This window comes from Glycomyces xiaoerkulensis (assembly GCF_002798405.1).
Lineage (GTDB): Bacteria > Actinomycetota > Actinomycetes > Mycobacteriales > Micromonosporaceae > Glycomyces > Glycomyces xiaoerkulensis.
The window spans coordinates 57672-114699 of the sequence record NZ_PGGV01000016.1 but is presented as its reverse complement, the minus strand read 5'-3'; the positions used below and the strand labels follow the sequence as shown (position 1 = coordinate 114699).

Genomic DNA, 57028 nt, shown 5'->3' with positions numbered 1-57028 from the left:
GGCGCTCGCCGGAGTCGAGCAGCTCCTTGACGTAGGACTCGGCCTCGCCGCGCTTTTCGACCTCTTCGATCATGTGCAGCACGCGCGAGGGGGCGCCGCCGTGGAGCGGGCCGGAGAGCGCCCCGATGCCCGAGGAGATCGCGGCGGCGGCGTCGGCGCCGGTGGAGGCGACGACCCGGGAGGTGAAGGTGGAGGCGTTCATGCCGTGCTCGGCCGCGGAGATGAGGTAGGTGTCGACGGCCTTGACGTGCGCGGGGTCGGGTTCGCCGCGCCAGCGGCGCATGAAGCGCTCGGTGATGGTCTCGGCCTTGTCGATTTCGGACTGGGGCACGGCCGGGCGGCCGGAGCCGCGGGCGGACTGCGCGATGAACGACAGGGTGGTGACCGAGACGCGCGCGAGGTCGTCGCGGGCGGTCGCCTCGTCGATGTCGAGCAGGGGCGCCAGTCCCCAGAACGGGGCGAGCATGGAGACCGCGGCCTGGGCGTCGACGCGGGTGTCGCCGGAGGACACGGGCACGGGAACCGGTTCGGCGGCGGGCAGTCCGTTGCCGAACCCGCCGTCGACCAGCAGGCCCCAGACGTCGCCGTACGAAGTCTGACCGACCAGGTCCTGGATGTCGACGCCGCGGTAGCGGAGCGCTCCGCCTTCCTTGTCGGGCTCGGCGATCTCGGTCTCGAAGGCGGTTACGCCTTCGAGACCGGGCTTGAACTCAGACATCGTTGTACTCCTGAGTGGTTGTCCCTGTTGCAGCCGACCGGGGGCTTCCGGGAGGCGACGGTTCGTAGTCAATGGGGAAATGGTGCCTCAAGCAGTTCGACTACGGAAGACCGCGCGCGGCGGGGGTGATCCCGATCCGGCACCCGAAGACGGCGCAAAATATGAGACGAGCATCGTGAGCTTGGGTTTTCATACCGTTTTGACCGATTCAGTGGGAGGTTTTCGATAACGACTGTTGTCGGTTCCAACGGTTCGCTGCGATCTCGCACACATCGATACGCGTGCCTCCGGCCGTCGGTCATGAGCTAACGTCAAAGCACGTCCCGCCCATCCCGAACGACACGGAGGTACCCGATGGCGCTGTCCGGCGAGCAATGGTCGATCGCCTACAACGACCACGAGGCGACCATCGTCGCCGTCGGCGGCGGCGTGCGCTCTTACACCTACCGCGGCCGCCAGATCGTCGCCGGATACGGCGACGACGAGCTCGCGCCCGGCTGGGCCGGCCACGTGCTCGCCCCCTGGCCGAACCGGGTCCGGGACGGCGAGTACACCTACGGCGGCGAGCGGTACCAGTTGCCGATCAACGAGATCGCCACCAACACCGCCCTGCACGGCTTCGTCGCCTGGATGGAGTGGAACGCCGTCGAGGTCACCGGCAGCTCGGTGACGCTCGAGTGCCGCCTCCCGGCGCGGATGGGCTACCCGTGGACGCTGCAGCTCCGCACCCGGTGGTCGGTCGGGCCCGGCGGGCTGCGGGCGGCGCACACCGTGTCCAACCCCGGCACCAGGACCGCGCCGTTCGGGTTCGGCACGCACTGCTACTTCACCGCCGGCGGCCTGGACCGCATCGACGAGGCGACCCTGCACGTACCGGCCAAGAAGAAGCTGAAGCTCGACAAGCAGCAGATCCCGACCGGCTCCGGACCGGCCGAACTCGGCGAGCCGACCTCGCTGGGCGGCCTGGTGCTCGACGACGCCTACGGGCAGCTCGAACGCGGCTCGGACGGGACGGCCGAGGTCAGGCTCGCCGACCCGGTGTCGGGGGCGGCGACGCTGGTGTGGATGGACGACTCGTTCGACTGGGTGCACATCTTCACCGCCGACGGGCTCGAGGGCGAACGGCGGCGCGGCTCGGTCGCGATCGAGCCGACCACGTGCCCGCCGAACGCCCTCGCCAGCGGCGAGGACCTGATCGAACTGTCCCCGAGCGAGGCGTGGTTCGGCGTCTGGGGCATCCGCCCCGAGTAGACCCGAGTGACCGTCACTTCTCGACGGTACCGCCGCCGGTTGTCCACAGGACACCTGCATCCTTTCTGAACTGCGAAAACATCCACTCCGGTCGAAGTTATCCACAGGCCGCGAACTTTTCCTTGCCGCCTCTTGTCGATTCGGTCATGGTTACTCCAGGTAGCAGATCAAACACCGATCGCAGGAGTAGCCATGGCCGCCACCACGCTCGACCGAACCGCAGCCGAACCGCGCAAACCCGGCCCCCGCCACGCCGCACCCCCCGCCGAAGCCCTGCTGGTCACCGGCGACGACCGCCTCGCCGAACAGATCGGACCGATCGCGGCGGCGGCCCGACTGCCGCTCCACCGGGCCGAAGACCCCGCCGCCGCCGAAACCCACTGGCAGCACGCACCCCTGGTGATCGTCGGCGCCGACACCGCCAGAGCCTGCATCGAGCGCGGACTGCCGCCCCGCCCCGGCCTGATCTTCTGCGCCACCGGATCCTGGCTCGAGGCCGAACCCGGCGACTCCTCGATGATCTGGCCCCTGGTCTTCGAACTCAAAGCCGAACACGTCATCTCCCTCCCCGAAGGCACCGAGTGGCTCCTCGACCGCCTCACCAGAGCCGGCCGCGACACCACCGAAGCCCCGATCGTGGCCGCCGTCGCCGGCCACGGCGGCGCCGGCTCCTCGACCCTCGCCCTGGCCACCGCCACCGCAGCGGCGCACCGAGGCGAACGCACCGTCCTGATCGACCTGGATCTCACCGGCGGCGGCATCGACACCGCCGCCGGACTCGCCGCCCAACCGGGCTGGCGCTGGCCCTCCCTCGCGACCGGCTCCGGGCCGCTCCAACCCGAACGCCTCCTCGCCGGACTGCCCCAACGGGGCAACCTCCACCTGGTCGGCCCCGACCCCCGCAACCCCGTCGTCGTGACCCCCGAAGCGCTCGACCGGATCCTGCACGCCGCAGAAGCCGCCGCCGACCTCGTCGTCGTCGACCTGCCGCGACACCGCACCGCCGCGTCCGCCCGAGCCGCCGCCGCGGCCCGCACGGTCGCGGTCACCCTCGGCCCCTCCCACCGCTCGCGTGAGGCCGCCCGCAGCGTCATCGCGGCCTACCGCGCCCACACCGCCCACCTCGGCACCGTCGACCGGGGCCGGACCCGCAGACGCGACCCCGACCCGGACGGCGGGATCGGCCTCCCGAAATGGGGCAGCCTCCCCACCGACGACCGGCTCCCCGAACGACTGCGCCAAGGCCGCCTGCCGAAAGCGGCCGCCCGCCGCCTGCACGCCCTCACCGCCGAACTCACCCGCCCCCGCACCCGCGGCGGCGACACCGCGCCCGCCGACCGCGACCCCGCCGGAGCCGCCCGATGAACCTCGACCTCATCAGCAAAGTCCGGCGCCAACTCGTCGCCCAGACCGGCCCCGGCCGCACCCGGCGGAACCGGCGCCGCCCCGCCAGAGCCGACATCGTCAACGCCCTGTGCGAGGCCGGAGCCGCGCCGCCCGACCAACCCGAACTGCTCCAACTCACCGAGCACGTGGCCGACAACCTCACCGGCGCGGGACCACTGCAACCGCTGCTGGACGACACGACCGTCACCGACGTCGTCGTCAACGGCACCGACGGGGTGTGGATCGACCGCGGCCACGGCCTCGAGACCACCACCACCAGCCTCGGCGACGACGACACCATCCGCTCCCTGGCCTGCCGCCTCGCGGCCGCGGCCGGCCGCCGCCTCGACGCCGGCAACCCCTACGCCGACGTGCGGCTCCCCGACGGAACCAGATTCCACGCCGTCCTGCCGCCGATCGCGGCCCGCGGACCGTACCTGTCGTTCCGCACCCACCGCGCGAAGGCCTTCACCCTCTCCCAACTGGTCGAGGTCGACACGCTCACCACCGACATGGCCGAACTCCTGCTCAGAGTCGTCACCGGCCGACTGCCGTTCCTCGTAACCGGCGGAACCGGAACCGGAAAGACTACCCTGCTGGCGAGCCTCCTTTCCGCGGCCGACCCAACGGAGCGGATCGTGATCGTCGAGGACGCCGCGGAACTGGCGGCCGACCACCCGCACACGCTCACCCTCGAAGCCCGACCGGCGAACATCGAAGGAGCCGGAGCGGTCGACCTGGCCGCACTCGTGCGCCAGGCCCTGCGAATGCGGCCCGACCGCATCGTGGTCGGCGAATGCCGCGGCGCCGAAGTCAGCGAACTGCTGGGCGCACTCAACACCGGCCACGAAGGCGGAGCCGGAACCCTCCACTGCAACGCCGCCGCCGACGTCCCGGCCCGCCTCGAAGCCCTCGCGCTCCCGCACGGCATGCCCAGAGCCGGACTGCACGCCCAGCTCGTCGCCGCGCTGCGAGTGATCGTCCACCTGCGGCGGAAAGGACCGCGGCGCCAGGTCGCCGAGATCGCCCTCATCGACTCCGGCCGTTCCCGCGGCACCCAGGACCTGGAGGTCGCCACCGCCTGGACCAGGCACGGACCGGGACCAGCGGCCGGCGTCCTCGAACGACTGCTCAGGGAGCGGAACACATGAGAACCACGCTGAGCGCCCTGCTCACCCACCGACCGCGAACCACCGTCGCCGCCATGGCCGCCACCGCCGGACTCGCCGCCGCGTGGACCGCCGAAAGCCTCGGCCCCCTCGCCATGATCACCGCCGCACTGACGGCGGCGACCTACACCGCCGCAGCCGCGACGGCCGCGCGCCTAACGCTGCAGCGCAGCCGCCTCCGCGAGGCACGACGCGCCGCCGCCGACACCGTCGCCTACCTCGCGGCCGACCTCGCCGCCGGCACCGACCCGAACCGCGCGGTCGCCGCCATCGAAGCCGACTGGCCCCACCGGGCCGAAACCACCACCAGGCGCCTGGCGGCGGCCTGGAAGGTCGCCGCCGAAATCGGCGCACCGGCGGCCGAACTGTGCCGCCGACTCGCCGAACAGCTCCGCGAGGACGAGCAGGCGGCCGCCCGGTCCCGCGCCCAGACCGCCTCGATCCGAGCCACGGCCGCCCTCCTGACCGCCCTCCCGGTAGGCGGCGTGGCACTCGGTCAGGCCCTCGGCGTCGACGCGGTCGCCTTCCTCCTGGCGACCGGGCCCGGCATCGCCTGCCTCGCGGCGGCCATCACCCTGCAGGCCGCGGGCCTCGCCTGGACCAGAGCGCTCATCGCATCGGTGGGAGTGGAGGCGGCATGAAGCACCGACGTTTCCTCGCACCGCTCATCGGAGCGGCCGCCGCGCTGGCGATCGGCGGCCCGACCGGAATCGCGGCCGGGCTCGGCGCCTGGTGGCTCGCCCGCCGGCTCCTCGACAGCGACCCCGACCGGGCCGAGAAGCGGACCGCCGAGCGCCTGGCGCCGCAATGGACCTGGACGCTCGACCTCCTGGCCGCCGCCCTGCGGGCCGGAGCCCCCTTCCCCCAAGCGGCGTACGCGGTCGCCGGCGCCCACGACGGCGAGCTCGGCGCGCGCCTGAGCCGCTTCGCACAGGCGGTGGACCTGGGCGCCACCGCCGCCGAAGCCGCCCCGGAACTGGGCGGGCTGCCGGGCGCCCAACGCCTGGCCCGACAGCTCGACCGCTCCTCCACCAGCGGAGCGGCGATCGCCGGAGGGCTCGAGCAGCTCGCGACCTCCCTGCGGACCGAGCGCCGGAACCGGACCGAGGAGCGCGCCGGGCGCGCGGCGGTGGCACTGATCGGGCCGCTGTGCCTGTGCTTCCTCCCGGCCTTCGTGACCGCGGGCATCGGCCCGGTGGTGTTCGGCATCGTCGCCGACACAGCCGCGGCCGGCCTTTGAACCACACCGACTCGACCACGACACCAGAGAAGAAAGGCGAGAACCATGACCACGACGACCAGTCCCGGACCGACGACCAGGACCCGACTCGGCATCCTGGCCACCGAAACGGACGAATGCGCCACGGCCTGCCCGCTCAAGAACCGGTGCGAACTCGCCGACGCGGACCGGTGTCCGAAGCGGCGCCGCCCGCCGCAGCCGGTCGCCCGCCGTCCGCGCCCCGAACCCCGCGAGGACGAGTGGAGCCGGGGGCGGATGAAGGGGGTGACGAAACCGAGCTGGGGAGGCAAGTTCGCCTCCAAGATGCGCGGCGAGAGCGGCATGTCGACCGCCGAGTACGCGGTAGGGACCCTGGCCGCGGTGGCCTTCGCGGGCGTGCTGCTGAAGGTGCTGACCTCCGGCACGGTCCAGAGCGCCCTGTCGAACCTCATCGAGCGCGCGCTGTCATGAGGTCCGTGCGTCCGCGGGATCGGGGCTTCGTCACCGCCGAGCTGGCGGCGGCGATGCCGGCGGTGGTCGCGGTCCTGGCGATGGCCGTGTGGGCGGTCGGCACCATGGGGCTGAAGGTGAGGTCGGTCGACGCGGCCAACAGCGCCGCGCTGGCGGCGGCCCGCGGCGAGGACGCGCGGGCGGTGGCGGCGGCCTACCTGCCGGACGGCGCCACGGTGAGCGTCTCGACCGAGGGCGACCTGGTGCGGGCAGAGGTCACGGTCGCGTCGAGGCCCCTGGGTCCGTTGGCGCCGCCGGTCACGGTCGAGTCCGATGCGACGGCCGCCGTGGAACCGGGGGTGCTCGAATGAACGCCCGCCCCGCCGGGAGGGAACGGGGATCGGCGACGGTCCTGGCGGTCGGCGCCATGGCGGCGACCGTGGTGCTGGCCGCGGGGTTCGTGGCCGTCGGTCAGGCCGGTGCGGCCCGTCACCGGGCGCAGGGGGCGGCCGACGCCGCCGCCCTGGCCGGCGCCGCGAAGGTGCTCATCGGTGAGGAGGCGGCCTGCGGCGCGGCGGCGCGGCTGGTGTCCGGGAACGGCGCCGAACTGCAAAGCTGCGAAGTGAACGACCTGGAGGTGACGGTCAGGGTGACGGCCGACGCGAACGGCGTCCCGGCGGTCTTCGGCCCGGCACAGGCGGTCTCGAGAGCGGGACCGGTCATGGGCCTTTGAGATCGGACCGGACGACCCGCAACCGGGCCGCGGCGGGACCGGCCGAACCGCCGCGGCCCCGCATACCGGCAGAACATGTCGACTCCGCGGGACAGGGCCGTTTCGGTCACATCCCGGGGTTTCGGCGGGGTCGGCGGCGGCGGGCGGGAGCCCGGCCTGTCTAGACTCTCCGCCATGGAGGAACACAATTCTTCGCCTGACCCGGCGCCCGCGACCCGGGAGCCCGGTCGCCGCACCTACCTCATGTGCCGCCCCGCCTACTACGCCGTCGAGTACGCCATCAACCCGTGGATGGACACCACGGCCCCCGTCGACACCGCGCGCGCCTGCGCCCAGTGGGAGACCCTCACCGCCGTCTACACCGAGCTCGGCCACGACGTCGAGTACATCGAGCCCGAACCCGGGCTGCCCGACATGGTGTACGCCGCCAACGGCGCCTTCGTCGTCGACGGCGTAGCCTACGGCGCCCGGTTCCGCCACCCGGAGCGCCGTCCCGAGGCCGACGCCCACGAGAAGTGGCACCGCGCGGTCGGCCGCCGCTACGTCAGGCCCGAGTACACCAACGAAGGCGAAGGCGACTTCACCTACCTGCCCGGTCGCGAGCTGATCCTCGCCGGCTGGGGCTTCCGGACCGACGCCCGCGCCCACGCCGAGGCCGCCGAGGTGTTCGGCCGGCAGGTCGTCTCGCTGCGCCTGGTCGACCCCCGCTACTACCATCTCGACACCGCGCTCGCCCCGCTCGACGGCGAGCGCATCGCCTACTATCCGGAGGCCTTCGCCCCGGGCGGTCGCCGCCTGCTCGAACGCCTCTTCCCCGACGCGGTCACCGCCGATGCCGAGGACGCGGCCGCGTTCGGACTCAACTTCGTCTCCGACGGCACCCGCGTGGTGCTCAACGCCGAGGCCGCCGGCATGGCACGCAAACTCCGCGACGCCGGCTACGAACCGGTCCCGGTCGACTTGTCGGAACTGAAGAAGGGCGGCGGATCGGTCAAGTGCTGCACCGCCGAACTGCGCCCGTGAACGCATGAACCCCGCCGCGGACGGTGCGGGGACGAGCCGGGCCGCGAGGGCCCGGCTCCCGTAAGTCCCCGGGAGTTAACAGCGCCGCCGCGAACGCCGGGTCGAAATCCATCGGCTGCATCGGCCGGGCCTCGGCCACCGCGCCCGGGCGGCGGAACTCGCGAGCGAGGACCGCGTCGATCCGCCACACCCGCTTGGCGTGTTCGGCCGGCAGCCAGAAGTGCCACCGGCCCGGCCCGGCCGCGCCGGCGCCCTCCGGCACGGTGAACCCGAGGTCCACGCCCGGGCCCTTCGGGTCGGCCGACCACCGGAAGTGCTCGACGCCCCGGATCGGCGCGTCCAGGCACGGCCGCACCCGGCCGAGCATGCGCGACTGCCGAGTCACGACCAGCCGCTCCGAGGTGAGCATCAGGATGCAGTCGCCGCCGGCCAGGCCGTCCGAGCCGACGCAGCCGGTCAGCAGCGACACCCGCTCCCCGGGCCGGACATTGCGGCACAGGAGTGGAACGTGCCGACTGAGGGCGGTCTGGGTCAATCCGGCCTCGGCCGACGAGGCGAGCATGGTGCGGGAGAAACGGTTCATTTGCTTGTACCCCACAGATATTCGTTGCGTTCGTCACTCTGCGACGCGCTCTGTATCTGTAACGGATATCCGCACATGCAAGTTACGGCTGCGAGAAAAGGAAATCCCCCGCTCACTCCAAGGGGCTAACCGGCCCCACGGTCATGTGCTCGAGGATCAGCTTCGGATCCGAATCCTTGTTCGAGCCGTCGGTGGGCTCGGCGGGCGCGCTCGGGAGCGGCTGCCCGGTCGGCTCGCACTTCCCGTGCTCCGGCGGCACCGGGTGCGGCTCCTCTTCCACCGGGCCATCGGCCGGCGAGCTGCTCGACGCCTCCTCCGTGGGGGCCGTCGGTGCCGCGGGCTCTTCGGACGGTCCGTGCCCCGTCGCGGGGTCGGATTCGGGCGGCTCCCCGGTCCGCTCGCCGCCGAGCGGTTCGACCCGCGGTTCGCCGGCTCCTCCGCCCGGGGCCCGTCCCGTGGGTGAGTCCGGTGTCGGACTCGGAGCCGATTCGGCATCGATCACCATCGGATCCTCGACCGCCCACCCCGGCGGCCCGGCCGCCTCCGAGCCCTCGTACAGCCCTGTCGCGTCAGTGAACGCCCACGCCACCGCCGCGAACATCGCGACCGTTCCGGCGCTCACCCCCACCAGGGCGAACCAGGCCCCCAGCGGCCAGCCTCCGGTCCGGTTGCCGCCTATGCGCCCCACCGTTCTCCTTTCCCGCTACCCCCGTGCGACGAAACGCCCGTTCAGGGCCGATGATGTCGTTGGCCCGACCGGGCGGCTACCCAGGGTCGAATGCCAGCCTACGAATGGTAATCGGACCTCAGCTGCGGAAGCGCGCGCGCCACGGCTTTGGCATGCTTGGAGATACCGGAATATCAATAAGGAGGCAACTATGGGCACAGTTGACCGACCGCGCCCCGCCAAGAAGACGGCCAAGAACCGTCGGAAATCCGCCTCGAGCACGAACGACCCAGAGTTCGTCCAACTGCTGACGCCCGAAGGGCGTCGCGTCGACCACCCCGATTACCACCTGTCGCTCACCGACGACGAATACCGCGGCCTCTACCGCGACCTCGTCATCAGCCGCGAGCTCGACGCCCAGGGCACCGCCCTCCAGCGCCAAGGCCAGCTCGGCCTGTGGCCGAGCATGCTGGGGCAGGAGGCCGCCCAGATCGGGTCCGGCCGGGCCCTCAAGCCGAAGGACACCGTATTCCCCGCCTACCGGGAGCTCGGGGTCCAGTGGGTGCGCGGCGTCGACATCATCTCGCCGTTCGCGCTGTTCCGCGGCGTCGATCTCGGCGGCCGGGACGTGGAGGCCGACCGCTTCCAGATCTATTCGATCGTCATCGCCTCCCAGACCCTCCACGCCGCCGGCTACGCCATGGGCGTGGCCAAGGACGGCGCTGTCGGCGACGACGGCGAGGCCGTCATCGTCTACCACGGCGACGGCGCCACCAGCGAAGGCGACTTCAACGAGGCCCTCATCTGGGCCGGTGTCTTCAACTCCCCGCTGGTGTTCTTCTGCCAGAACAACCAGTACGCCATCTCCGAGACCAACGCCCGCCAGTTCCGCGTCCCCCCGTACAAGCGCGCCGAGGGCTTCGGTCTCCCGGGCGTCCGGGTCGACGGCAACGACGTCCTGGCCTGCTACGCGGTCTCCGACTCTCTGCTGCAGCGGGCCCGATCGGGCGAGGGGCCGAGCCTGATCGAGGCCTACACCTACCGCATGCAGCCGCACACCACCTCCGACGACGCCACGCGCTACCGCGACGAGGCCGAGCTGGACTACTGGCGCGGCAAGGACCCGATCGCCCGCTACCGCACCTGGTTGGAGGCCGAGAGCCTGGCCGACGACGACTACTTCGCCTCGGTCGACTCCGAGGCCTCCGAGCACGTCCTGGAACTGCGCGAGCGGGTGATGAACCTGTCCGATCCGGACGTGACCGAGATGTTCGATTCCGTGTACGCGGATGTGCCGCCGAGCCTGGAGGCCGAGCGCGCCGAGGCGGTCGCCTTCAGGGCGTCGCTCGACGAGGGGAGTGAGTCCTGATGGCGACCATGACGATGGTCAAGGGCCTCAACGAGGGCCTGCGGCAGGTCCTGGAGCAGGACGAGAAGGCCCTCATCATGGGGGAGGACGTCGGCCTCCTGGGCGGCGTGTTCCGCGTGACCGACGGCCTCCAGAAGGACTTCGGGTCCGAGCGCGTGGTCGACACCCCGCTGTCCGAGTCGGGCATCATCGGCACCGCGATCGGTCTCGCCCTGCGCGGCTACCGGCCGATCTGCGAGATCCAGTTCGACGGCTTCGTCTATCCGGGTTTCGACCAGTTGGTCTCGCAGTTGGCGAAGCTCCGCAACCGGTCCGGCGGGCGCATCAAGATGCCCGTGGTCGTCCGCATCCCCTGCGGCGGCGGCATCGGAGCGATCGAGCACCACTCCGAATCGCCCGAGAGCTACTTCGTGCACACCGCCGGCCTCAAGGTCGTCACCTGCGCGAGCCCCGAGGACGCCTACTGGATGATCCAGCAGGCCGCCGCCTCCGACGACCCGGTGGTCTTCTTCGAGCCGAAGCGGCGCTATCACGCCAAGGCCGAGGTCGACACCACGGCCGCGCCGCTGGGACTGCACCGGTCCCGAGTGGTCCGGTCCGGATCCACCGCCACGCTGATCGCCTACGGCCCGACCGTGGACGTGGCGCTCAACGCGGCCGGGGCCGCCGCCGAGGAGGGCCTCGACCTCGAGGTGATCGACCTGCGGTCGCTCTCGCCGATCGACTGGGAGCCGCTGCGGACCTCGCTGCGCAAGACCGGCCGGGCCGTGGTCGTCCACGAGGCGCCGCAGACGCTCGGCATGGGGTCCGAGGTCGCCGCCCGGCTCTCCGAGGAGTGCTTCTATTCCCTGGAGGCCCCGGTGATGCGGGTGACCGGCTATGACGTGCCTTATCCGGCGAGCCGCCTCGAAGACGACTATCTTCCGAACCTGGACCGGGTGCTCGACGCCGTCGACCGGTCCCTCGAGTACTGAGGAGGCCGGACCATGGGACAGAAGATCACCTTCAATCTGCCCGACCTGGGCGAGGGACTCACCGAAGGCGAGGTCGCCGCGTGGCTGGTCGAGCCCGGCGGCGAGGTCAAGCTCAACCAGCCGTTCGTGGAGGTCGAGACCGCCAAGGCCGTGGTCGAGGTGCCGAGCCCCTACACCGGCACGCTCAGCGACCGGCACGCCTCGCCGGGCGACACGGTCGACGTGGGCTCGCCGCTGGCGACCTTCGAGGTCGAAGGCGTCGAGGAGAGGGCCGAAGCGACCACGAAAGCCTCCTCCGAGGGCAAGCGCACCCCCAACCTGGTCGGCTACGGCGCCAAGGAGGACGCGCCGAAGCGCCGCAAGCGCCGGCGCGAGGCGGCCACCCCGCCGCCGCCCGCACCGGAGCCGCCGGTCGCCGAGCCGGTGACGCCGCCGGTGATGACGCCCCCCGAACCCGAGCCGGAGCCGGCCCCGTCCGGGCCCGCCCTGGCCAAGCCGCCGGTGCGCAAGCTCGCCAAGGACCTCGGTATCGACTTGCGTACGGTCGCACCGACCGGTCCTCACGGCACGGTCACCCGCTCCGACGTCGAGGCCGCGGCCCGGGCGCCCGCGGCCGCGCCCGGTGCCGGCGGCGAGGAGCGCATCCCGATCAAGGGTGTCCGCAAGGCCACCGCTCAGAACATGGTCGCCTCGGCCTTCACCGCCCCGCATGCCACGGTGTTCCTCACCTGCGACGTGACCGGCATGATGGATGCGATCGAGGAGCTCAAGGGCCGCAAGGAGTTCACCGACGTCAAGGTGACGCCGATGCTGCTGGTGGCCAAGGCCGTGCTCATGGCCTGCCGCCGCCACCCGATGATCAACGCCCACTGGGACGAGTCGGCCGGTGAGATCGTGGTCAAGCACGATGTCAACCTCGGCATCGCCGCGGCCACTCCGCGGGGCCTGGTGGTGCCGAACATCAAGGCCGCTCAGCATCTGAGCCTGGTCGACCTGGCCGGGTCGATCGGCTCGCTGGTCCGCACCGCCCGGGACGGCAAGACCCAGCCGGGCGACATGTCCGGCGGCACGATCTCCATCACCAACGTCGGCGTCTTCGGTGTCGACACCGGCACCCCGATCCTGCCGCCCGGCGAGTCGGCGATCCTCGTGTTCGGCGCCGTGCGGCCCCAGCCGTGGGTCCACGAAGGTGAGATCGCGGTCCGGCAGATCACCACCCTGGGACTGGCGTTCGACCACCGGCTCATCGACGGCGAACTCGGAGCGAAGTTCCTGGCCGATGTCGGTGACTTCCTTGCGGACCCAGGGGAAACGCTCCTGGCCTGGACGTGACCAAACCCACCTGGGAATCGTTGGCGATTCCGGGCCTCGAGTGCTGTAATTGTTGCAAGGAAACTGCGAAGTAACATTACTTCGAAGTTTCGTTACGTCGCCGGGCGATGACTGGGAGTCGAGCATCGGCCGCGACGACCGCCTCGATCCGAGGCCCGGAACCTATCTCCTCCCAATGGTGCGGGCGACAGCGCCGAGTCCCCGCACCGCCGAGACCCTCTCCAGGGGGTTCTCACACCGGCCGGGCGCCGCGTAGCCATGAGGGGTGGGCTACGACCGGCGCCCGGCCTTTAACATCGCCTCCGCCGGTTCATCGCCGTTCGAACGTTCTGCCCGCTACCACGGCTTCACCCTGTCGAGTGAGAGCGTGTCCTGCTGCTGTACCGTGTGCTTCGTCCGGCGTTCCCTGGACCCCGGACCGAAAGCACCGATGAGGAGCAACCGTGACCTCCGAGCAAGGCAACGCATCAGAGCAGGGCGAGACCCCGGAAGACGGGGCCCCCGAGAAAAGCGCCTCCCCCGAGGAAGGCGCGACCCAGGCCAGCGCTCCTGAGCCTGCGTCCGCCGAGTCCGAGGCCGCGCCCCAGCCCGAGGCGGCGAGTGCGCCCGAACCGCGGGACGATGCGCCGGAGTCCGCCGAGGCGCCCGCTTCCGAGGCGCCGGCCGAGCCGGAGCCTCCCGCCGCGCCGGAACCGGTCGATGAGGGGGCGACTCAGGCCATGCCCGCTCCGGAGCAGGCCGATGTCCCGCCTCCTCCGGCCGCCGACGAAGCTCCCGCGCAGACGCCGCCCGCGCCCGCTGAGGCCGAGGCGTCGGCCGAGCCTCCCGCTCCGGCGGAGTCCCCGGCCGCTCCGGCCGAACCACCCGCCGCGCCGTCCCCGCCGGCCGAGTCGGGCGGCATGACCCCGTCCGACGCCGACGACGAGGGCACCACCGTGCTGCGGCCGGCCGGTTCCTCGCAGTCCGAGTCGCCGGAGCCGAGCGTCGAAGAGGAGCGCACCGAGGTCCTCCCGCCCCAGGGCGTCGGGTTCAATCCGCCTGCACCGTTCGGCGAGGAGGGCCAGCAGCAGGCTCCCGGCCCGCAGCAACAGCAGCAGCCGCAGCAGCCCTCCGAGTCGACGTGGCCGTCGCCGCCGCCGAACCCGCTCGGCGGCGTGATGCCGCCGGCCGACGCCGGACTGCCGCCGTCGAATCAGCCGCCGCCGCAGCCGCAGCAACCACAGCAGCCGCAGTCGATGTACCAGGCCGGGCCGCCCCAGCCGCAGCAGCAGCCCCCGCAGGGCCCGCCTGCTTCGGAGGACACGCAGCGGCTCATCATCGGCGCGCAGTCGCCGCAGAGCGAGCCGCCGCAACCGGCCCAGCCCGGCTACGACCCGAACCAGCAGCAGATGCAGCCGGGTCAGATGCCGCCCGGCAGCGTCCCGCCCGGTTCCCAGCCGGGGCAGATGCCCCCCGGTTCGGTGCCGCCGGGGCAGATGCCGCCGCCCGGGATGCCCGGCGGCCAGTACCCGCCGCAGCAGCCGCCGCCCAAGAAGAGCCGCAAGTGGCTGGTCCCGCTGATCGTTGTCGTCGCCGTGGTCGTGATCGGCGGCGCGGCCGGAGCCGCCTACTTCCTGCTGCAACCGCCGTCGTTCGAGACCGGCGGCTGCGTGCGCCACACCGGCGACGACACCGCCGAGGCGATCGAGTGCGAAGAGGCGGTCGAGGGCGAGGACTACAAGATCAGCTCCGAGGTCGACGACGGCCAGGAGTGCGCCGACGCTGGCCGGGAGACCCTCACCGTGGGCGACATGTCCGACCCCGAGGCGATCTACTGCCTGACGCTGCTCGGCGAGGAAGAGGAATCGGGCGGCGACGATGAAGGCGCCGAAGGCGAAGGCGAGGACGGTCCGACCGAGGACGAGGGCACCGAGGACGAGGACTAGCTTCGGCGGTGCGCGCTAGGCTCGTCGGGTGAATCAGTCCCGTGTTCGTGCGGCCGAACTCGTCGGCCGCGGTTGGCTCAACACCGGCGGTCGTCGGCTCGACCTCGAGCGCCTCCGGGGGAAGGTCGCGGTCCTCGACTTCTGGACGTTCTGCTGTGTCAACTGCCTGCACGTCCTCGACGAGCTGCGGCCGCTGGAGGAGAAGTACGGTGACGCGCTGGTCGTCGTCGGCGTCCACTCCCCGAAGTTCGACCACGAGCGCGACCCCGACGCCCTGGCCGCGGCCGTGGAGCGCTACGGCGTCGCCCACCCCGTCCTCGACGACCCAGAGCTGACCACATGGGACGCCTACGCCGCGCGCGCCTGGCCGACACTGGTGGTGATCGATCCCGCCGGCTATGTCGTGTCCACGATGGCCGGCGAGGGTCATTTCGAGGCCCTGGACGCGATCATCGGCGACCTCGTCGCCGAGCACACGGCCGCCGGGACGCTCGACCCGGTCGGCTCGCCGTACGTGGCCCCGCCGCCGGCGGAGACCACCCTGCGCTTCCCGGGCAAGGCCGTCGAGCTGCCGGGCGGCGACCTGCTGGCGTCCGACTCGGCGCACCACCGCCTGGTCCGGCTCGCGCCCGACCTGGAGACGGTCCGGGCCGTCATCGGCACCGGTGCGCGCGGCCGGGCCGACGGCCCCGAGCCCGAGTTCAACGAGCCGCAAGGGCTGGCGCTACTGCCCGGCCCGGTCGCCGAGCGGGTCGGCTACGACCTGGTCGTAGCCGACACCGTGAACCATCTGCTGCGCGGGGTCCGACTAGCCGACGGCTCCGTCGCCACCGTCGCCGGGACCGGCGACCAGTGGCGCATGGACGGCCGGTCCGGCGCCGCGCTCGAGGTCGACCTGTCCTCGCCCTGGGACGTCGCCTGGTTCGACGGCAAGGTGATCGTGGCGATGGCCGGCATCCACCAGTTGTGGTACTTCGACCCGGTCGCCCGCACCGCGGGCGTATGGGCCGGCACCACCGTCGAGAGCCTCCGGGACGGGCCGCCGGCCGAGGCGTGGATGGCCCAGCCGTCCGGGCTCGCCGCCGACGGCGACCGGCTCTGGCTGGTCGACGCCGAGACCTCGGCGCTGCGCTACGTCGAGAACGGCCACATGCACACCGCCGTCGGCCGGGGCCTGTTCGACTTCGGGCACGTCGACGGCCTACCCGACCGCGCGCTCATGCAGCACCCGCTCGGACTCGGCGTCCTGCCCGACGGGCGCATCGCCGTGGCCGACACCTACAACGGCGCGCTGCGCCGGTTCGACCCGGACACCGGAGAACTCGCCACGCTCGCGACCGGCCTGGCCGAACCCAGCGACGCGATCGTCGCGGGCGGACGCACGGTGGTCGTCGAATCGGCCGCGCACCGCCTGACCGTCCCCGAGATCGCCGAGGCCGCCGTCGAAGGCCGCCGCCACCGCGTGACCCGCAAGCGCACCGCCGTCGCCCCCGGCCCGCTGCGCTTGGAGGTCCTGTTCGAGCCGGCCACCGGGCAGAAGCTCGACTACTCCTTCGGTTCACCTCTGTCACTGAAAGTCTCGGCGGACCCGCCGCAACTGCTCGAGACCGGTTCCGGCTCGAGCGGGGAGTTCACCCGGGAGCTCGCCCTCGCCTCCGGCGTCGACCACGGGGTGCTCCAAGTGGTCGCACAGGCGGCCACCTGCGACGCCGAAGCCGAACACCCGGCCTGCCACCTGACCCGCCAGGACTGGGGTGTGCCGATCGAGATCGCCGAGGACGGCACGGACACGCTGCGCCTGGCACTGCGAACCTGAACGACCTGCCGCGGCCGGTTCCGCGTGCTTTCCAGTACATTTCACCGTCGAACGGCGTGTCGGCCGGCCGCACCGGGTCCGGTCCCGATTAGCTTGGGCCAGACCCACGCCGCACACGCCGAGCGCATCGACGGCGCCGCGAGCGGCGCCGAGACGAGGAGGAACATTGACCGCCGAAGCGCAGGTCGCCGAACGATACGCCGAATACGAGCACTGGCTCGTCCTCAATCCCGCCGACCAGATCGTGGAGGTGGGCCAGCTACTCGCCCAGAAGGTCAGGACCCTCGAATACCTGACCGCCGAATCCGCCGCGGGCGACCTCGCCGCCTTCGAACCGGACCTTTCCGGTATTCATCCGAAAGGCTAGTCAACAGTAACCTTTCGTACGATATTCGGTGGTACCGATCGGAGTAACGTCGGCAACGACGCGAGAGGTGCGTCACCCGGCGAACGGGGTCCGGCCCCGCCGGTCGGGGGCACCGCACGCGCCGCGGGCCGCCTCGGCGTAAAAGGGCACTCAACGGGCACTGAGCAACACCGACAACAATTCGCCGAGACGGCCCGCCCCGCCCCGGTTCCGCTCAGGGCGTAACCGACGCCGACAGCCGCGACCTGGGGTCGTCCGCCCCCGCTGCTACCGTCGACGAGTGGAAGCTTTCGAACGGCCCTTCGGCGGAGAAGAGACCGGCCCTGTCCAAGCACCGATGCATCCGGCCTGGATCAGGATCATGCCCTGCAGCATCGAGCTCTTCCGGACCGTCCCGTCCCTCAGTCCCTTCCCGGCGACCTGGTGGTCCGACGCCTTCCCCGACGAAGACATCTGGAACGAGCCCGTCTGGTGCGACCCCGGCGACGTCGACGACTGGATAGCCGAGGCCCGCGAGCACAACTACGGCGCCTCTCCCGAAGTGGTCGAGAAGGAGGCCCGCGAAGAGTACGACCGCGCCACAGGCGAACGCAGCGACCGCATCGCCACCTTCACCGCCCACTGCGAGCGCAGCGGCCTGCCCGTCCCGCACACCGTCCGCGACCTGCTGGAATTCCTGCTGGCCCTCGGTCTGTACCGCAGCGAGCAGCGCCACGGGAAGCTGTACGTGGCGCCGCAGCTCTACACCAACCCGTTCGACGTGCTCGCATTCGGCAAGCTCGAAGCCATCGAGGAGGCCGCCGACCAGCGCGGCGACCTCGAAGAACTCACCGCGATCGCCATCCGCCGCGTCGGCGGCGTCGAATACGAATTCGACGAGGAGGGCCGCTTCTCGCTGCCCGGCGGCGCCGAATCGGTCACGGTGTCGGTCAGCCTGGAAGCCCTGGCCGACCACGCGGACCTGCCGCCGCAGGTCGTCCGCGGCATGCTGATGGAACTGGCCGAGGACGGGGACGTGGCCGCCGAGGTCGACATCGCGACCGTGCCCATCGGCGAGGTGTTCGCGCTCACCGCCTCCGACGATCTGCTCGGCGGCTACCCCAACGACGAGCTGCTGCCGCCCGAGCACGCCTGACCGGGGGCGTCACCGGACGCCTCCTATACCTCGTTGCCGCACAGGATCGCGCTGGTGCGGCCCTCGACGTCGGTGACCTGCCAGTAGAGATCGCCGCCGCAGGTGGCCTCCTCGGCGGCCTCGTCGTCGGACAGCTCCCGCGGTTCGTCGTACTCGACGGTGCCGACCACCTCGTACAGCGCCAGATCCGAGTCGCACGGCACGGACCACCACTCGTTCGAGTCGTCGAAGCAGTCGCCCTCGTCGGGCACCACCGGGATGCGGCCGTCCTCGTCGGCCGTTTCGAGCGCCTCGATGCAGTACAGGTAGTCGATCCCGCCGGTCGCGGAATCGTAGACGTAGTACCAGTCCTGCCACGGCTCTCCGAGTTCGAAGACTCCCGAGCTCTCCCCGCACAGGTCGTAGGCCGGCTGGTTGTCGGCCAGGCCGCCCTCGTCGTCGACGCTGGTGTCGACGTCCTCGGACCAGTCGGTGATCTCCCAGAACGCCTCGTCGTCCTCACAGGAGGCCAGGACCTCGACCTGCCGGTCGTCCACCTGCGGCTCGTACGGCAGGCACCGGCCGGCGAACCGGTCGTCCGCTTCGGTGGTGGGCTCTTCGGTCGGCGTCTCGGTTTCCTCGGCGGGCGACTCGGTGTCCGTGGTCGGATCGGCGATCGGATCTTCCTCGTCCTCGCCCGTCAGCAGTGTGACCAGGAGGACCGCGCCGAACGCCAGCAGCGCGAGGCCGAGGACGATGGCGCCGATGAGCCGGCCCCGGCGCGGCGGGTCCTCCGGTGGTTGCGCCGGTCCGCCCGACTCGGCGGATCCCTGGCCGCCACCGGTCGAGCCGCCGTGGTTCGGAGGATAGGTCATTTCCATACCATATGAGCCGAACGCGGCGGCTACGGCGATCCGGCGATATCGGTGGGCGAAGTCCTGCGACCTCCACCGGGGGATGCGGCGGCGCAGGCATCATAGGGTGTCCGGCAGGATCAGCACCCGCTCGGTCGTGTAGTCCTCCATTGCGGACCTGACGCCCTCCCTGCCGACGCCCGAGGCCTTGACGCCGCCGTAGGGCATCTGGTCGGCACGGAACGAGGGCACGTCCCCGATGACCACGCCGCCGACCTCGAGCTCGCGGTGCGCCCGCATCGCCCGCGGCAGGTCCCGGGTGAACACCCCGGCCTGGAGCCCGTACTTCGAATCGTTGATCGCCGCCAGGCCGGCTTCGAAGCTTTCGACGCGCTGCAGCACCAGTACCGGCCCGAAGACCTCTTCGCGCAGGACTTTCGCGTCCGGCCGTACCTCGGTGAGCACCGTCGGCTCGAGGGTCGCGCCCGTTCGCGGCGAGCCGCCGCCGAGCACCTTCGCGCCCTCGGCGACCGCCTCACCGATCCAGGCCTCGACGCGGTCGGCGGCCTCGGCGCTGATCATCGGACCCACCTTGCACTTCGGGTCGTTCGGGTCGCCGGTGGGCAGGCTCGCCGCCTGGGCGGCGATGCGCTGGGCCATGTCGTCGAAGGCCGGGCCTTCGATGAAGACGCGCTGGACGGCGATGCACGACTGCCCCGCCTGGTAGTTGCCGAACGTGGCGATCCGCTCGGCGGCCCAGTCCCGCTGGGGGTAATCGGCGGTCACGAGTACGGCGCCGTTGCCGCCGAGCTCGAGCGTCACGTGCTTGTCGGGCACGCTCCGCAGGATCTGTGCGCCGACCGGCGCCGAACCGGTGAACGACACCACCGGCAGACGCGGGTCGTCGACCAACTGCCCGGCGCGGTCGTTCGGCACCGGTACGACCGACAGCATCGCGGGCGGCAGGTCGGTCTCGGAGAACAGCGCGCCCAGCATCAGCGACGACAGGGGGGTGGCCGGGGCGGGCTTGACCACGACCGGGCAGCCGGCCGCGATCGCCGGTGCGACCTTGTGCGCGACCAGGTTCAGCGGGAAATTGAACGGGGTGATGCCCAGGACCGGGCCGCGCGGGAACCGGCGGACCAGCGCCATGCGGCCCTCGGCGGACGGGTCGGTGTCGAGACGCTGCACCGCGCCGGCGAATCGGCGGGCCTCCTCGGCGGCCCAGCGGAAGGTCGAGACCGCGCGCTCCACCTCGACGCGCGACCACGCGATCGGTTTGCCGGATTCGGCGGTGATGAGTTCGGCGGTCGTCTCGGACTCCTCGTCGATGCGGCGCCGGACGTGGTCGAGCGCTCCGGCGCGGACGTGCGCCGGCAGGGCCGCGCACTCGGCGGCCGCCGAGTGCGCGGCCGCCACCGCGGCTTCGAGCTGACCGTTCGTGGCCCAGGAGGTGGCACCGACGGGCGCGTCGTCGTAGGGGTGGGTGACGAAGAATTCCTCCTCGCCGTGCTGGGGACGGCCGGCCACCCAGATCGGCGAAACGGGACGAAGACGTTGCGACATGACCCCAGCCTACGGGGTGTGTTGAGCCGCTCGCCGGAATCCGCGTGCGCTTCGCACCCACTTGCCGCCCTTATTGCGATCGCAGTGCATGATAGGGCCATGAGTGAACAGCAATCAGGTGCGGGATATCCGCAGCAGCCGACCTCCGGCCAACCGCAGCAACCGGGGTACCCGCCCCAGTACGCCTCCCCGCAGGCGCAGTACCAGGCCCAGCAGCAGTATGCGGCCTACGCCCCGCAGGGCCCCTCGCTGTTCGAGAAGCTCGGCGTGCCGTCGATGCCGGCCATCCTCGGGCTCTCCGGTCTCGGCGCGCTCATCCTCGCCGGCCTCATCGCCGGCACCAGCGACGGCACCGCCCTCGGCGACACCGTGGGCCGGGAGTTCGGCGGGATCCAGTCGACGCTGACGGCCACGATCGTGCTGTTCGGGCTCGCTTTGTTCGCCGGGGAGCGACTGCGGCCACTGTGGAAGGCGCTGACGCTCGCGGTCGTCGCGCTCTGGGTGGCCCGCACCCTGTTCGTGGTGCTCGACCTGCCCGACGGCTCCAGCGGTTCGGACGCCTCGGCATGGATCGGGCTGCTGCTCCTGGTGGCGGCCTACGGACTGTTCGTGACCGGCGCGATTCTGGTCCCCACCAGCGCCGAGGCCGCCGAGGCCAAGGCCGCGGCCAAGCAGCAGCAGGCGCAGGCGCAGGCCGCCCAGCAGCAGCAACAGCAGCCGCCGACCGGCTACCAGCAGCAGCCGGGCCAGCAGAACCAGTGGCCCCAGGCGCCGCAGCAGTAGATTCCCGAAGACAGCGAAGGGGCGGTCTCGATGACCGCCCCTTCCGCGCTTGCTGTTCGGGGAGAACTCCGCCGGCCCGCGCCCGACTCCAGCGGCGGATCGACACCCCGCTCTTCACCGCGCTCGGCGGCCCCACGCCGAACCGAGGGCGACGCGGGATGCGGGATCGCGAGAGCCGTGCCGTCGAACCTACCCGGGCCCGCCTGCGACGGGCCTGGCGAGCGGGTCTAACTGCTTGTTCGGCGGGAGCCAGTCGTCTTCGCTGAGCTCGTCCTCGTCCGTGTTGTACCGTTCGGCGTAAGCGGCGTACTGGTCTTCTTCGGATCGCTCATCGTCCGTGCTGTCACGCCCGCCGGTCAGCTCGCGCTCCAGCGCTCGCAGGTCGGTGTTCGGAGCATGGTACTTGAGCTTCCGGGCCACTTTGGTCTGCTTCGCCTTGGCTCGGCCGCGCCCCATATGGCTCGACCCCCTCGCACAGAAATCATCGGGGCAGCCGATACGGCGCCCCGGCATGCTTGCAATCTCTTCGTGGCTCCTACGGTACAACCTTGCGGCGCTCGGTTGCATCCCGGCCCATGAGTTGGATGCCACAGATTGGCGCTGATTCCGCCCTTCCGGACGCGGAATCCGATGCGCACGCCGTCCCGAACCCGGGCCGGGGCCGCCGCGCGTCCCGGCCGGATCGCGGGACGCGGGCGTCCACTCTATGGGAAAGTGTGATCAGCGGAACAACCGCAGCCGCTGCAGCCGGCCGACGGCGGTCATGCGCTCCTCGGCGATGGATTCGGCGGCGGCCTCCGGGGTCACCCCCTCGCTCTTGGACCGGTCGAGGATCTGCGCGGTGGTCTCGAAGATCCGCGCGGTGCGGCGCTTGGCCCGCTCGAAGTCGAACCCGCCGCCGTACTCGTCGGCGACCTGGACGACACCGCCGGAGTTGACCACGTAGTCGGGGCAGTACAGGATCCCGGCCCGCTCGAGTTCGGTGGCGATCGAGGCGTCGGAGAGCTGGTTGTTGGCGGCGCCGCAGACGATCTCGGCGTCCATGACCTTGATGGAGCGCTCATTGAGGACGCCCCCGAGCGCGCACGGGGCGTACACGTGGAGCCCCGAGGCGATGAGTTCGTCGGCGTCCGAGACCAGCCGCACGCCCGGGTAGTGCTCGGTGGCCCAGTCGCGGGCGGCGGCGCTGACGTCGGTGGCGACCACGTCGGCCCCGGCCTCGGTCAGATGGGGGATGAGGTGGCGGCCGACCTTGCCGATCCCGGCCACGCCGACGGTCCTGCCGGCGAGGTCGTCGGTGCCCCAGCGGTGGCGGGCGGCGGCCCGCATGGCCTGGAAGACGCCGAACGCGGTGAGGATCGAGGAGTCCCCGGCGCCGCCGGCCTCGGGGGACCGGCCGGTGACGTGGACCGACTCGCGGGCGACCACGTCCATGTCCTCCACATAGGTGCCGACGTCGCAGGCGGTGACGTAGCGGCCGCCCAGGGAATCGACGAACCGGCCGTAGGCCCGCAGGAGGGCCTCGGTCTTGTCGGTGGCCGGGTCGCCCCAGATGACGGCCTTGCCGCCTCCGTGGTCGAGTCCGGCTATCGCGTTCTTGTAGGCCATGCCTTCCGCCAGGTGCAGGACGTCGGTGACGGCCTCGTCCTCGCCGGCGTAGGGGCGGAAGCGGGTGCCTCCGAGGGCCGGGCCGAGCGCGGTCGAGTAGATCGCGATGACGGCTCTCAGCCCGGAGTCGGGATCGTGGCAGAACACCACTTGTTCGTGGCCGGATGCGTCGAAGATGCTCATGGCTTGCTCTCCAGTTCAGTGAACGGTACGCTGCGCCGTTCGTGGCTCGGCCGGGTCGCGACCGGGGCGATTCCGATGTAGCGCGGGTATGCCTACGCCATAAGCATAAGTCTTCGCCTCCCCGGTTCCATGGAGGCGATTGCCGGTGGGGTCGGGGCCCCTTCCCGCGCCGGGAGCCGTCCGGTGCGCGGAGCCGCGCCGACTACCTGCTCACCGCCTTGCCGAAGGCCATCGAATCGTCTGGTCCCGACTGTGGAAGTATCTGGCTCGTGTACGCACCGAACGCTTCGTATCTGCGCGTCTATGAGCCGGCAGGGGTCTTCGCCGATGCCGACTACTGGCGCGCCTACGCGGCTTCGGGGCGCGCGGTCGATCCGCGCGAGGGGCCGAAGCTGCGTAGGGAGGCGCTCTACGAGCGCATCGGCTGGCCGTGGCGGATCGTGCCCTCCTTTCCCCGCGAGGCGTACGTCATCGACGCCGAGGAGGAGGGGGGCGATCCCCTCATCTGCCCGTGGAACCTCCGCTATCGGATCGCCCAGTCGGCGATGGAACTGCGCCGCCTGACCCCCGAGCCGGTGGCCGAGGCGCTCGTCCCGGCCGACTTCCTGGCCTCGGCGGCCGAGATCGTCGCCCACGACGAGGGCCGGGACCGGCACGAGGCGCCGGCCGACACGCACGAGCAGGTCGCCTCCTGGTCGGTGCCGCTGCGCTGGTTCGCCTGCGTCAGGCCGGAGGACCGCGAGCTCGTCGCCGAGGACGGCCGGCGGCTTCGCTACCTGACTCCGATAACCGGGGCCCGCACCCGGTTGACGGTCGCGCGCAACCGGATCCGTGCCGAGTTCGGCGACGAGGCCGACCTCGCCGCGGCGCTGACGGAGACCCTGGAGTGGCTCGAGGGATTCGACGACGGCGCCCTCGTGGAGCTCGACTACGGCGGCCTGGTCTCCCGGATGGGCGACCGGGAGCTGAGCGAGGAGGACTCGGTCGACCTCACCTGGGAGGCGATCGACCATCTCGGCGACGGCGAACCCGATGCGGCACAAGACTGCTACGCCCGGCTCGTCGAACGGTGGCGCGACCGCCGTCTCGCCGAGCGTCTGAACTGAGCCGCATTCTCGTTGGGGCGCGGGCCGAGGGACTTTCAATTCCCTTGTGGAGTGATCGCTCGGATGAGCCCCCGGCGATTAAGGTCTACGGAAAATCGGCCGTTCGGCCTATGTCGGACATCTACGACAGCACGGACGATTGGAGAAGGAACGAATCGAGGCTGCGGCAGCCGGTGATTCACATGCCCGTCTGTGGAGGAGACTGAACGATGACGACAGACTTGAACCTTCCGGTTGAATCAGAGGCCCTGCTCACCCCCTCAGAGGTCGCCGCGATGTTCCGCGTGGACCCCAAGACCGTGACCCGCTGGGCCAAGGCCGGGAAGATCTCGGCGATCCGCACGCTCGGCGGGCACCGCCGCTACCGCGAGTCCGAGATCCGCGCCCTCATCAACGGCGAAATCCCCGCCCAGCGCGAGGCCGGCGAGTAGACGCGACACCCCGGGCCGGCCGGACCGCCCAGCCGGCCGCCCTTGGGCCGCGAAGACCGAAGACCGCCGACACGGCACCCGTGTCCGGCGGCTTCGTCGCGTTCGGGGTCCGGACGTGACGAAGCCGCCGAGGTCAGAGCGCGCGGTACCCCGGCGGCATCGTCGTCCGCTCGGCCGCCGCGCCGGTATCGGCGGCGCGGCAACCGCCCCGACCGAATTCATGCGGCCGGTCCGCGGTCGACGCGACGTTGTGATGGCGCGAGCCGCGTCGTCGTGTTCCTGGCCGACCGCGCGGGGACGGTCGTGGCAGCGGGTGATCCGGCTCCGGCACCGGCGGTGAGCACGGGCCCAGTGGCCCGTCCGGTGCCCCGCTTGTATGAGAAGCGGAGTTCGACCCGGAGCCGCCGATCGTGGCGATCGGCACCCGGCCGAGCATCATGAAGTTCTTTCAATTACGAATTTAGCAGGGCAAACGCCGCTTGTCATCAACTCGGGAATTTGAATCGCCCGGCTTCGTCGGTCTCGATCAGCCCGTCGCCGATCAACTGCCCGAGCGCCTCCTCGCGCATGGCCGCCTCGGGCCAGACCGCGTCCATCCGCTCCCTGCCGACCGGCCCGTCGGCCTCCCGGAGCGCCTTCATGATCTCGCCGCGAACATGCCGGTTGGTGCCCCGGTACCGCTGGCGCTTCCGGCTGGGACCGGCCGGGACCTCCCGGCCCGAGAACCCGCAGACGTCCTCCACCGGGCAGGCACCGCACTCCGGACGGCGGGCGTCGCACACCAGCGCCCCGAGCTCCATCAGGGCCAGCGACACCCGCGCGGCGGTCGGGGCGTCCCGCGGCAGCAGCGCCTCGGCGGCGGCGATGTCGGCCTTGGAGGTGGCCGTGCCCGCGTCGGCCTCGCCGCCGAGCCGCGCCACCACCCGCCGCACGTTCGTGTCGACCACCGGGTGGCGCCGGCCGTAGTGGAAGACCGCCACCGCGGCGGCCGTGTAGACGCCGATGCCCGGCAGCCGCTCGAGCTCGGCCGGGTCGGCCGGGACCTCGCCGCCGTGCTCCTCGGCGACGATCCGGGCGCACTCCTGGAGCCGCAGCGCGCGCCTCGGGTAGCCCATCCGGCCCCAGGCGCGCAGCACCTCCGCGGTCGGCGCCCCGGCCAGGTCGGCCGGGTCCGGCCACCGCTCCATCCACGCCTCCCACACCGGGGCGACGCGCGCCACCTGCGTCTGCTGGCTCATCACTTCGGATACCAGCACCCCCCAGGCGGTGGTGCCGGGCCGACGCCACGGCAGGTCGGTGCGATTGTGGGAGTCGAACCAGGGCAGGAGCCGCTCTGCGAGCCGTTCGGGTGCGAGCATGGCGCCGATTATCGCGTGTAGTTCCGACGAAAGGCGCCGCGGGTGGGTTAGCGTCCCGGCGTGCAGCGTTTCCAGGACAAGTGGGTGAAGGGCGCCGAGCCGAGCGCGGTGTACTGGCGGCGCCGCGCGATCGTGGCCGGGGCCGTGGTCGTCCTCATCCTGCTCATCGTCGTGGCCGTCAAGGCCCTCGGCGCGGGCGGTGAGGCCGGCGCCGAGGGCGGGCCCGGGGCCGCGGAGGACTGGGTCACCCCTTCGATCTCGTCCACGCTCAAGCGCCCGTACGTGTCGGGCTCGCCGAGCGACGAGCCGAGTCCGGAACCGGCCGAGTCGTCGGCCGAGCCGGTGGCCGAGTGCGAACCGTCCGACCTGATGCTCCAGGTCGTGGCCGGGTTCGAGGAGGTCCGATCCGGCTCGGAGGTCCCGGTGAGCGTGCTGGTCGCCAGCGGCGCCGACGCGGTCTGCACCGTCGGACTCGAATCGGTCGAGGTCGAGCTGGCCGCAGGCAGCGACGTGGTCTACTCGACCGCGCACTGCGACCCGCCAGAGGCCGAGACCGTGGAGCTGGACGAGGGTTCGGGACGGACCGTGGAGTTCCGCTTCGAGGCTCTGGCCTCCGAGCCCGGCTGCGAGGGGGACCGGCGGCGGCTCCCGGCGGGCGACTACGAACTGCGGGCCCGTCTGGGAGAGGCGGAGTCGCAACCGGCGTCGCTGCGACTGAACTAGATGTAGCGGTCGAGTATGGAGACTTCGGCCAGTCGGGTGAGGTTCTCGCGGATGCTCTGGGCCCGGCCGGGACCGATCCCGTCGACGTCCCGCAGGTCCTCGACCGAGACGCCGAGCAGTTCTGGCAGGGTGCCGAAGTGGCTGACGACCCGCTCGACCACGGCCTCCGGCAGGCGGGGCACCTTGGCGAGCATGCGGTAGCCGCGCGGGCTCACCCTCCGGTCGAGGACGTCGGGCGCGTTCGGGAAGCAGACCGCGCGGGCCACGGCGGTGAGGTCGAGCAGCTCGGTCGAGGTCATCTCGTCGACGGTGCGCAGGGCCTTGGGGAAGTCGCCGCCTTCGGGCAGGTAGTCGCGGACGATCAGTTCGCGATCGATGTCGACCCCGGCCATGAGCTCGTCGAGCTGGAGGGCCAGGAGCCGGCCGTCGGTGCCGAGCTCGATGACGTGGCCCTCGACCTCGTCGGCGATGTGGCGGGCCATCTCGAGCCGCTGGAGGACCGTCACCGCGTCGCGCACGGTCACCAGGTCCTCGATCTCGAGACTGGAGAGGTTCGCGGCGACCTCGTCGAGGCGCTGCTTGTACCGTTCCAGCGTCGCCAGGGCCTGGTTGGCGCGGGAAAGGATCTTGGTCGACGGCTCGAGCAGGTGGTGGACCGCGCCCATATACAGCCCGATGGTGTGCATCGACTGGCTGACCGAGATGACCGGGAGACCGGTCTGCTTGGCGACGCGCTCGGCGGTGCGGTGGCGGGTGCCCGATTCGGCCGAGAAGATCGACGAGTCGGGCATGAGGTGGACGCCGGCGCGCACGATGCGGGAGCCGTCGGTGGTGAGCACCACCGCGCCGTCCATCTTGCACAGCTCGCGGAGGCGGGTGGCGGAGAACTCGACGTCGAGCTCGAACCCGCCGGTGCACATCGATTCCACGACCTCGTCGCGGCCCACGACGATGAGCGCGCCGGTGCGGCCGCGCAGGATCCGCTCCAGGCCGTCGCGCAGCGCGGTTCCCGGAGCCATCGTGGCCAAGGTCGCGCGTAGGCCTTCATCCGGGATCGCCGGCACGAGCACCCCCAAAGTCTGGTTCTGCCGGCCGGGGAGCGGCCGGTCGGACATTGCGGTCCGATGCCCGGAGCCGGAGCGGCTCCCGAACTTCGCCGTGGAGGGGGCGGACGAGGCGGGCATCGGGTTGCTCCCAGTGTACGGACGGGGTGGCGGGGTCCGGGAACCGCGTTGCGGCGAGGAGTCTGAAATGTCCGTCCCCTTGCGCCGGTTCAGCCGCACCACCTGCGGATCGAGCACTGCAAACACTGCACCGGGCGCCGCGGGCGGCGGGGCGTTCCGGCAACCGCTTCCGGCCGTGCGCCGGCGGCGGGTTCCCACTCGTTACCCTTGCGGTCGGGGAGGTGACCTGGTGCGAAGAAGCTCGGAGTGGACCGTGGTCGAACGCAGTTCCCCCGCTCGTCGGATCTCCTCGCTGGTCCTGTACGCCGTCGTGTGCGCCACGGCCGTCGGCGCTCTGGTGTGGCTGGTGCACACCGAGCCCGGCACGCTCGATTCGGGAGAGTCGAACCCGGTGGTGGTGCTGCCGGGCTTCTTCACCGTCATGGCGCTGCTGGGCGTGCTCTTCTTCCTGGTGCCGCTGCTGCGCCCGCCGAAGCTGTCGGTCAACCACTTCGGGCTGCGGGTGCGGCCCAGCTTCGGGAAGGTGCTGCTGATCCCCTGGAGCAACGTCGAGGAGCTGGCGGCGATCACGGTCGGCTCCAGGCGCAGGGGCCATTCGTACCTGCTGCTGGCGACCGACGTGTACCTGGGTCGGGGCGGGTCGGACCGGCCCGGCTTCATCGATCGCTCGGTGCTGCGCGAGGCCAATCGCGCCACCGAGGGCCTGGTGGCCGGTTTCGACCTGGCGATCAGGTGCAACGACTTCGACCTCAAGGCGCAGCAGCTCCTGGCCCGCCTGGCGTCGTTCGCCCCCGGACACGTCCAAGTGGTCGACCGGCTCTGAGATTCTCATCGATCGCCGTAGACCGCGGCGGTCCCCAGTCGGCTCGTGCCGCGGGCGTCAGTCCGCGGGAGGAGACAAGACCTCGTCGGCGCTGTTCGCAGTGGCCGCGCGTTTCCCCGCGAAGTTCGCCGCGTCCTTCGAGCTCACGGCGGAGTTCGGAGGCGAATGGGTAGGTCACGGTCATACCCTGCCCTGGGGCGACGGATCGGGGGAGCGGACCCGAGCGGACTCAGATCAGGCTGTGGCGGATGATGTTCTCGTCGCGGCCCGGGCCGACGCCCATGACGCTGACGCGCGCCCCGCACAGCTCTTCCAGGCGCTCGATGTAGGCCTGCGCGTTGGCCGGGAGCTCCTCGAACTTGCGGCAGCCCGAGAGGTCCTCGAACCAGCCGTCGAGGTACTCGTAGACCGGCTTGGCGTGGTGGACGTCGGTCTGGGTCATCGGCATGTCCTCGACGACCTCGCCTTCGACCTCGTAGCCGACGCAGATCGGTACCCGCTCCAGCTCGGAGAGCACGTCCAGCTTCGTCACGAACAGGTCGGTGATCCCGTTGACGCGCACCGCGTAGCGGCCCAGCACCGCGTCGAACCAGCCGCAGCGGCGGCGGCGCCCGGTGGTGACCCCGTATTCGCCGCCGCGCTTGAGCAGGAACTCGCCGGACTCGTCGTGCAGTTCGGTGGGGAACGGGCCCGAGCCGACGCGGGTGGTGTAGGCCTTGATGATCCCGATCGCGGTGCCGATCTTGTTCGGGGCGATGCCGGTGCCGACGGAGGCGCCGCCGGTGGTCGGGTTCGACGAGGTCACGAACGGGTAGGTCCCGTGGTCGACGTCGAGCATGGTCGCCTGGGCGCCTTCGAGGAGCACGTTCTTGCCGTCCTCGACGGCCCGGTTGAGCAGCAGGCGGGTATCGGCGATGTAGGGCTTGAGCCGCTCGGCGTAGCCGAGGTACTCCTCGGCCACCGCCTCGGGGTCGATGGCCTTGCGGTTGTAGACCTTGACCAGGATCTGGTTCTTCTCGCGGAGGATCGCCTCGAGCTTGGCGCTGAGGATGCCCGGGTCGAGCAGGTCCTGCACCCGGATGCCCATGCGCGCGACCTTGTCGGCGTAGGTGGGGCCGATGCCGCGGCCGGTGGTGCCGATCCGGGAGTTGCCCAGGTAGCGCTCGACGACGCGGTCGAGCGCCCGGTGGTGCGGCATGATCAGGTGCGCGTCGGCCGAGAGCTTGAGGTTCGAGACGTCGACGCCCCCGGCGGTGAGCTCGTCGAGCTCGGAGATGAGGAACTTGGGGTCGACCACGACTCCGCCGGCGATCACCGGGACCACTCCCGGGGTGAGGATGCCGACCGGGACCAGGTGGATGGCGTACTTCGTGCCGTCCGGGGTCACCACGGTGTGCCCTGCGTTGTTGCCGCCCTGGTAGCGGACGACGTAGTCCATGTCGGCGCCGAGCAGGTCCGTGACCTTGCCTTTGCCCTCGTCGCCCCACTGCGTTCCGACGACCGCGATAGCTGGCATGCTGCCCATCCTCCCGGGAACTTGATCACCCGATTACCGTGTAAGCGTACTGGCACCCGCTGCTGTCGCGTCTCACCAGCCCTGAGTCCTATGGGCCCGGCCTCCGTCGCGTCGTATGGTTGTTCGCTGTGGAAGTTGTCGTGTTGACGCCGGTGGAGTCGGGCTGCTCGAACACCGGCCCCCGGACACAGGCGCTGCACCTGGTCGACGAGCTGCGACGGCTCGGTGCCGAGGTGCGGACGGTGGAGGCCGCCTCCCCGCGCGAGATCGATCCGGTGGTCGAGCAGACCGGGGCGAGGATCGTGCTGGCGGCCGACAACGACGAGCAGATCAACGCGGTCGTGGCGCGCATGGTGCGGCGCCTGGCCCCGGCCCCGAGCGAGCGGCCCGACGACCTGCCGGTCGGCCGCACCGTCCCGGACCTGCCGCCCCTGGCGGTGCTGCCGCTCGGGAGCGTGCCGGGGATCGTCGAGCGGCTGGGACTGCCGCAGCGGCCCGCCGAAGTGGCCGAGGCGGCCGTGAACGGCACGGTGCTGCGTACGGACATGATGCGGCACGACGGCGGCGGCGTGTGCGTCGACGGCGTCCGGATCGGCGGCGGCGACCGCCCGTGGCGCGGGGTGGTCAACCTCGACGACGCGGTCCTGGCCGACGGCACCGAGCGGATCCTCGCCTGCGCGGTCGCCAACGCCGACGGCTACGCGGCCGCCGACGACCTGGTCCTGGCCGAGCCCGATCCGGCCGACGGCCGCATCGACGTGGCCGTGGCCGTCCCGGTCGTGACCGGGAGGTTCCGCCGGAAGGTGCGGATCGAGGTCCGCCGCGCCCGCGGCCGGGCCGTGGCCGTCCACCCGGAGGACTCCGCCACCTTCATCTCCGACGGGCTGGTCGACGAGCTCAAGCGCAAGCGCACCTGGTGGGTCGAGCCGGGCGCGGCCGGCTGGCGCCGCTGAGGCGATTTCTTTCTGGAATGGTTCGAAAAAGCAGGTCACAGGGGTGGATGTAGGAAACCGTTTGCCGTAGTCTAGGGGGCGCACCGACCCTCTCTCAGCAAAGGAGACCCCGATGGCCATCGTCTACGGCGGCGACTACAACCCCGAGCAGTGGCCCCGCGAGACCTGGGCCGAGGACGTGCGCCTCATGCGTGAAGCGGGTGTCAACCGGGTCAGCGTCGGCATCTTCTCCTGGGCCAAACTCGAGCCCGAAGAGGGCCGCTTCGACTTCGGATGGTTCGACGAGGTCCTCGACATGCTGCACGAGGGCGGGATCGGCGTCTGCCTGGCCACTCCCACCGCCTCCCCGCCGCCGTGGTTCGCCGCCACCTATCCCGAGGCGCTTCCGGTCGACGAGTCCGGCCGCCGGCTCACCCACGGCTCCCGGCAGGGCTTCGACCCCTCCAGCGACGTCTACCTCGCCAAGGCCCTGGCCATAACGGAACGGGTCGCGCGGCGCTACCACGACCACCCCGCGGTGCGTCTCTGGCACGTCCACAACGAGTACGGCTGCCACAACGCCCGCTCCTACAGCGCCGCCGCCACCGCCAAGTTCCGCCTCTGGCTGCGCGAGCGCTACGGCGACCTCGAGAGCCTCAACGAGGCCTGGGGGACCGCGTTCTGGTCGCAGGCCTACTCCTCCTGGGACCAGATCCACGTTCCGCTGCCCACGCCCTCCATCCCCAACCCCGCCCACGTGCTCGACTTCAAGCGCTTCTCGTCCCGGCGGCTCCTCGAGCTCTACCGGGCCGAGGTCGCTCTGCTGCGCTCGATCGATCCCTCCAAGCCCATGACCACCAACGTCATGACCGGCTCGCACCCCGACATCGACCTGTGGGAGTTCGCCGAGGAGGTCGACGTCGTCTCCGCCGACCACTACCTGGAGCGCCCGTTCGAGCACGTCAACCTCGGCTTCGCGGCCGACTTCGCCCGCTCGCTCGGCGGCGGGAAGCCGTGGATCCTCATGGAGCACTCCACCTCCGCGGTCAACTGGCAGGGCCGCAACCGCGCCAAAGCCCCCCGCGAACTGCTGCGCAACTCCCTGTCGCACTTCGCGCGCGGTGCCGACGCGATCATGTTCTTCCAGTGGCGCGCCTCCCGCCGGGGCGCCGAGAAGTGGCACTCCGGCATGGTCCCGCACGTCGGCACCGACTCCAAGATCTGGCGCGAGGTCTGCGAACTCGGAGCGCGGCTCGGCGAGCTCGAGGAACTCGAGGGCTCCACCGTCACCGCGGACGCCGCGATCCTGTGGGACTACCAGAACCTGTGGGCCCAGGAGCACGAGGCCAAGCCCACCGACGACCTGAACGTCCAGCAGGTCCTCAACACCTGCTACTCGGCGCTGTGGCGGGCGGGCGTCACCACCGACGTCGCCCACTCCGAGGGCGACCTCTCCGGCTACCGGCTCGTGGTCGTGCCCGCCCTCTACCTCACCTCGAACCGGGCCGCCGAGAACCTCAAGGACTTCGTCCGCGGCGGCGGCACGGTCCTGGTGACCCCGTACTCGGGGATCGCCGACGAGAACGACGCGGTCTACCTCGGCGGTTACCCCGGCGCCTTCCGCGACATGGTCGGCGTCCGCACCGAGGAGTTCTACCCGCTCATCGACCGCACCATCGAACTCACCTCCGGCGGCACCGGGTCGATCTGGAGCGAGGCCGCCGAGGCCCGGGGCGCCGAGGTCCGAGACACCTATCTCGACGGCACGCCCGCCTGGACGGTCAACCGCTACGGCGAGGGCACCGCCCACTACCTCACCACATTCGTCGACGGGGACACGCTCGACCGCGTGGTCGCCGCCGCGCTTTCGGACGCGCAGGTCGAACCGGTCGCCGACGCCCCCGCCGGCGTCGAGGTCGTCCGCCGCTCCCACGACGACGGCCGCTCCTGGCTGTTCTGCATCAACCACCTCGACCGGGACGCCCAGGTGAAGACCGCCACCGCCGCGATCGAGGTTCCCGCCGGTGAGGTCGTCGTCCACGCCGAATCCGAAAACTGATCACGAAACCGCCGGTGCCCGAACGGAACCGCCCCGTCCGGGCGCCGGCGTCGCGGACCGGCGCGAGAGTCCTCGCCACCCGATTGAAACCCAATCGTTATATCGGTGAGGCATGCTGGTCAGCACCCGGAAGGGGCCAGACCAGAAGTTCGATGCGAATGTGAAGGTGGGGAGTGGGCGTGCCCGCGGCGTTCTCGAGTTTCGTGGCGATCGGCGACAGTTTCTCCGAAGGCGTCGGAGACCCGTACCCCGAAGGCGGCGCGTTCTGCGGATGGGCGGACCGCTTCGCCCACCGCGCCGCCGAATCCTGGCCCGACTTCGCCTACGCGAACCTGGCCGTCCGCGGCCGCCTGTTCGACCGCATCGTCGACGAGCAGGTCGTCCCGGCCATCAAGCAGAACCCCGACCTGGTCTCCTTCGCCGCCGGCGGCAATGACGCGCTCCGGCCCGGCTTCAACGCCACCCAGCTTTCCACCCGGGCCCACGAGGTCGTGCGCCTCCTCAAGGCCTCCGGCGCGGAGGTAATGCTCTTCACCTGCGCCGACATGTCCCATCACATTCCCGGCATGAAGTTCCTGCGCAATCGCTTCATCGCCACCAACGACGCCTACCGGCGGGTGGCCAAGCGCCACAACGCGATCCTCATCGACCTGTGGGAGGACCGGTGCTTCGCCGATCCTCGCATGTGGTCCGAAGACCGACTCCACCTCAACACCTTCGGCCACCGGCGCGTCGCCACCACCGTGTGCGAGGCGCTCGGCATCGAACCCGACGAGGAGTGGCTCGAACCGCTCCCGGTCGACCGGGGAGCCCGCCGTGAACTCGGCGGCGCCGCCTGGGTCGGCAAGCACCTCGCCCCCTGGGTCAAGCGCCGCCTCACCGGCAAGTCGAGCGGTGACAGCGTCGAACCCAAACGCCCCAACCTCACGCAGGTGAAGTAATGCTCCTGTTCAAACTGGTCGCAGTCCTGGTCCTCATCCTTTTCGCCGCCTTCTGGTTCGGCATGCTCTTCAAGAAGGGCCGCAAGGACTGACGCGCCGCGCCGAGGTGCGCGGAGGGTCCGGCGGCGGCAAACGCTACAGTGCTACCGCGGGGTGCGTTTGGACTTCGTCACCCGGACAGGGCATCATATATCGGGTGGGACTCCTCCAGCGACTGTTGGGGCGCCGGGACACGCCTGACTCAGTGCCCGATCCGGCCGCCCGACAACAGGAACCGACAGCCAAGCCCGAGCCCGAGACTACGCCCGAAGCACCCTCCTCCGTCTCTTCGGGCGCCTTGGACGATGCCGCCCCCGAGACACTCCGCCGGGAATCTCACCAGGAGGACGACATCGCGCCAGAACCGCCCGAGCACGCGAGCGGCCGCCCGCTGCTCACGGCCGTGCCCGAACCCGAGCCGGAGCGAGAATCCGACGCCGAGTCGCGGTCCTCGTCCGCTTCCGAACCCGAACCGAAGCCCTTGCCCGACGACATCTTCGTACCCGAACGGCCCAAGCGAGAGCTGCTCACCCTGGACAAGCCCGAGCCTCCGGCCCGCCCGGCCACCACCGGACGCGACGAGATGATGCCGCGCGAGGAGGACACCCTCGACATCGCCGGCTCGCCGCGCTCGTCCCTCCGCGACGCGGGGCTCGACGTGCCCAAGATGCACCAGTTGGTGCGCCGCGGCGAGGACGCCGTCTGGACCTTCGGCGTGCGAGCCTCCTCGGCGCTCACCTGGTGGCTGGAGATCCGGCAGGTCGCCGAGGCCACCGGCTGGATGCCGGTCCTGCTGGGCCCGCCCGAGGACTGGCGCGACGGCGGTGAGGCGATCGTCCACGAAGGCGACGACGAACTGGCCCGCTCCGCCGGCATCGACGCGGCGGAACTGCTGCACGACAAGGCCGCCGAGGCCGGCGAACCGGCCCGCGGGGTCCCGATCCTGCCGCGCCGCGGCGACTCGGACTTCGCCACCCCGCAGCGCGACGTCCTCCTCGGCCTGATCGAGACCGACGCCGGTTGGAAGATCCCGGCCAGGTTCCCGTGGGCCGGGTCGACCAACTGGGAGCTCTACGGCGCCGAGCACGCCGCGATCCTGCGGCGCTGGCACCGGCTCTACGAGGTCGAGCTGGTGGCGATGACCTACGACGTGCTGGAACTGTACGTCCCGCATCCGCCCGACGCCGAGGCGGCGCTGGGCGTGGCCCACGAGGCCTACGCCTACTGCCCCGACCTCCTCGACTCCGGCGTGCCGACCCTCGAAGACCTGGCCGAGCACATGATCAGGTCGAAAGCGTGGTACTTCCGATGGACGTAGTCCTGAGGAAGCGTCGGATCAGGGACCGGACCCGGTTCCTCGGCCGGTCCTGCGGGTGGCTTCCATCCGGGGGGCCAGACCGTCGAGCATCGACTCGAGGCCCTTTCGCATCACGTCGTACCCCTTGATGTTCCAGGCGTCCTCGTCGGTCTGCTCGAGTCTGGGGTACCGCCCCGATTCGACCGCCTTCAACAGGTAGGGCTCCTGGGCCTCCCACCACTCCTGCTCGGTGGTCACCGGCCCCTGGTCGTCGGAATCGCGGAGCATGTAGCTCATCGCCACGCCGGTGACCAGGCTCATCACCGCGGTGATGACGAGATTGGCCTCGAGGTCGGGCATGTCGTGGTCCTCGAAGGCCGCCAGGATGAAGTCGTATCCGGTCAGCGAGCGGGGCCCGAGCACCGGCCGCTTCTGGTTGATCTCCAGCACCCACGGGTGCTCCTCGTACACCTTCCAGGTGCTCTCGGCCAGTTCCTCCAGCAGGCTCCGCCAGCCCATGCCGGTGGGGTCCGGGTAGTCCTCGGGCGATCCGTTGAGGTGGTCGATCATCAGGTCGATGAGCTCGCGCTTGCCGGGCACGTAGCGGTAGATCGTCATGGTGCCCACGCGCAGCTCGGCGGCGACCTCCCGCATGCCGAAGCAACTGCCGTCGCGGTCGGCCACGCGTATGGCCGCTTCCACGATCCGCTCCACGGTCAGCCTGGGCTTGGGCCCCGGTTTGCTCGGCTGCGTCTCGAAGTCGCGCCAGAGCAGTTCGAGGCTTCGCTTGGGGTCGCCCGCCCCCGTCTGTGCTGTCGCCATAGGGGCCTCATGATATCCGCTTGCGAATCGGGTACGACGTACTCTATTATTGAGTACATCGTACCCGATTTAGGGAGACCAGAGAATGCCGACCACCACCGTCGAGGCCCGCAACCTCGGCAAACGATACAAAGACACCTCCGCCCTCGAGAACTTCGACCTCTCGGCCGAGGCCGGCACGGTCCTCGGGCTGCTGGGCCCCAACGGCGCCGGAAAGACCACGACCGTCCGCATCCTCACCACCCTGCTGAGCCTCGACACCGGCAGCGCCTCGGTCGCCGGCTTCGACGTCGCCCGCGACGCCCGCCAGGTCCGGCGCCGCATCGGTCTGACCGGGCAGAATCCGGCCGTCGACGACCTGCTCAGCGCCCGCCAGAACCTGGTGCTCTTCGGCAGGCTCTTCCGGCTCACCAAGGCCCGAGCCCGCGAGCGCGCCGCCCGGCTGCTGGAGCAGTTCGGACTCGCCGAAACCGCCGATCGCCAGGTCAAGAAGTTCTCCGGCGGCATGAAGCGCCGCCTCGATCTGGCCGCCGGCATGATCCTGGCCCCGCAGGTGCTGTTCCTGGACGAGCCCACCACCGGGCTCGACCCGGCCGGGCGGCGCGAGGTCTGGGACGCCGTCTCGGGCCTCGCCGCCGACGGCACCACCGTCGTCCTCACCACGCACTACCTCGACGAGGCCGACCGGCTCTGCGACCGCATCGCCGTCATCGACCACGGCCGCAACGTCGTCGAGGACACTCCCGCCGGGCTCAAGCGCCGCATGGGCCACGACCGGCTCGAACTGGTGGTGGCCGATCACGCCGAGCTGGCCGCCGCCCGGGGGCTGATCGAGGCGGTCGCCTCCGGCGAGCCGGCGGTCGACGAGGCCGCCGGCTCGGTCTCGGCCCCGGTGGCCGAGCCGGTCGACGCGCTCACCGCGACCGCGACCGCGGCCCGGGAGAAGCGGCTCGAGGTGGCCGACATCGGCCTCCGCCGCCCCACGCTCGATGAGGCGTTCCTCGAACTGATCGGCCAGGAGGACCGGAAATGACCACGACCAACCCCACCATGACGCGTGAGACCCTCGGATCGCGACTGAAATGGACCATCCACGATTATCGCGCCATCGTCGGCCAGGAGTTCGCCCACATCTTCCGCCAGCCGGCCAACTTCGCCTGGCAGCTCGGCTTCCCGATCGTCATGGTGCTGCTGTTCGTCTACGTATTCGGCTCGGCCATGGACGTCACCGGCGCCGGCGCCGGGGTCGACTACGTCTCCTTCGCCATGCCCGGCATGTTCGCCATGACCATGGCATTCGGGTTCACCAACACCGCCTGGGCCGTCGCCGAGATGAAGGAGAAGGGCTTCATCGACCGGGTCCGGTCCATGCCGATGGCCTCCTCGGCGGTCGTGGTCGGCCGCAACATCGCCGACACCATCCACGCCGCGGTCGACCTGTCCATCCTGGCGCTCATCGCCTTGGTGATCGGCTGGCGGTCCGACGGGAGCCTCCTGGAGACCCTGGCGGCCTTCGGCCTGCTGCTGTGGCTGCGGTTCGCCCTCATCTGGGTCGGCGTCTGGCTGGGTCTGCTGGTCAAGAACGTCGAGCAGGCCGGCAACCTGTTCGCCGTCGCCTTCCCGTTCGCGATGGTCTCGTCGGTGTTCACCCCGCCGGATCTGATGCCGAACTGGCTCGGGACCATCGCGGTCTGGAACCCGGTCTCGGCCACCGCGACCGCCATCCGGGACCTCTACGGCAACCCGCTGCCGGTCGGCGACGCCTGGCCCGAGACGCACGCGATCGCCGCGGCCCTGATCGGCCCGATCGTCATCACCGTGATCTTCCTGCCGCTGGCCGTCCGCCGCTTCCGCGGCCTCGGCCGATGAGGAAACCGGGATAGCCCGATTCGCCGGGAACGGGTCCGCGCCGCCACCCGAATCGCGGCGTGGACCCGGCCCCGGCCGGTCACCACTCGATCCACTCGGCGGTCTCGTAGCCGTCGATCTCGGAGGCCTTCAGGCCGGTCCGCGAGAGCGTCCACAGCCGGTCGCCGATGACCAGGCTCCGGGTGATCTCCGAGTGGCCGTAGTACGAGTCCTCCTCTTCGTCGGCGGGCGGCTCGTGCTCGATCCAGGCCTCCCGGGCGAGCGAGTCGTCCCCGATCCGGAGGACCACGGCTCCGGCCTCGCCGCCCTCGTGGCCGTCCGTCCAGTCCCACACCGGCAGCACCGCGATGCCCTCGGGCTCCCAGTACAGGAAGCCGTGCGGGTCCCACTCGGCGGCCGAATGCGCGCCTCCGCGCTCGTACTGGTCCAGCACCTCCGCCTCGTCGCCGGCGACGTCGAACAGGCTGACCTGGAGGCCGGTCGTCACGCCCTCGCCGGTGGCCTCCTGGCCGACCCCCAGCAGCCTGCCCTCGGCCACCGGGTGCAGGTAGGCGGAGTAGCCGGTGATCTTCAGTTCCCCGGTCACCGTCGGGTCGGCCGGATCCGACAGGTCCACGGTGTACAGCGGATCGGTCTGGCGGAAGGTCACCACGTAGCCGGTCTCGCGGATGAACCGGACCGCGTAGATCCGCTCGGTCACGCCCAGGTCGGTGACCGACCCGACCTCGGTCAGCGCGTCCTCGCCGATCTCGAGGACGGTCACGGTCGACTTCGACGGATCCCCTTCGGCGTCCTCCTCGGTCCGGCCCCACCACCAGGAATCGGAGTCCTCGGTGGTCGCCACCCGCAGGTGCCCGTCGTACTCGCTCATCGAGTACTGGTTCAGCAGCGTTCCCGGCACGGCCGCCTCGCCGGCCAGGCGCTGCCCCGATCCGCCGAACTCGAACCGGTAGATCTCGGTCTCGGCCTCGGGCACCTCGGCGTCCCAGCGCCGGTCGCTGTGGGCCAGGTAGAGGCTGTCGGCGGTGCCGTGGACGACGCCGCCGTCGGCCAGCAGGGCCGTCGGCTCGGCGCCGGACCAGGCGCCGTCGACCGGCAGCGACACCACCGAGACGGTCGAGGCGCCCTCGAACCGGTCGGGGTGGGCGATGTCGTCGCAGCCGACCGCGACCTCCTCGCCGTTCACGCTGAAGGTCGGCATCCAGTCGTCGATGTCGGTCTCCCGCACCGCCTCGCGCAGGTCCGAGGTGGTTCCCTCGTAGAGCTCGTTCCACAGCGGCTGCACGTGCGGTGAGGAGGACAGCGCCAGGCGGACCTCGCCGTCGACCATCCGGCCGTCGAGCATGGACCCCTCGCCGGCGAACTCGTCCCGCACCTCCAGCGTCAGCGGGTCGACCCGTTCGACGACGAACTCGCTGAAGTACTCCCCGTCCCGCTCGCCGTCCCGGGTGTACATCACCAGCAGCTCGTCGTCGCCGAGGAACAGCCGGTGCTCCCAGGTCTCCCAGCCGTAGTCGCGCTCGGCGACGATCCGAGCGGACCGGGCGTCCACGACGTACAGCACGGCGTCGGCCACCGCCCAGATGTGCTCGCCGTCGGTCTTGACCACGTCGGGCTCGTCGACCCCGGCGACGGCGTTGTTGGTCTCCGAATGCTCCTGCCCGGAGGCCCGCTCGCCGCCGCCGGCGTCGGCGGCGCCGTCCTCGGCCTCCGCCGCGTTCGGCGCGAGGGCCTCGTCCTCCTGGGCGAATTCCGCGCCGCCGTCCGCGGGCATGGTGCGGCGCATCTGCGTCATGGTGCTCAGCACCGAGCGCTGGATGCCCTCCAGGGCGTCCTCGCAGGAGTCGTAGGAGGCCAACTGCGCCGAGGCCGGGACCCACTCGGCCGGAGGGGGAGGATCGATATCGGTGCCGGTCCCGGAGGTGCATGCGCCGGCGACGAAAACGGCCGCGGCGCCGAGAGGTACGAGTCTGCGTCTCATGTACCTTCCGACGCCGCGGCGCTCGGTTCGGTTCCTTCGGTCAGGTCATCCCTTGGTGCTTCCCGAGGTCAGACCGCTGATGAGGTGCCTTTCGGCGAAGGCGTAGAACACCAGGGCCGGGAGCATCGCCAGCATCACGAACGCCAGCACCTTGGCGGTGTCGGACGCGTACTGGCCCGAGAACTGCGTGACGGCGATCGGCAGTGTCCACCACGAGGAGTCGTGCAGCACCACCAGCGGCAGCAGGAAGTTGTTCCAACTGTTCACCAGCGCCAGCACCGAGACGGTGGCGAGCACCGGACGGGACATCGGCAGCAGCACCTTGGTGAAGAACGTCCACGGGCTCGCGCCGTCGACGGTGGCGGCCTCCTCCACTTCGCCCGGAATCTGCCGGAAGAAACTTCGGAGGATGATGATGGTCAGCGGCAGGCCGAACGCCACCTGGGGCAGGATCACCCCGAGCGGATTGTTCAGCATCCCCAGGGCACGCAGGATGATGAACAGCGGGAGCACCGCCACCGCGAAGTGGAACATCAGCCCGGTCGCGAAGGTCATGAACAGCACTTCGCGGCCCCGGAAGGCATAGCGGGCGAACACGAACGACACCATCGCACCGACCCCGACGGTGAGGAAGGTGGTGGCCAGGGCGATGCCGGTGGAGTTCACCACCTGCCGCCAGAAGGTCAGGTCGATCAGGACGTTGGTGTAGTTCTCGGTGTTCCACGGCGACGGCAGGCCCATGGGCGACTCGCCGAGCTGGGCGTTGTCCTTGAAGCCGCCGAGCAGCGCGAACAGGATCGGAGTGACGATGAAGGAGGCGACCAGGAACGCTGCGAAGTACAGGCCGATGTTCTTGGACACCCGCGCTCGCATTGACAGTACGCTCATCAGTTCCGCCCTTCAGACTGCGCGGCGCCGGCCACCGACCCCTGCAGGTCGCGCTTGAGCACGTAGCGCTGGTACAGGAGCGCGAAGATCAGGCAGATCAGGAACATCACGATGCTGATCGCCGATCCGTAGCCGACCTCGTTGCGCTGGAAGCCGTAGTCGTACATGGTGATCGCCATGGTCTCGGAGGAGTGGCCGGGTCCGCCGCTGGTGAGGATGTAGACCAGGTCGAACAGTTGCACCACCCCGATGACCGAGAGGAACACGGTGACGCGGACGGTGGGGCCCATCAGCGGCAGGGTGATCCTCCGGAACTGCTCCACGGCGGTGGCGCCGTCGACCTTGGCCGCCTCGTAGAGCTCCTGCGGGATGTTCTGCCTCCCGGCCAGGAACAGGATCATGTAGAAGCCGAAGTACTTCCAGCACAGGACCGCGAACACGGTGTACAGCACCAGGTTCCGGTCCGCCATCCACAGGATCTCCACGTCCCCGAAGCCGATCGCCGACAGGAACTGGTTGACCGCGCCGCGCGAGGGGGACAGGAGCAGGGTGAACAGCACGGCGGTGACCGCTTCGCTCAGCACGTACGGCACGAAGAAGATCAGCCGGAAGATGGTGCGTCCGGGGAACTTCTGGTGCAGCAGCATCGCCAGTCCGAACGCGAACGGGAGCTGCACGACCAGCGACAGGAGGATGATCATGCCGCCGCGGAACAGGTCGCCGCGGAAGATCTCGTCCCCGGCCAGCCGCCGGAAGTTGTCGAGTCCGACGAATTCGGTGATGCTGCCCCGCCCGTTCCATTCGAAGAACGAGGTGTACGCGCTGAAGGAGACCGGCCCCAGCACGAAGATGGCGAAGACGATGCTCGCGGGCAGCAGGAAGATCAGGATGGTCTTGAACGGGGGTCTCAGACCTACGAATCCGCCGCCGCGGGGGCGGCCCGACCGGGCCGCCCCCGCAGTCACCGGGTGGGTATCTCGCCCACCGGATGGTGCTTCCTTAACGTGACTCACTGCTCACGTTCCCATGCGGTGTTGATGTCCTCCACCACTTGCTCGGGGCCGATATCGCCCAGGAAGAGACCACCGGTGGCCTCGTTGACGGTCTCGCCGACCGCGGCCGGGTAGTCCTGGTCGAGGTAGAGCTGGGCGCCGGTGGATTCGGCGACCGTGTCCAGGACGAGCTGCAGGTGCGGGTCGACCTCGTCGAGCACGTTCTCGGGGTTGGCGGCGACGGTGGTGAACAGTCCGTCGGCGTTCTCGAGGATCCGGCTCTGGTTCTCCTCGCTGAAGAGGTAGCACAGGTAGTCGAAGACCTCGTCGGGCGCGTTGTTGCCGACCGCGAAGCCGTTGCCGCCGGACAGGATCTCGTTGATGTCGCCGGCTCCGCCCTCAACGGCCGGGAACTTGAAGAAGCCCAGGCTGTCGCCGAGGCCGTCGGTGCCCGAGGAGTCGGCCTGGACGCTCGGGGCCCACTGGCCCATGAGCTCCATGGCGGCGTCGCCGTTGCCCATGATGGCGGCCTGCGAGTCGGGGCCCTCGCCGTAGGGCGCGGCCTCGAAGCCGGGCTGGAACGGCTCGAGCTCGATCAGGTCCTGCAGGTGCTCGCCGGCCTCCACGAAGCCGGGGTCGGAGAACTCCATGTTCGCGGCCGACTCCGACAGCGCGTCCAGGCCGATGGTGCGCATCACCAGGTAGGCCCAGTAGAAGTGGCCCGGCCACAGCTCCGATTCGCCCAGGGCGATCGGGGTGATGTCGGCGGCCTTGAGGTCCTCCACGACGCCCAGGAAGCCGCTCCAGGTCTCCGGGATCTCGTCGATGCCGGCCTCCGCGAAGAGGTCCTTGTTGTACCAGAACCCGACTGCGCCGGCGTCGAACGGAACGCCGTAGACGCGGCCGTCGACGGTGTAGGCCTCGAGGTAACCGGGGTTGATCAGGTCGAGGCAGTCGAGCTCGTCGGTGAGGTCGCGGACGAGTCCGGCCTCGGCCTGCTCGGCGAGCACGCCGCCGCCCCAGGTCTGGAACAGGTCCGGCATCTCGTCCGCGGATTCGGAGACGCTGAGGCGCTGCTTGAAGGAGTCGTTCTCGATCGCCTGGGTGTCGAAGGTGAGGTCCGATCCCGATTCCTCGAGCCATTCCTCGGAGAGCTGGTCCCAGTAGCTCATCATCGGGTCTTCGTTCTGGATGTGCCACCAGGTGATCTCATCGTCGTTGGAGCCGCCGCTGCCGCCGCAGGCCGCCGTGAGGGCCAGGGCACCGGCGGCTCCGGCCGCTGTGAGCGCCCGGAGCCTGTTAAGGGGTTTGCGCATCGGATTGTTTCCTTTCGAGGGATGAGGGTTGACGTGACCGAGGCTTGTCCCGGAACGTGCGATCGTTGAGTCCGAAACTTTCGGAACAAGTATCGGTAATTTTCGCTGTGGTCATAGTACCCATGCCGAGACTGCTTGTGAAGAGGGTCTCCGTTATCTAATCTTTTGGAGATATCCGCAGCTAGAAACCGGTGGAACAGCCGGGTGGAAACGGCATGTCGGTGCGCACGGTCACATCCCGCACACCGGAATTTTCGCCCAAACCGAAGTGGCCGAGTGGCCCGCTCGCGGCGAGGCACGAGTGAGCTCGGACAGTGGGGGAGGAGTGCGCCGGGGCGGGCGGGAACCGCCCGGCCGGGGGCATGCGGGCGAGGCTCGGGCGGGGTAATATACTGGGCGCCGCCCGCGGAGGCGATCCCGATTCGCTCGGGCGATCGCGCGGCGCGCGGATGTAGTTCAATGGTAGAACTTCAGCTTCCCAAGCTGATAACGCGGGTTCGATTCCCGTCATCCGCTCCGAGATTGAAGACGCAGCTCAGGCCGGTCGAAACGACCGGCCTGGCGTGTGTCGAGGGGGCCCCGGGCGCGCAGCGGCGATCCTCAGTGATGGTCGGTGCGCAGTTCCCTGCCGAGGTGGAGCGAGCCGTCGGCGCACGCGTAGAAGCCGAAGGGCTCGACCTCCCGGTAGCCGATGGCCCGGTACATCGCGATCGCCTCGGGCTGGCGCGGGCCGGTCTCGAGGACGATCCGCTTGCGGCCGGACTCGGCCGCCGAGCGCTCCACCGCGGCCACGATGAGCCTCGCCAGACCCCGGCGGCGGTAGTGTCCGCGCACGAAGATGCGCTTCATCTCGGCGTCGTCCTCGTCGCGGGCGCGCCAGCCGCCGCACCCGGCCGGCTCGCCGCCGGCGTCGTAGGCCACCAGGAAGTCGCCGTTCGGCGGATGGAAGTCGCCGTCCCCGATGCCGGTCTCGTCGCCATGGCCGTACCTGCTCACGTACTCGCCGTCGAGCTCGGCGCAGAGCTCTTGCGCCACACGGTCGGTGAACGGCGTCATCACGAGCTTGAACTCCACGGGGACAAGCTTCGCACAGGCCGATCCGGGCGGCAACGGAGTTGCCCGCGCCCTCCGTCGCGGACCCTGTCCGAATGGACTATCTGCGGTAGTCCTTTCGGCCGGTCGATTCGATCCGAACGAACCGACTTTCGTCCTGAAGTCGCGTCGGGCTCGGCCAGGGAGGGCGCGGCCCCCGAGACCATTACGATCTTCACATCGGCCGTAGTCGAGACCCGGGGTCGACGGCGACCCCGGAGACGACCGGGTGTCCGGAGACCGCTCCCGCCCGCTCCCCGAGCGCTCTGCTTCACGGGCGTCCGCCCGAGCGGCCGCTTGCGCGAATCCCGCGGGAGCCCCACACTCGACCGAAAGGAAGGAGGCACGCACCGAGATGCGCACACCGCTGCAGCGCGGGACCGGCACCCGACGCGCAGGGCCGTCGAACGGCTGGTCCTCGCCCTCGGTGCGATCGGTGTTCACCGCCGCCTTCGTGGCGATCGTCGTGCTGATCGCCATGCAGCTCTCCTTCGAGGGCCAGACGCACGCGGTGCCGTGGCTGGCCCTGCCGCCGCTGGTGGCCTCGGCGTTCCTGAACTGGCGCTGGGTCACCGTCGTCGGGCTCGCCAGCCTGGCGGTCGCCTTCGTCTACCTGTGGTGCGTCAACGAGTTCGAGGTCGTCACCGCCTTCGGCCACGCCGTCGACTTCCTGGTGGTGAGTGCGGCGACGGCCGTGTCGGTCGCGGTCGCGGTGGTCCGCGAGCGCGACGACGACCGGCTGCGGCGGCTCACCCAGTTGGCCTCGGTCGTGCAGCAGGCGATCCTGCGCCCGATCGACTCGCGCCTGGGCCCGTTCGACATCGCCGCCCGCTACGTCTCGGCGCGCTCGGGCGCCGACATCGGCGGCGACCTGTACGAGGCCCTGGAGACCGAGTACGGCGTCCGCATCATCATCGGCGACGTCCGCGGCAAGGGCCTGGACGCGGTGCGGCTGTCCTCTACGGTGCTGGGCTCGTTCCGGCACGTGGCCTTCGACCGCGCCGACCAGCGGTGCATGGTCGCCGATCTCGACCAGGCGGTGGCGCGCAACGCCGACGAGGAGGACTTCGTGACCGCGATCCTGCTGCAGGAGCGCGGCGGGACCCTCGAGATCCTCAACTGCGGGCATCCGCCCCCGATGCTGGTGCGGGACGGCGCCGCCTCCTACCTCGAACCCGAGTCGATGGCACCGCCGCTGGGACTGGGGCCGACGGCTCGGGAGCTGACGGTGCGGCTGCAGCCGGGCGACCGCATCTTCCTGTACACCGACGGCCTGGCCGAGGCCAGGAAGGACGGCGAGTTCTTCCCGATCGAGGACCGGGCCTGGAGCCTGATCGGCCACGGCGACGTCGGCGACGGCCTGGCCTCCCTGGAGACCGCGCTGCGGCGCTGGGTGGGCGGCCCGTTGGCCGACGACATCGCCCTGCTGCTGCTCGACTACCGGCCCGACCAGGTCTAGTTCCGCCCGCCCGAGCCCGGCTGCGGCTCGATCGCGGTCCGGAGCACGGCGGCCAGTCTCGGGCGGCCGCGGCGGTGGCGGCCGATGTACACGGGGCGGAGGCGGGCGCTCAGCCGACCGGAGACGGTTCTGATCATCGTGGGGCTCCCGGGTGGGTCCGGAGTTTCGCTCTGACATCGCACGGATGGTCCGTGCATTGGTTCAACGACGGACGCCCCCGTTCATGACGCCGCCTCGGACGGATTTTTCACGAGACCTCCGACACTCCGGATCGTCGCTGGTCGGCGGGGATTTCCCGTGGCATGCTTCAAGTAGCTACTGACGGGTAATATGATGAGGGTTACCACTGAGTAATGGAGGACCCGCAATGACGCATTTCCGCCACAACCTTCGCGATCTCGAGTTCAACCTCTTCGAGGTCTTCGGGGCCGACAAGTCGCTGGACCACGAGCTGTACGGCGACCTCGACGTCGACACCGCCCGCGACATCCTCGCCGAGCTCGCGCGCCTGTCCGAGGAAGAACTCGCCGCCAGCTACGTCGAGGGCGACCGCAACCCGCCCGACTACGACCCCGCCGAACACGCGGTCACCCTGCCGGAGTCCTTCAAGAAGTCCTACCGCGCCTTCATGGACGCCGAATACTGGCGGCTCGACCTGCCCGAGGAACTCGGAGGCACGCTCGCGCCCCGCATGCTCTGGTGGTCGATCGCCGAGCTCGTCCTCGGCGCCAACCCCGCCCTGTGGATGTACGCCGCCGGGCCCTCCTTCGCCCACAGCGCCTACGTCGAAGGCACCGACGAGCAGAAGGAGTGGGCCAAGCTGTTCGTCGAGAAGCAGTGGGGCGCCACCATGGTCCTCACCGAGCCCGACGCCGGGTCCGACGTCGGCTCCGGCCGCACCAAGGCGATCAAGCAGCCCGACGGCACCTGGCACATCGAAGGCGTCAAGCGGTTCATCACCTCCGGCGACCAGGACATGACCGACAACATCATCCACTACGTCCTGGCGCGCCCCGAAGGCGAGGAAGGCGCCGGCGGCCCCGGCACCAAGGGCCTGAGCCTGTTCATCGTCCCGAAGTACCACTTCGACCCCGCCACGGGCGAACTCGGCGAGCGCAACGGCGTCTACGCCACCAACATCGAGAAGAAGATGGGCCTGAAGGTCTCGGCCACCGCCGAGCTCACCTTCGGCGAGAAGACGCCCGCCACCGGCTGGCTCCTCGGCGAGAGGCACGAGGGCATCCGGCAGATGTTCCTCATCATCGAGTACGCCCGCATGATGGTCGGCACCAAGGCCATCGCCGCCCTGTCGAGCGGCTACCTCAACGCGCTCGACTACGCCAAGAGCCGCATCCAGGGCCCGGACATGCTCAACAGCACCGACAAGACCTCCCCGCGGGTGCCGATCATCAAACACCCCGACGTGCGCCGCTCCCTGATGATGCAGAAGGGCTACGCCGAGGGCCTGCGCGCGCTGGTCTCCTACACCGCCTCCTGGCAGGACCGGTTCTACATCGCCGAGCGCGACGGCGACGCCGAGGCCGCCGAAACCGCCAAGCGCGTGAACGACCTGCTGCTGCCGCTGGTCAAGGGCTGCGGCTCCGAGCGCGCCTACGAGCTGCTCGGCGCCGAGTCCCTCCAGACCTTCGGGGGCTCGGGGTACCTGCAGGACTACCCGCTGGAGCAGTACGTCCGCGACGCCAAGATCGACACGCTCTACGAGGGCACGACCGCCATCCAGAGCCTCGACTTCCTGTTCCGCAAGATCCTCAAGGACAACGGTGAGGCCCTCATGGCCGTCGCGGGCGAGATCACGGCCTCCACCGCCGAGGGCCACGAGGAGCTGTCCGAGGTCCGCGCCAAGGTCCAGCGCGCACTCGGCGACGTCCAGGGCATCATCGAGGCCCTCCAGCCGGCCGTCATGGGCCCGATGGAGGGGAACCCGCGCGAGCTGTACAAGGCCGGACTCCACTCGCGGCGCCTGCTGCTGGCCGTCGGCGACCTGACGGTCGCCTGGCTGCTGCTGCGCCAGGCCGAGGTCGCCCAGGCCAAGCTCGACGCCGGCGCCGACGACGATTTCTACCGCGGCAAGGTCGCCTCCGCGAAGTTCTTCGCCCGCGAGGTGCTGCCGCGCCTGACCGCCGACCGGAAGATCGTCGAGGCCGCCGACCTGACCGCCATGGACCTGCCCGACGGGGCCTTCTGAGTCCTCGGGCGGAGTCCGGGTGGGCGTCCGCCCGATCGAACCTCCCGGCGAGGGCGGGGCCGCTAAGCGGTCTCGCCCTCGAACGTCGTGGCGAGCAGCGCGTCGACCGCCTCCTGCCGGAAGTCGGCGCCCGATTCGGGGATGCTCGCGATTCCGATGAACCCGTTGACGCCGTCGGCGTCGACGATGAGGACCGCCGCGTCCTCGTAGGTGTCGTCGGTGTCGGCGTAGGAGTCCCACTCGATCCGGGTCTCGGCCAGCACGCCGGGCCGGCCGTCGACCTCGACCTCGGTCAGCTCCGGGTCGCCGTAGGTCATCCCCTCGGCGTCGGAGAACCCTTCGGCCCACCATTCGACCGCGCCGGCCGCGCTGCCGGACAGGTCGTCCGGGTCGTACGGGAATTCCAGGCCGGTGCACATGCCCGCCCCGAACAGCGAGATCCAGGTCGGGTCGTGCTGGACCACGTACGAGGTGGCGTCGGCGCCCCAGGCCGTGTTCGTGGCGGGTCCCTGATACGGATCCCACTGGCCGCTTCCGGGCAGCGGCGTCGCCGCGCCCAGCGAGTCGACGGTGATGGTGTCGCCGCTCGGCTCCGTCCCGTCGGTCGGCTCCTCGTCTTCGGTGGGCTCCTCGCCGTCGTCGCCTTCCTCGGTCGGGGCCTCCTCGGACGCGGAGGTCTCCTCGTCCCCGGCGGTGGTGGTGCCCTCGTCGTCGTCGCCGAGCAGGAAGTATCCGGCGGCGCCGCCGCCGATCAGCAGCAGCACTACGACCACGATCAGGATCGCCGTGCCCGCGCCGCCCTTGTTGTCGGGCGGCACCGGCGGCGGACCGTACTGCTGCCCGTACTGGTCCTGGTAGAGCGGCTGCTGGTGGTGATAGCCGGGCTGCTGCGGGTATCCGGGCTGCTGCCCCATGTCGGGCTGGGTGTGGTACTGCGGCTGCTGTGGGTACTCGGGCCCGGCCTGTCCGGGCTGGTAGCCGCCGGGCGGCTGGTTGTAGGGGTCGCCCGGCTGTCCTTGCTGGGGGTATGTCATGGAACGAATCGTAACCGGCTGCTGCCCAGACCGTAGTCCGCGGGCCGTGATAAGCCGGGGCGGACGCGGCACGTCCGCCCCGGTTCCAGGGATCAACGAGTACCCCTCAGTATTCACGGCCTGTCAAGGCGCCCGGCCCCGCTCCGGAACCCGCGGGCCGGGCGTCCGGAAGACCGTCAGCTCACGAACACCGCCACCGAACGGCCCGGCACCGTGAACGTACCGGTCGCATCGTCGAACGACGCCTCGACGAGGACCTCGTCGGCCGACTCACGCAGCACCGGGTGCAGTCCGGCGCCCGAGCCGGCCTGATCGGCCACCGTCCGGTCGACCGCGTCCGGGGTGGCGTTGAACACCGCCGTCACCGTCTCGAACTCGTCGTCCAGGCCCTCCATGTCGACGACCATGGTGATCACGCCCGGCGCCTCGCCCTCGCCCGACAGCGGGAACGAGACCCGCTCGGACACCGCCTCGGCCGTGCCCAGGCTGAACGCCCGCGTCGAGGAGGCGATCCGCAGCAGCTCGGCGTACCTCGCGCCGGCCAGCTCGATGTCCTCGCAGCTCGGCTCGTCCACCCGCGCGACCGCGTCGGCGGCGTGGGACCACTCGTCCTCACTGGTCCACGCCGGCGGCAGGCCGGAGCCGAACCCGTTCGAGGAGGCCCCGAAGCCTTCGGCACCGCCGCAGTCCCACCGGATGGCGTTGAACCAGTCGCCGGAGTCGTACGAATCCCGGTCCAGCGATTTCGACCGCAGCAGCTCCGAACCGGCCGTCACGAAACCGGTCCCCTGGCTCAGCACCGCCGTCGACAGGCTCAGCACCTGCATCCGGGCCCGGTCGGCCCCGGTCACCTCGCCGTCGAGCTTGTAGGCCAGCGAGTCGAACAGGATCTCGTTGTCATGCGCGTCGACGTAGTTCACCGCCTCGCCCGGGGCCGCGGTGTACCCGGCGGCCGCGCCGTTGTAGTCCAGGTCGGCGCCGGACACCGGTCGCCCGTCCGAGGCGGTGAACTCGTAGCCGGCGAGATTGCCGGCCAGCCCCAGTCTCGTCAGGTCCCCGGCGTGCAGCAGCTCGGCGAGGGCGTCCGGCGAGGTCCCCGAGCCGTTGTCCTCGCTCCACAGGCCCGAACCGAAGCCCTGGCGGCGCGGGTCGGCGTCGAACGGCCCGCCCCCGCGGACCGAGTCCCGCATCCGGTCGTTGAACGTCCCGACGCCGGTCCCGGCCATGTTCGGCTGCGTGGCCTGCTCGAACAGGGCGTCCCCGGCCACCTCGCCGAAGTCCCAGCCCTCGCCGTAGAGCAGGATGCCCGGGTCGATCCGGTCGAGCGCGGCCCGGACGGCGAGGATGTTGTCCTTCGGGTGGTGGCCCATCAGGTCGAATCGGAACCCGTCGACCCGGTACGCCTCGGCCCACAGGGCGGTCGACTCGACCACGAACTTGCCGAACATCGCGTGCTCGGGCGCGGTGTTCCGGCAGCAGGTGGAGGTGTGCACGTCGCCGTTGCCGTCGAGCCGGTGGTAGTAGCCGGGCACGATCCGGTCCAGCACCGATCGCTCGTCGGCTCCGGAGGCCGAGGTGTGGTTGTAGACCACGTCGTTCACCACCCGCAGCCCCATTTCGTGGAGCGCCTGGACCATCCGGCGGTACTCCAGGATCCGCCGCGTCCCGTCGGGGTCGGTCGCGTACGAGCCCTCGGGGGCGTTGAAGTGGTACGGGTCGTAGCCCCAGTTGTAGGCGTCCTCGGCCCGGGTCTCGCCGACGCAAGCCTGCTGCTGCGCCGAGTCCGGCGCGAACGAGCCCAGGTCGCAGTCGGGCACGGCCGGGCCGGTCTCCGGGACCGTCGCTATGTCGAACGTCGGCAGCAGGTGGACGTGCGTCAGTCCCGCCTCGGCCAGCTCGGCGAGGTGCCGGACAGCGACCGAGTCGCCCTCGGCGAACGCCGCGTAGGTGCCGCGCAGTCCGGCCGGGACCGACTCGTCGGCGATCGAGAAGTCGCGGACGTGGACCTCCCAGACCTGCGACGCGGCCGGCTCCACCGCCTCGGGCCGAGCCCGGTCGTCCCAGCCCTCCGGCTTCAGGTCGGCGTCGTCGAGGTTGACGATCTGGCTGTGCGTCGAGTCCGCCGCCAGCGAGACCGAGTAGGGGTCGGTGACCGAGTACGACTCGATCCGCTGCGTCGACGGGTGCCAGACCTCCACGGCGAAGCGGTAGTAGGCGCGGTCCCAGTCCTTCTTGCCCTTGACCGACCAGACGCCGGTCGACTCGTCGCGCTTCATCTCGTGGACGGTCGGCTCATCGCCGGGCGAGTCGGACAGCTCGAGCCGCACCGACCGCGCCGTCGGCGCCCACACCGAGACGGTCGGTTTGCCGTTCTTCCAGGTCAGGCCCAGGTCGGCGGCTACCGCAGCGGCGTAGACGTCGTCCAGGACGCCGGCGATCTGCACGCCGGTGGCCAGCCACGGCTTCCCGGTATGGTCGCGCTCGACCGCCACGAGCTGCCCGCGCAGCGCCTCCTCGACGTCGGCGCCCGGGTCGAGGCGGAACGTCCGGTAGTCCCAGTATTCGGGGTGGGCCCGGCGCTGGGACTCGGTCATGCCGCCCGACGGGGTCAGGCCGATGGTCTCGAAGTCGCCGGTGATCTCGCCGTCCTCGACGGCGATCGAGCCGTCGGCGCCGGCCAGCAGCTCGTAGACCTTGCCGTCCGTGGCGCCCGTGTCGAGCGCGATCGAGTCGCGGTCGAGCCAGATCGCGCGCTCGGCCCCCGGATCGAGGTCCGGGCGGCGGTCGAGCGAGGCCCCGGACGGGCGCACGTATCCCTCGGTCGAGGCGGTGATCCACACTTCGTGGCCGAACTCGGCGAAATCGAGCCGCTGGTCGGTCGGCAGGTCCTTCTCGTCGCCGCGGTGGAGGATGTAGGAGAGCGCCTCGGCGTCCTCGGCCAGGTCCACCTCGAACACCGCCCCGAACGAGTCGGTGCGGACCGGCTCGAGCCCGGCGTCCCAGTCGGTCGGTTCGGCCGCGCCCTCCCAGGTGTGCAGGGTCCAGCCGTCCAGGTCGCCGTCGGGGCGCTGGTAGTGGAGGACCGCCTTGCCGTCGGCGGCCGCCCGCGAGGCGTGCGGCCCGGCCGCGGTCACCCAGGTCTCGCCGAGTTCGGACGGGGTCAGGACGATGTCGGCCTCGTGGAGCTTGGTGTCTCCGGCGTGGACGACGGCGCCCATGTCGGCGTCGACCTCGTCCACCGGCACGTTCCAGTACGGCCCCCATTCGTCGGTGCCGTCCGGCGGGCGGGGCGAGTCCCACTCGGTGCCGACGCCGTCGGCGAGCGCCTCGCCCCACAGGTGGAGTCCCCAGTCGGTGCCGTCGTCAGGGGCGTGGACGGTCACGTGTCCGCGAGCCTCCGCCGGGGAGTGGGCGACGTCCCCGCTGCCGGCGGTCAGCCAGATCTCGGGGTGCTCGCTCGGGTCGAAGGACCGGTCGGCCTCGTGGTCCTTGTTGCCGTCGCCGTCGATCACCAGGTAGCCGACCTCGCTCGCCTCCTCGGTGAGCCGGAGGGAAGCGAAGCCTCCGTAGGAGGTCTCGCCGCTGAACGGGTTGGAGTCGGGCCAGACGGTGCTCGAGGAGTCGGCCACGTCGCCCCACGTGTACAGGCCCCATTGCTCGGGATCGCCGTCGTAGTGGACGTTGGCCCAGGCGGGCGACCCGCCGCCCCGGACGGGGGTGGCGACGGTGGTGCTCGCCTTGCCCGAGGCGGTGCGGCCTTCGCGGTCGACGGCCGCGGCCTTGAACTCGACGGTCGAGCCGCCGCCGAGGCCGTCGAGGTCGTAGGCGATCCGGTGGTCCGGGCCGGGCGCGGTGCCCGCATAGGTCCATTCGCCGCCGTCGACGGCGGCGGCGAAGGCGACGCGGGTGAGCGGGTCGCCGGTCACGTCGGCGCTGACGTGCGCGATGCCCGCCGATTCGTCGGCGACGCCGACTTCGACGGTCGGCGCCTCGCCGGTCGGTACCGGCCCGTCGGCGCGGAAGACCGTCGTCGACAGCGGCGGCACGGTGATCGAGGCCGCGCCGCCGGCGGCGTCGATCGAGCCCTCGCCGTAGATCCGGCCGAACCCTTCGGAGTGGGTCTCGACCTCGACCGTCTGCTCGGTCTCGGAGCCGGAGGCCGCGACGAGGTATTCGACGCCTTCTTCGGAGTGGATGCGGGAGAAGGCGAACACGCCGTTCTCGGTCGAGCGCGTCATCTGGATGCCGTCGCTGAGCGCCGGGTGGTCCCTGCGGAGGCCCCCGAGTTCGGCGATGGCCCGGTAGAGGGGGTGGTCGGTGTCGTAGTGGTCCTCGGCGTGCGTGGTGTCGGCGCCGATGATCTCGTCGTCGAGGAATTCGTCCACCTGGGAGGCGAACATCGTCTGGCGCGAGTAGTCGTCGCCGCCTTCGCCGGTGAAGCCCTGCTCGTCGCCGTAGTAGACGACCGGCTGCCCGCGGGTGAGGAACATGAGTTCCTCGGCGAGGACCGCCCGGTCGAGCCAGGTGCTCGGGTCGGTGCGCTTCACGATGCCGGTGCCGACGCGGCCGGCGTCGTGGTTGGACACGAATGTGGGCGTCGACAGCGCGTCGGTGCGCGGGGTGGTGAACAGCGGGTCGGAGTCGTACAGCGTGCCGAGCGCCTCGGCGCCGGCAGAGCCGGTGACGAACCCGTTCGCGGCGCCGTGGAAACCGAAGTCGAGCACGGCGTCGAGCTCGCCCTTGCGCACGTATTCACTGGTCAGGAGCGGGTCGCCGGAGTAGACCTCACCGAAGGCGAAGAAGTCGATGTCCTCGGCGTCGGCGGCCGCGCGGACGCCTGCAAGAAATTGCGGCCAGAATTCGAGGTTGACGTGCTTGACGGTGTCCAGGCGGAAGCCGTCGACGCCGGTTTCGGTGATCCAGTCGGAGTAGACCTCGATCCAGCCGTCGACGACCTCGGACCGCTCGGTCCAGACCGAGTCGAGCCCGGCGAAGTCGCCGTAGGTGGAGGATTCGCCGGAGAAGGCTGACTCGCCCCGGTTGTGGTACATGGCCGGGTCGTTGAGCCATTCGGGCCGCTTGAGGTCGGCCTCGCCCTCCTCGAGGACGGGCGTGTACGGGTAGGTGTCCGCACCGACCTCGGGGAACTCGCCGGAGGCCGCGTAGTTCGCGTCGTCGAACGGCCGGCCGTCGGCGTCGAGGTAAGGCTGCTCGTCCTTGGGGACGTAGGCGCCGGAGTCCTCGGCGTACTGGATGACGTCGGCGGTGTGGTTGACGACGATGTCGAGGTGGACCTCGATGCCGCGCTCGTGCGCGGCGTCGATGAGGCTCTGCAGCTCCGCGTCGTCGCCGAGGTGCGGGTCGACGGCGGTGAAGTCGGTGCCCCAGTAGCCGTGGTATCCGGAGCCGGTCCAGGTCTCGGAGACCTGCACCGGCTGGTTGACCACGACCGGGGTCAGCCAGATCGCGGTGGTGCCGAGACCTTCGATGTAGTCGAGGTTCTCCTCGACGCCGGCCAGGTCGCCGCCCTGGTAGAACTGCCGCCGCGTCGGGTCGTGGCCGTGGTCGAGGGGCCCGCCTTCGATGCCGCCGGTGTTGTTGGACGGGTCGCCGTCGGCGAAGCGGTCGGTCACGACGAAGTAGAACTGCTCGGCCTGCTGCGCCCGGGTCTCGGCGCGGTCGGCGAGCTGGGATTCGGACGGCTCGTCCTCCCAGGACGGTTCGTCCGAGGCCGGTTCGGTGGGGCTGTCGCAGGCGCTGAGTGCCAGTGCCGAGACCAGCACTCCCGCCGCGCATCTGGTGGTACGCCGCATTGCGCTTCTTCCTCCGGGGTCGGTGAGGGCACGGGATGCCGACATCCCGTGTGCGCAAAAACATACCACCTATGAAATTTTCTTGCCAGAGTCTCGTAAGAGATTGCGAACCGGTCGCGTCACTCGCGCTCCTCTTCCAGGATCCGCTCGGGGGCGGGCTCGGGGTGGGAGTAGTGGATCTGCTGCAAGGGCAGGGGGAAGTCGCTGCGCCCGAACGGGGCGGCGGCGCCGATGCGGCCCGAGGTGAACTCGGAGACCGGCAGGTGCCCGGGCTTGACCTCGCGGCTGCGGGCGCGCGCCGCCTCGCGGGACGGGGACGGCTGCTCGACGGTTGTCACTTCGTTCATGGCTCGGAGTTTAACGGCCGGTCCGGCGGCCGGGCACCGGATCGTGCGTGCCCCGCCTCACCCCGGGTCGGCAGCGCAGCACCCGCGCCGCCGCCAGCCGCCCGCCGGCCCACAGTCCGTAGCGGCTCACCGCGCGGAAGCCGTAGCCCGAGCACGAGGGGGTGTACCGGCACTCGACCGACAGTCGCGAAGCGAGTCGGCACCGGTAGCAGGCGATGAGCCGCAGGCCGACCAGGCGCGGCAGCCGCCGGTGGCGGGAGCGGGCCGCCTCGAGCCGTTCGGGTGTGAGCCGACCGAGGGCGAGCGCGAGCGCCGCCCACGGCCCCGGATCGGAGGCGCCGCCGCAGGCGGTCGCGCAGCCGTTGCACGGCCCGCCCGGACTGCAGGCGGCCTCGAGCGGCGCTCCGCAGCCGGCGGAGCACCCCGGCTGGTACGCGCTCGAGCAACCCGACGGATCCACAGATCAGTTCTACACGGCCGGACCGGACGGCGCCCGCCGCCGCGTGCCCGATCCCACACCGTCCAGAGCCAACCGTCCGGAGTGACCGGATGAGGTTCTCGGGAGGTTCAGCGCCAGCGACGGATGGATGCTCACGATTTGAGCTGATTGCTCCGAGAGCCCGATTTCAGGCAATTGACAGGTTCGGCCCAGGCTGCGCTCAGTCTCGTGTTCAACGGTGAAGTCCTCGGGAAAGAGGGGTTCCCGAGGGGTTATGGACCCGGTGAGGCGGTCGCTTCGGACTCATCCTCCACTGACGATCACCGCTGCCCCGCCTCACCGGGCACTTCGGACCGCCTTGCCGCGTCCGGTCACCGGTAGCGCTCGGGGTCCGGCAGCAGCTCGTTCATCGCGCCCGACCTGAAGCCCCGCTCGTCCAGCCGCACCTCCGCGAAGCCCTCCACCGCCTCCAGCACCTCGCTCCGCTCGGCGACCGCCGGCACCAGGTCGGCGTCGACCTCCACCTTCGCGACCGCGTCTCCCAGGTCCCGCACCCGCAGGTTCCGCACCGGGATGCGCGCCTCGGCCAGCGCCCGCCGCAGCGACGCCTCGGCCTCGGCGACCCGGCGCAGCCCGTCGGCGGTGACCTCGGTGCCGTAGGCGATCCGGCTCGACAGGCAGGCGGCGGCCGGCTTGTCCCAGGTCGACAGGCCCCACTCCCGGGACGCGGCGCGGACCTCGGCCTTGCTGAGCCCGGCGTCCGCCAGCGGCGTGAGCGCTCCGGCCCGGGTCGCGGCGCGGATGCCGGGACGGAACCCGGCCACGGTGTCGTCGGCGTTGGTGCCGGTGGCGATCTCGGCGATCCCGCGCCGCTCGGCCAGGGGGACGAGGACGCTCATCAGCTCGGTCTTGCAGAAGAAGCACCGGTCGCCGTCGTTGCGCCGGTAGCCCTCCCGCGCGAGTTCGTCGGTCGCGGGCGTGTGGTGGACGACGCCGAGCCCGGCCGCGAAGGACCGGGCCGAGTCGAGTTCGCTCGGCGCCAGGGACGGCGAGACCGCGGTGCCGGCTTCGACCTTCGCCGGTCCGAGGGCGCGGACGGCGGCGGCCAGCAGGAACGCCGAGTCGGCGCCGCCGGAGAAGGCGATCAGGACCGAGTCGAGCGATGCGAGGCGTCCGAGGAGCGCGTCGACGTGGGAGGCCACCGGAATCACCCCAGGTCGTCGGCGACGGCCCGCAGCATTTCGGCGATCTTGGCGCCGGTCTTCCGATCC

52 protein-coding genes and 1 tRNA gene (2 of these 53 only partly in view) are annotated in these 57028 nt (G+C 70.8%); 30 read left to right on the top strand and 23 right to left on the bottom strand.

The genetic code is table 11. From position 1 onward, the window contains the following. Positions 1-718, bottom strand: the 5' portion of a protein-coding gene (locus CUT39_RS06165; protein WP_100445095.1) for a citrate synthase 2. The gene continues 371 nt to the left of window position 1, outside the view; only the first 718 of its 1089 coding nucleotides appear in the window; its start codon is at positions 716-718; its stop codon lies beyond the left edge, outside the window. Between the two features lie 354 nt (positions 719-1072). Here CUT39_RS06165 and CUT39_RS06160 point away from each other — a divergent pair, with 354 nt between their 5' ends. From CUT39_RS06160 to ddaH, 9 genes are all read left to right on the top strand, one after another. Then, on the top strand, positions 1073-1969 hold the full coding sequence (locus CUT39_RS06160; protein WP_100445094.1) for an aldose 1-epimerase family protein: 897 nt from the start codon (positions 1073-1075) through the stop codon (positions 1967-1969). 192 nt (positions 1970-2161) lie between these two features. Beyond that, positions 2162-3334, top strand: a complete 1173-nt coding sequence (gene ssd, locus CUT39_RS06155; RefSeq protein ID WP_100445093.1) for a septum site-determining protein Ssd — start codon at positions 2162-2164, stop codon at positions 3332-3334. Next, a complete protein-coding gene (locus CUT39_RS06150; protein WP_100445092.1) occupies positions 3331-4506 on the top strand; it encodes a TadA family conjugal transfer-associated ATPase in 1176 nt (391 codons plus the stop codon). The genes ssd and CUT39_RS06150 overlap by 4 nt, the downstream gene beginning before the upstream one ends. Continuing rightward, positions 4503-5165: a type II secretion system F family protein gene (locus CUT39_RS06145; protein ID WP_100445091.1), complete on the top strand. Its 663-nt coding sequence runs from the start codon at positions 4503-4505 to the stop codon at positions 5163-5165. The genes CUT39_RS06150 and CUT39_RS06145 overlap by 4 nt, the downstream gene beginning before the upstream one ends. Beyond that, entirely contained in the window at positions 5162-5764 is a 603-nt protein-coding gene (locus tag CUT39_RS06140; RefSeq protein ID WP_100445090.1) for a type II secretion system F family protein, read from the top strand. Before CUT39_RS06145 ends, CUT39_RS06140 begins: the two co-directional genes overlap by 4 nt. 303 nt (positions 5765-6067) lie before the next feature. Continuing rightward, positions 6068-6214, top strand: coding sequence for a DUF4244 domain-containing protein (locus CUT39_RS21690; RefSeq protein WP_198586947.1), 147 nt, complete (start codon positions 6068-6070; stop codon positions 6212-6214). Positions 6215-6219: 5 nt separating this feature from the next. Continuing rightward, positions 6220-6564 (top strand): TadE family type IV pilus minor pilin, encoded by a 345-nt coding sequence (locus CUT39_RS21445; protein ID WP_198586917.1) that lies wholly within the window; start codon positions 6220-6222, stop codon positions 6562-6564. Beyond that, complete coding sequence (locus CUT39_RS06125; protein WP_198586916.1) at positions 6561-6926, top strand: Rv3654c family TadE-like protein; 366 nt, start codon at positions 6561-6563, stop codon at positions 6924-6926. Before CUT39_RS21445 ends, CUT39_RS06125 begins: the two co-directional genes overlap by 4 nt. 174 nt (positions 6927-7100) lie before the next feature. After that, complete coding sequence (gene ddaH / locus CUT39_RS06120; RefSeq protein WP_198586915.1) at positions 7101-7949, top strand: dimethylargininase; 849 nt, start codon at positions 7101-7103, stop codon at positions 7947-7949. Here ddaH and CUT39_RS06115 read toward each other — a convergent pair. Both CUT39_RS06115 and CUT39_RS06110 read right to left on the bottom strand, forming a co-directional pair. After that, positions 7918-8532 (bottom strand): hypothetical protein, encoded by a 615-nt coding sequence (locus CUT39_RS06115; protein ID WP_198586914.1) that lies wholly within the window; start codon positions 8530-8532, stop codon positions 7918-7920. The two genes, ddaH and CUT39_RS06115, sit on opposite strands and share 32 nt — an antisense overlap. 112 nt (positions 8533-8644) lie before the next feature. Next, on the bottom strand, positions 8645-9220 hold the full coding sequence (locus tag CUT39_RS06110; protein ID WP_100445087.1) for a hypothetical protein: 576 nt from the start codon (positions 9218-9220) through the stop codon (positions 8645-8647). 190 nt (positions 9221-9410) lie between these two features. Here CUT39_RS06110 and CUT39_RS06105 point away from each other — a divergent pair, with 190 nt between their 5' ends. The 7 genes from CUT39_RS06105 to CUT39_RS06075 all read left to right on the top strand — a co-directional run bounded on the left by CUT39_RS06105 (position 9411) and on the right by CUT39_RS06075 (position 18117). Further along, positions 9411-10568 (top strand): thiamine pyrophosphate-dependent dehydrogenase E1 component subunit alpha, encoded by a 1158-nt coding sequence (locus tag CUT39_RS06105; protein ID WP_100445086.1) that lies wholly within the window; start codon positions 9411-9413, stop codon positions 10566-10568. Continuing rightward, on the top strand, positions 10568-11542 hold the full coding sequence (locus CUT39_RS06100) for an alpha-ketoacid dehydrogenase subunit beta (protein ID WP_198586913.1): 975 nt from the start codon (positions 10568-10570) through the stop codon (positions 11540-11542). The genes CUT39_RS06105 and CUT39_RS06100 overlap by 1 nt, the downstream gene beginning before the upstream one ends. A gap of 12 nt (positions 11543-11554) precedes the next feature. Continuing rightward, complete coding sequence (locus CUT39_RS06095) at positions 11555-12874, top strand: dihydrolipoamide acetyltransferase family protein (protein WP_100445084.1); 1320 nt, start codon at positions 11555-11557, stop codon at positions 12872-12874. A 443-nt stretch (positions 12875-13317) separates the two neighbouring features. Continuing rightward, a complete protein-coding gene (locus tag CUT39_RS06090) occupies positions 13318-14799 on the top strand; it encodes a hypothetical protein (protein WP_100445083.1) in 1482 nt (493 codons plus the stop codon). 28 nt (positions 14800-14827) lie between these two features. Next, a complete protein-coding gene (locus CUT39_RS06085; RefSeq protein ID WP_100445082.1) occupies positions 14828-16615 on the top strand; it encodes an NHL domain-containing thioredoxin family protein in 1788 nt (595 codons plus the stop codon). Positions 16616-16781: 166 nt separating this feature from the next. Beyond that, positions 16782-16982 (top strand): hypothetical protein, encoded by a 201-nt coding sequence (locus tag CUT39_RS06080; protein ID WP_100445081.1) that lies wholly within the window; start codon positions 16782-16784, stop codon positions 16980-16982. 280 nt (positions 16983-17262) lie between these two features. Beyond that, on the top strand, positions 17263-18117 hold the full coding sequence (locus CUT39_RS06075) for a DUF6042 family protein (RefSeq protein WP_157930507.1): 855 nt from the start codon (positions 17263-17265) through the stop codon (positions 18115-18117). A 23-nt stretch (positions 18118-18140) separates the two neighbouring features. On the opposite strand, the gene CUT39_RS06070 is transcribed toward CUT39_RS06075, so the two are convergent. Next, the gene (locus tag CUT39_RS06070; RefSeq protein WP_100445079.1) at positions 18141-18971 is read right to left on the bottom strand and encodes a hypothetical protein; all 831 of its coding nucleotides are present in this window, start codon (positions 18969-18971) and stop codon (positions 18141-18143) included. Positions 18972-19070: 99 nt separating this feature from the next. Beyond that, positions 19071-20516 carry an aldehyde dehydrogenase family protein gene (locus CUT39_RS06065; RefSeq protein WP_100445078.1) on the bottom strand — a complete coding sequence of 482 codons (1446 nt, stop codon included), beginning with the start codon at positions 20514-20516 and terminating at the stop codon, positions 19071-19073. A gap of 99 nt (positions 20517-20615) precedes the next feature. Here CUT39_RS06065 and CUT39_RS06060 point away from each other — a divergent pair, with 99 nt between their 5' ends. After that, positions 20616-21299, top strand: coding sequence for a hypothetical protein (locus CUT39_RS06060; RefSeq protein WP_100445077.1), 684 nt, complete (start codon positions 20616-20618; stop codon positions 21297-21299). Between the two features lie 189 nt (positions 21300-21488). Here CUT39_RS06060 and CUT39_RS06055 read toward each other — a convergent pair whose 3' ends face one another. Next, positions 21489-21755, bottom strand: a complete 267-nt coding sequence (locus CUT39_RS06055; protein WP_100445076.1) for a DUF3073 domain-containing protein — start codon at positions 21753-21755, stop codon at positions 21489-21491. A gap of 264 nt (positions 21756-22019) precedes the next feature. Then, a complete protein-coding gene (locus tag CUT39_RS06050) occupies positions 22020-23090 on the bottom strand; it encodes a Glu/Leu/Phe/Val dehydrogenase dimerization domain-containing protein (RefSeq protein WP_100445075.1) in 1071 nt (356 codons plus the stop codon). A 269-nt stretch (positions 23091-23359) separates the two neighbouring features. Between CUT39_RS06050 and CUT39_RS06045 the strand changes: the two genes are divergently transcribed. Together CUT39_RS06045 and CUT39_RS06040 are read left to right on the top strand one after the other, a co-directional pair. Beyond that, positions 23360-24196, top strand: a complete 837-nt coding sequence (locus CUT39_RS06045) for a hypothetical protein (RefSeq protein WP_100445074.1) — start codon at positions 23360-23362, stop codon at positions 24194-24196. A gap of 209 nt (positions 24197-24405) precedes the next feature. After that, positions 24406-24627, top strand: coding sequence for a BldC family transcriptional regulator (locus tag CUT39_RS06040; RefSeq protein ID WP_100445073.1), 222 nt, complete (start codon positions 24406-24408; stop codon positions 24625-24627). A gap of 485 nt (positions 24628-25112) precedes the next feature. Here the strand turns inward: CUT39_RS06040 and CUT39_RS06035 are convergent, their stop codons facing one another. Beyond that, positions 25113-25985, bottom strand: a complete 873-nt coding sequence (locus CUT39_RS06035) for an HhH-GPD family protein (RefSeq protein WP_100445072.1) — start codon at positions 25983-25985, stop codon at positions 25113-25115. A 60-nt stretch (positions 25986-26045) separates the two neighbouring features. On the opposite strand from CUT39_RS06035, the gene CUT39_RS06030 reads away from it, so the two are divergent. Beyond that, positions 26046-26708, top strand: a complete 663-nt coding sequence (locus tag CUT39_RS06030; RefSeq protein WP_100445071.1) for a hypothetical protein — start codon at positions 26046-26048, stop codon at positions 26706-26708. Here CUT39_RS06030 and disA read toward each other — a convergent pair. Beyond that, entirely contained in the window at positions 26705-27823 is a 1119-nt protein-coding gene (gene disA, locus CUT39_RS06025) for a DNA integrity scanning diadenylate cyclase DisA (RefSeq protein WP_198586946.1), read from the bottom strand. The genes CUT39_RS06030 and disA overlap by 4 nt on opposite strands. Positions 27824-28121: 298 nt before the next feature. Here disA and CUT39_RS06020 point away from each other — a divergent pair, with 298 nt between their 5' ends. After that, the gene (locus CUT39_RS06020; RefSeq protein ID WP_157930506.1) at positions 28122-28715 is read left to right on the top strand and encodes a hypothetical protein; all 594 of its coding nucleotides are present in this window, start codon (positions 28122-28124) and stop codon (positions 28713-28715) included. 229 nt (positions 28716-28944) lie between these two features. Here CUT39_RS06020 and CUT39_RS06015 read toward each other — a convergent pair whose 3' ends face one another. Continuing rightward, positions 28945-30231, bottom strand: a complete 1287-nt coding sequence (locus CUT39_RS06015) for an adenylosuccinate synthase (protein WP_100445068.1) — start codon at positions 30229-30231, stop codon at positions 28945-28947. Positions 30232-30359: 128 nt separating this feature from the next. On the opposite strand from CUT39_RS06015, the gene CUT39_RS06010 reads away from it, so the two are divergent. The 4 genes from CUT39_RS06010 (at position 30360) to CUT39_RS05995 (ending at position 35520) form a co-directional block, all read left to right on the top strand. Next, on the top strand, positions 30360-31184 hold the full coding sequence (locus tag CUT39_RS06010) for a diacylglycerol kinase family protein (RefSeq protein ID WP_100445067.1): 825 nt from the start codon (positions 30360-30362) through the stop codon (positions 31182-31184). A gap of 112 nt (positions 31185-31296) precedes the next feature. Continuing rightward, the gene (locus tag CUT39_RS06005; RefSeq protein WP_100445066.1) at positions 31297-33222 is read left to right on the top strand and encodes a beta-galactosidase; all 1926 of its coding nucleotides are present in this window, start codon (positions 31297-31299) and stop codon (positions 33220-33222) included. Positions 33223-33401: 179 nt separating this feature from the next. Next, entirely contained in the window at positions 33402-34163 is a 762-nt protein-coding gene (locus CUT39_RS06000) for an SGNH/GDSL hydrolase family protein (protein WP_100445350.1), read from the top strand. A 337-nt stretch (positions 34164-34500) separates the two neighbouring features. Further along, entirely contained in the window at positions 34501-35520 is a 1020-nt protein-coding gene (locus CUT39_RS05995) for a DUF4253 domain-containing protein (protein WP_100445065.1), read from the top strand. Positions 35521-35538: 18 nt separating this feature from the next. Here the strand turns inward: CUT39_RS05995 and CUT39_RS05990 are convergent, their stop codons facing one another. Next, a complete protein-coding gene (locus CUT39_RS05990; protein WP_100445064.1) occupies positions 35539-36321 on the bottom strand; it encodes a TetR/AcrR family transcriptional regulator in 783 nt (260 codons plus the stop codon). An 85-nt stretch (positions 36322-36406) separates the two neighbouring features. On the opposite strand from CUT39_RS05990, the gene CUT39_RS05985 reads away from it, so the two are divergent. Both CUT39_RS05985 and CUT39_RS05980 read left to right on the top strand, forming a co-directional pair. Beyond that, positions 36407-37354, top strand: coding sequence for an ATP-binding cassette domain-containing protein (locus tag CUT39_RS05985; RefSeq protein WP_100445063.1), 948 nt, complete (start codon positions 36407-36409; stop codon positions 37352-37354). Further along, positions 37351-38190, top strand: coding sequence for an ABC transporter permease (locus CUT39_RS05980; protein WP_100445062.1), 840 nt, complete (start codon positions 37351-37353; stop codon positions 38188-38190). Before CUT39_RS05985 ends, CUT39_RS05980 begins: the two co-directional genes overlap by 4 nt. 79 nt (positions 38191-38269) lie before the next feature. Here the strand turns inward: CUT39_RS05980 and CUT39_RS05975 are convergent, their stop codons facing one another. From CUT39_RS05975 to CUT39_RS05960, 4 genes are read right to left on the bottom strand one after another with little or no spacing between them, the layout of a single operon-like run. Then, the gene (locus tag CUT39_RS05975; protein ID WP_100445061.1) at positions 38270-40171 is read right to left on the bottom strand and encodes a beta-propeller domain-containing protein; all 1902 of its coding nucleotides are present in this window, start codon (positions 40169-40171) and stop codon (positions 38270-38272) included. A 45-nt stretch (positions 40172-40216) separates the two neighbouring features. Continuing rightward, entirely contained in the window at positions 40217-41059 is an 843-nt protein-coding gene (locus tag CUT39_RS05970; protein ID WP_100445060.1) for a carbohydrate ABC transporter permease, read from the bottom strand. Continuing rightward, the gene (locus CUT39_RS05965; protein WP_198586912.1) at positions 41059-42024 is read right to left on the bottom strand and encodes a carbohydrate ABC transporter permease; all 966 of its coding nucleotides are present in this window, start codon (positions 42022-42024) and stop codon (positions 41059-41061) included. Before CUT39_RS05965 ends, CUT39_RS05970 begins: the two co-directional genes overlap by 1 nt. 44 nt (positions 42025-42068) lie before the next feature. Next, complete coding sequence (locus tag CUT39_RS05960; RefSeq protein ID WP_100445059.1) at positions 42069-43367, bottom strand: extracellular solute-binding protein; 1299 nt, start codon at positions 43365-43367, stop codon at positions 42069-42071. Between the two features lie 445 nt (positions 43368-43812). On the opposite strand from CUT39_RS05960, the gene CUT39_RS05955 reads away from it, so the two are divergent. Then, positions 43813-43883: transfer RNA gene (locus tag CUT39_RS05955), tRNA-Gly, on the top strand. An 84-nt stretch (positions 43884-43967) separates the two neighbouring features. Here CUT39_RS05955 and CUT39_RS05950 read toward each other — a convergent pair. Then, on the bottom strand, positions 43968-44441 hold the full coding sequence (locus tag CUT39_RS05950) for a GNAT family N-acetyltransferase (RefSeq protein WP_100445058.1): 474 nt from the start codon (positions 44439-44441) through the stop codon (positions 43968-43970). Positions 44442-44814: 373 nt separating this feature from the next. Here CUT39_RS05950 and CUT39_RS05945 point away from each other — a divergent pair, with 373 nt between their 5' ends. After that, a complete protein-coding gene (locus tag CUT39_RS05945) occupies positions 44815-45918 on the top strand; it encodes a PP2C family protein-serine/threonine phosphatase (RefSeq protein ID WP_100445057.1) in 1104 nt (367 codons plus the stop codon). On the opposite strand, the gene CUT39_RS20165 is transcribed toward CUT39_RS05945, so the two are convergent. Then, complete coding sequence (locus CUT39_RS20165) at positions 45915-46055, bottom strand: hypothetical protein (protein WP_157930505.1); 141 nt, start codon at positions 46053-46055, stop codon at positions 45915-45917. The genes CUT39_RS05945 and CUT39_RS20165 overlap by 4 nt on opposite strands. A 230-nt stretch (positions 46056-46285) precedes the next feature. Between CUT39_RS20165 and CUT39_RS05940 the strand changes: the two genes are divergently transcribed. Further along, a complete protein-coding gene (locus CUT39_RS05940) occupies positions 46286-48124 on the top strand; it encodes an acyl-CoA dehydrogenase (RefSeq protein WP_100445056.1) in 1839 nt (612 codons plus the stop codon). A gap of 62 nt (positions 48125-48186) precedes the next feature. On the opposite strand, the gene CUT39_RS05935 is transcribed toward CUT39_RS05940, so the two are convergent. The 6 genes from CUT39_RS05935 to CUT39_RS21685 all read right to left on the bottom strand — a co-directional run. Then, complete coding sequence (locus CUT39_RS05935; protein WP_100445055.1) at positions 48187-49158, bottom strand: hypothetical protein; 972 nt, start codon at positions 49156-49158, stop codon at positions 48187-48189. A 176-nt stretch (positions 49159-49334) separates the two neighbouring features. Next, positions 49335-54971 carry a pullulanase-type alpha-1,6-glucosidase gene (gene pulA, locus CUT39_RS21440; RefSeq protein WP_198586911.1) on the bottom strand — a complete coding sequence of 1879 codons (5637 nt, stop codon included), beginning with the start codon at positions 54969-54971 and terminating at the stop codon, positions 49335-49337. 119 nt (positions 54972-55090) lie between these two features. Further along, positions 55091-55318, bottom strand: a complete 228-nt coding sequence (locus tag CUT39_RS05925) for a hypothetical protein (RefSeq protein WP_100445053.1) — start codon at positions 55316-55318, stop codon at positions 55091-55093. A 10-nt stretch (positions 55319-55328) separates the two neighbouring features. After that, positions 55329-55778, bottom strand: a complete 450-nt coding sequence (gene yidD, locus CUT39_RS21035) for a membrane protein insertion efficiency factor YidD (protein WP_232805626.1) — start codon at positions 55776-55778, stop codon at positions 55329-55331. A 350-nt stretch (positions 55779-56128) separates the two neighbouring features. Beyond that, positions 56129-56959 carry an ATP-dependent sacrificial sulfur transferase LarE gene (gene larE, locus CUT39_RS05915; protein WP_232805625.1) on the bottom strand — a complete coding sequence of 277 codons (831 nt, stop codon included), beginning with the start codon at positions 56957-56959 and terminating at the stop codon, positions 56129-56131. 5 nt (positions 56960-56964) lie between these two features. Next, positions 56965-57028 carry the end of a cold-shock protein gene (locus tag CUT39_RS21685; RefSeq protein ID WP_100445052.1) on the bottom strand. Its footprint extends 338 nt past the window's final position, so only the last 64 of its 402 coding nucleotides appear in the window; its start codon lies off the right edge, out of view — the gene reads right to left on this strand; the stop codon is at positions 56965-56967.

Bases quoted from the DNA above. Each gene is read 5' to 3' on its own strand.
- CUT39_RS06160 (WP_100445094.1), top strand. From the start codon at position 1,073: ATGGCGCTGTCCGGCGAGCAATGGTCGATCGCCTACAACGACCACGAG.
- ssd (WP_100445093.1), top strand. From the start codon at position 2,162: ATGGCCGCCACCACGCTCGACCGAACCGCAGCCGAACCGCGCAAACCC.
- CUT39_RS06150 (WP_100445092.1), top strand. From the start codon at position 3,331: ATGAACCTCGACCTCATCAGCAAAGTCCGGCGCCAACTCGTCGCCCAG.
- CUT39_RS06145 (WP_100445091.1), top strand. From the start codon at position 4,503: ATGAGAACCACGCTGAGCGCCCTGCTCACCCACCGACCGCGAACCACC.
- CUT39_RS06140 (WP_100445090.1), top strand. From the start codon at position 5,162: ATGAAGCACCGACGTTTCCTCGCACCGCTCATCGGAGCGGCCGCCGCG.
- CUT39_RS21690 (WP_198586947.1), top strand. From the start codon at position 6,068: ATGCGCGGCGAGAGCGGCATGTCGACCGCCGAGTACGCGGTAGGGACC.
- CUT39_RS06125 (WP_198586916.1), top strand. From the start codon at position 6,561: ATGAACGCCCGCCCCGCCGGGAGGGAACGGGGATCGGCGACGGTCCTG.
- ddaH (WP_198586915.1), top strand. From the start codon at position 7,101: ATGGAGGAACACAATTCTTCGCCTGACCCGGCGCCCGCGACCCGGGAG.
- CUT39_RS06115 (WP_198586914.1), bottom strand. From the start codon at position 8,532: ATGAACCGTTTCTCCCGCACCATGCTCGCCTCGTCGGCCGAGGCCGGA.
- CUT39_RS06105 (WP_100445086.1), top strand. From the start codon at position 9,411: ATGGGCACAGTTGACCGACCGCGCCCCGCCAAGAAGACGGCCAAGAAC.
- CUT39_RS06100 (WP_198586913.1), top strand. From the start codon at position 10,568: ATGGCGACCATGACGATGGTCAAGGGCCTCAACGAGGGCCTGCGGCAG.
- CUT39_RS06095 (WP_100445084.1), top strand. From the start codon at position 11,555: ATGGGACAGAAGATCACCTTCAATCTGCCCGACCTGGGCGAGGGACTC.
- CUT39_RS06070 (WP_100445079.1), bottom strand. From the start codon at position 18,971: ATGACCTATCCTCCGAACCACGGCGGCTCGACCGGTGGCGGCCAGGGA.
- CUT39_RS06065 (WP_100445078.1), bottom strand. From the start codon at position 20,516: ATGTCGCAACGTCTTCGTCCCGTTTCGCCGATCTGGGTGGCCGGCCGT.
- CUT39_RS06060 (WP_100445077.1), top strand. From the start codon at position 20,616: ATGAGTGAACAGCAATCAGGTGCGGGATATCCGCAGCAGCCGACCTCC.
- CUT39_RS06055 (WP_100445076.1), bottom strand. From the start codon at position 21,755: ATGGGGCGCGGCCGAGCCAAGGCGAAGCAGACCAAAGTGGCCCGGAAG.
- CUT39_RS06050 (WP_100445075.1), bottom strand. From the start codon at position 23,090: ATGAGCATCTTCGACGCATCCGGCCACGAACAAGTGGTGTTCTGCCAC.
- CUT39_RS06040 (WP_100445073.1), top strand. From the start codon at position 24,406: ATGACGACAGACTTGAACCTTCCGGTTGAATCAGAGGCCCTGCTCACC.
- CUT39_RS06035 (WP_100445072.1), bottom strand. From the start codon at position 25,985: ATGCTCGCACCCGAACGGCTCGCAGAGCGGCTCCTGCCCTGGTTCGAC.
- disA (WP_198586946.1), bottom strand. From the start codon at position 27,823: ATGTCCGACCGGCCGCTCCCCGGCCGGCAGAACCAGACTTTGGGGGTG.
- CUT39_RS06015 (WP_100445068.1), bottom strand. From the start codon at position 30,231: ATGCCAGCTATCGCGGTCGTCGGAACGCAGTGGGGCGACGAGGGCAAA.
- CUT39_RS06005 (WP_100445066.1), top strand. From the start codon at position 31,297: ATGGCCATCGTCTACGGCGGCGACTACAACCCCGAGCAGTGGCCCCGC.
- CUT39_RS05990 (WP_100445064.1), bottom strand. From the start codon at position 36,321: ATGGCGACAGCACAGACGGGGGCGGGCGACCCCAAGCGAAGCCTCGAA.
- CUT39_RS05985 (WP_100445063.1), top strand. From the start codon at position 36,407: ATGCCGACCACCACCGTCGAGGCCCGCAACCTCGGCAAACGATACAAA.
- CUT39_RS05980 (WP_100445062.1), top strand. From the start codon at position 37,351: ATGACCACGACCAACCCCACCATGACGCGTGAGACCCTCGGATCGCGA.
- CUT39_RS05975 (WP_100445061.1), bottom strand. From the start codon at position 40,171: ATGAGACGCAGACTCGTACCTCTCGGCGCCGCGGCCGTTTTCGTCGCC.
- CUT39_RS05970 (WP_100445060.1), bottom strand. From the start codon at position 41,059: ATGAGCGTACTGTCAATGCGAGCGCGGGTGTCCAAGAACATCGGCCTG.
- CUT39_RS05960 (WP_100445059.1), bottom strand. From the start codon at position 43,367: ATGCGCAAACCCCTTAACAGGCTCCGGGCGCTCACAGCGGCCGGAGCC.
- CUT39_RS05945 (WP_100445057.1), top strand. From the start codon at position 44,815: ATGCGCACACCGCTGCAGCGCGGGACCGGCACCCGACGCGCAGGGCCG.
- CUT39_RS20165 (WP_157930505.1), bottom strand. From the start codon at position 46,055: ATGATCAGAACCGTCTCCGGTCGGCTGAGCGCCCGCCTCCGCCCCGTG.
- CUT39_RS05940 (WP_100445056.1), top strand. From the start codon at position 46,286: ATGACGCATTTCCGCCACAACCTTCGCGATCTCGAGTTCAACCTCTTC.
- CUT39_RS05935 (WP_100445055.1), bottom strand. From the start codon at position 49,158: ATGACATACCCCCAGCAAGGACAGCCGGGCGACCCCTACAACCAGCCG.
- pulA (WP_198586911.1), bottom strand. From the start codon at position 54,971: ATGCGGCGTACCACCAGATGCGCGGCGGGAGTGCTGGTCTCGGCACTG.
- CUT39_RS05925 (WP_100445053.1), bottom strand. From the start codon at position 55,318: ATGAACGAAGTGACAACCGTCGAGCAGCCGTCCCCGTCCCGCGAGGCG.